Annotated in this window: 55 protein-coding genes (2 of these 55 only partly in view); 32 read left to right on the forward strand and 23 right to left on the reverse strand. The window is 38.8% G+C overall.

Translation table 11 applies throughout. The features are described 5' to 3' along the window. From purN to CHB66_RS03275, 7 genes are all read left to right on the forward strand, one after another. A protein-coding gene (gene purN, locus CHB66_RS03245; RefSeq protein WP_089237919.1) for a phosphoribosylglycinamide formyltransferase crosses the window boundary here: on the forward strand, positions 1 to 31 show its final stretch. It extends 527 nt beyond the left edge of the window; only the last 31 of its 558 coding nucleotides appear in the window; the start codon falls outside the window, past its left edge; the stop codon is at positions 29 to 31. A gap of 113 nt (positions 32 to 144) precedes the next feature. Next, complete coding sequence (purH, locus tag CHB66_RS03250; RefSeq protein WP_089237921.1) at positions 145 to 1,671, forward strand: bifunctional phosphoribosylaminoimidazolecarboxamide formyltransferase/IMP cyclohydrolase; 1,527 nt, start codon at positions 145 to 147, stop codon at positions 1,669 to 1,671. A 273-nt stretch (positions 1,672 to 1,944) separates the two neighbouring features. Then, positions 1,945 to 3,459 carry a cysteine--tRNA ligase gene (cysS, locus tag CHB66_RS03255; protein ID WP_245812656.1) on the forward strand — a complete coding sequence of 505 codons (1,515 nt, stop codon included), beginning with the start codon at positions 1,945 to 1,947 and terminating at the stop codon, positions 3,457 to 3,459. After that, positions 3,449 to 4,426: a M28 family peptidase gene (locus CHB66_RS03260; protein WP_089237923.1), complete on the forward strand. Its 978-nt coding sequence runs from the start codon at positions 3,449 to 3,451 to the stop codon at positions 4,424 to 4,426. Before cysS ends, CHB66_RS03260 begins: the two co-directional genes overlap by 11 nt. Before the next feature lie 18 nt (positions 4,427 to 4,444). After that, positions 4,445 to 5,470 (forward strand): LacI family DNA-binding transcriptional regulator, encoded by a 1,026-nt coding sequence (locus CHB66_RS03265; RefSeq protein WP_089237925.1) that lies wholly within the window; start codon positions 4,445 to 4,447, stop codon positions 5,468 to 5,470. Between the two features lie 117 nt (positions 5,471 to 5,587). Continuing rightward, positions 5,588 to 6,661: an aldose epimerase family protein gene (locus tag CHB66_RS03270; protein WP_089237927.1), complete on the forward strand. Its 1,074-nt coding sequence runs from the start codon at positions 5,588 to 5,590 to the stop codon at positions 6,659 to 6,661. A 2-nt stretch (positions 6,662 to 6,663) separates the two neighbouring features. Then, positions 6,664 to 7,803, forward strand: a complete 1,140-nt coding sequence (locus CHB66_RS03275; protein WP_089237929.1) for a galactokinase — start codon at positions 6,664 to 6,666, stop codon at positions 7,801 to 7,803. A 7-nt stretch (positions 7,804 to 7,810) separates the two neighbouring features. Here the strand turns inward: CHB66_RS03275 and CHB66_RS03280 are convergent, their stop codons facing one another. The 12 genes from CHB66_RS03280 to CHB66_RS03335 form a co-directional block, all read right to left on the reverse strand. After that, a complete protein-coding gene (locus CHB66_RS03280; RefSeq protein ID WP_089237931.1) occupies positions 7,811 to 8,395 on the reverse strand; it encodes a porin family protein in 585 nt (194 codons plus the stop codon). Positions 8,396 to 8,488: 93 nt separating this feature from the next. Beyond that, positions 8,489 to 8,860, reverse strand: a complete 372-nt coding sequence (locus CHB66_RS03285; protein ID WP_089237933.1) for a response regulator — start codon at positions 8,858 to 8,860, stop codon at positions 8,489 to 8,491. A 132-nt stretch (positions 8,861 to 8,992) separates the two neighbouring features. Continuing rightward, positions 8,993 to 10,393, reverse strand: a complete 1,401-nt coding sequence (locus tag CHB66_RS03290) for a sodium-dependent transporter (RefSeq protein ID WP_089237935.1) — start codon at positions 10,391 to 10,393, stop codon at positions 8,993 to 8,995. A gap of 39 nt (positions 10,394 to 10,432) precedes the next feature. Continuing rightward, positions 10,433 to 11,362 carry an SDR family oxidoreductase gene (locus CHB66_RS03295; protein WP_089237937.1) on the reverse strand — a complete coding sequence of 310 codons (930 nt, stop codon included), beginning with the start codon at positions 11,360 to 11,362 and terminating at the stop codon, positions 10,433 to 10,435. Then, positions 11,355 to 12,185, reverse strand: coding sequence for a peptidylprolyl isomerase (locus CHB66_RS03300; protein WP_089237939.1), 831 nt, complete (start codon positions 12,183 to 12,185; stop codon positions 11,355 to 11,357). The genes CHB66_RS03295 and CHB66_RS03300 overlap by 8 nt, the downstream gene beginning before the upstream one ends. Next, positions 12,182 to 13,117, reverse strand: a complete 936-nt coding sequence (hemC, locus tag CHB66_RS03305; protein WP_170932418.1) for a hydroxymethylbilane synthase — start codon at positions 13,115 to 13,117, stop codon at positions 12,182 to 12,184. The genes CHB66_RS03300 and hemC overlap by 4 nt, the downstream gene beginning before the upstream one ends. Further along, a complete protein-coding gene (rimK, locus tag CHB66_RS03310; protein WP_089237943.1) occupies positions 13,117 to 14,025 on the reverse strand; it encodes a 30S ribosomal protein S6--L-glutamate ligase in 909 nt (302 codons plus the stop codon). The genes hemC and rimK overlap by 1 nt, the downstream gene beginning before the upstream one ends. Beyond that, entirely contained in the window at positions 14,022 to 14,456 is a 435-nt protein-coding gene (locus CHB66_RS03315) for an ATP-dependent zinc protease family protein (protein ID WP_089237945.1), read from the reverse strand. The genes rimK and CHB66_RS03315 overlap by 4 nt, the downstream gene beginning before the upstream one ends. A 2-nt stretch (positions 14,457 to 14,458) precedes the next feature. Continuing rightward, complete coding sequence (locus CHB66_RS03320) at positions 14,459 to 15,598, reverse strand: DNA polymerase III subunit (protein ID WP_089237947.1); 1,140 nt, start codon at positions 15,596 to 15,598, stop codon at positions 14,459 to 14,461. Between the two features lie 9 nt (positions 15,599 to 15,607). Next, complete coding sequence (locus tag CHB66_RS03325; RefSeq protein ID WP_089237949.1) at positions 15,608 to 16,807, reverse strand: GlmU family protein; 1,200 nt, start codon at positions 16,805 to 16,807, stop codon at positions 15,608 to 15,610. A gap of 73 nt (positions 16,808 to 16,880) precedes the next feature. Next, a complete protein-coding gene (locus CHB66_RS03330; protein WP_076500327.1) occupies positions 16,881 to 17,126 on the reverse strand; it encodes a type B 50S ribosomal protein L31 in 246 nt (81 codons plus the stop codon). Positions 17,127 to 17,341: 215 nt separating this feature from the next. After that, positions 17,342 to 18,205 (reverse strand): hypothetical protein, encoded by an 864-nt coding sequence (locus tag CHB66_RS03335; protein ID WP_141107361.1) that lies wholly within the window; start codon positions 18,203 to 18,205, stop codon positions 17,342 to 17,344. Between the two features lie 259 nt (positions 18,206 to 18,464). On the opposite strand from CHB66_RS03335, the gene CHB66_RS03340 reads away from it, so the two are divergent. The 4 genes from CHB66_RS03340 (at position 18,465) to CHB66_RS03355 (ending at position 24,067) form a co-directional block, all read left to right on the forward strand. Continuing rightward, positions 18,465 to 20,150, forward strand: coding sequence for a hypothetical protein (locus tag CHB66_RS03340; RefSeq protein ID WP_089238086.1), 1,686 nt, complete (start codon positions 18,465 to 18,467; stop codon positions 20,148 to 20,150). A 59-nt stretch (positions 20,151 to 20,209) separates the two neighbouring features. Continuing rightward, positions 20,210 to 22,042, forward strand: a complete 1,833-nt coding sequence (locus tag CHB66_RS03345) for an ABC transporter ATP-binding protein (RefSeq protein ID WP_089237953.1) — start codon at positions 20,210 to 20,212, stop codon at positions 22,040 to 22,042. 33 nt (positions 22,043 to 22,075) lie between these two features. Beyond that, a complete protein-coding gene (locus CHB66_RS03350) occupies positions 22,076 to 22,447 on the forward strand; it encodes a hypothetical protein (protein WP_089238088.1) in 372 nt (123 codons plus the stop codon). An 81-nt stretch (positions 22,448 to 22,528) separates the two neighbouring features. Next, positions 22,529 to 24,067 (forward strand): YifB family Mg chelatase-like AAA ATPase, encoded by a 1,539-nt coding sequence (locus tag CHB66_RS03355; protein WP_089237955.1) that lies wholly within the window; start codon positions 22,529 to 22,531, stop codon positions 24,065 to 24,067. A 207-nt stretch (positions 24,068 to 24,274) separates the two neighbouring features. Here the strand turns inward: CHB66_RS03355 and CHB66_RS03360 are convergent, their stop codons facing one another. Together CHB66_RS03360 and CHB66_RS03365 are read right to left on the reverse strand one after the other, a co-directional pair. Continuing rightward, positions 24,275 to 25,378, reverse strand: a complete 1,104-nt coding sequence (locus CHB66_RS03360; protein ID WP_089237957.1) for a trans-sulfuration enzyme family protein — start codon at positions 25,376 to 25,378, stop codon at positions 24,275 to 24,277. Between the two features lie 132 nt (positions 25,379 to 25,510). Then, positions 25,511 to 25,990, reverse strand: a complete 480-nt coding sequence (locus tag CHB66_RS03365) for a DUF4293 domain-containing protein (protein ID WP_089238090.1) — start codon at positions 25,988 to 25,990, stop codon at positions 25,511 to 25,513. A gap of 40 nt (positions 25,991 to 26,030) precedes the next feature. On the opposite strand from CHB66_RS03365, the gene truA reads away from it, so the two are divergent. The 7 genes from truA (at position 26,031) to CHB66_RS03400 (ending at position 32,749) form a co-directional block, all read left to right on the forward strand. After that, positions 26,031 to 26,852, forward strand: coding sequence for a tRNA pseudouridine(38-40) synthase TruA (truA, locus tag CHB66_RS03370; RefSeq protein WP_089237959.1), 822 nt, complete (start codon positions 26,031 to 26,033; stop codon positions 26,850 to 26,852). Between the two features lie 13 nt (positions 26,853 to 26,865). Further along, positions 26,866 to 28,638 carry an ABC transporter ATP-binding protein gene (locus tag CHB66_RS03375; protein WP_089237961.1) on the forward strand — a complete coding sequence of 591 codons (1,773 nt, stop codon included), beginning with the start codon at positions 26,866 to 26,868 and terminating at the stop codon, positions 28,636 to 28,638. Positions 28,639 to 28,785: 147 nt separating this feature from the next. Further along, positions 28,786 to 29,373 carry a hypothetical protein gene (locus tag CHB66_RS03380; protein WP_076500343.1) on the forward strand — a complete coding sequence of 196 codons (588 nt, stop codon included), beginning with the start codon at positions 28,786 to 28,788 and terminating at the stop codon, positions 29,371 to 29,373. A 1-nt stretch (position 29,374) separates the two neighbouring features. Beyond that, positions 29,375 to 29,887: a hypothetical protein gene (locus CHB66_RS03385; protein ID WP_089237963.1), complete on the forward strand. Its 513-nt coding sequence runs from the start codon at positions 29,375 to 29,377 to the stop codon at positions 29,885 to 29,887. A gap of 120 nt (positions 29,888 to 30,007) precedes the next feature. Next, entirely contained in the window at positions 30,008 to 30,538 is a 531-nt protein-coding gene (locus CHB66_RS03390) for a hypothetical protein (RefSeq protein ID WP_089237965.1), read from the forward strand. Positions 30,539 to 30,636: 98 nt separating this feature from the next. Further along, complete coding sequence (gene hemE, locus CHB66_RS03395) at positions 30,637 to 31,662, forward strand: uroporphyrinogen decarboxylase (RefSeq protein WP_089237967.1); 1,026 nt, start codon at positions 30,637 to 30,639, stop codon at positions 31,660 to 31,662. A gap of 328 nt (positions 31,663 to 31,990) precedes the next feature. Continuing rightward, a complete protein-coding gene (locus CHB66_RS03400) occupies positions 31,991 to 32,749 on the forward strand; it encodes a DUF6733 family protein (protein ID WP_076500351.1) in 759 nt (252 codons plus the stop codon). A gap of 201 nt (positions 32,750 to 32,950) precedes the next feature. Here the strand turns inward: CHB66_RS03400 and CHB66_RS03405 are convergent, their stop codons facing one another. Then, positions 32,951 to 33,748, reverse strand: coding sequence for an MOSC domain-containing protein (locus tag CHB66_RS03405; protein WP_089237969.1), 798 nt, complete (start codon positions 33,746 to 33,748; stop codon positions 32,951 to 32,953). 23 nt (positions 33,749 to 33,771) lie between these two features. Continuing rightward, positions 33,772 to 34,005 (reverse strand): hypothetical protein, encoded by a 234-nt coding sequence (locus tag CHB66_RS03410; RefSeq protein WP_089237971.1) that lies wholly within the window; start codon positions 34,003 to 34,005, stop codon positions 33,772 to 33,774. Positions 34,006 to 34,377: 372 nt separating this feature from the next. Between CHB66_RS03410 and CHB66_RS03415 the strand changes: the two genes are divergently transcribed. The 5 genes from CHB66_RS03415 to CHB66_RS03435 all read left to right on the forward strand — a co-directional run bounded on the left by CHB66_RS03415 (position 34,378) and on the right by CHB66_RS03435 (position 39,842). After that, positions 34,378 to 34,602 carry a hypothetical protein gene (locus CHB66_RS03415; RefSeq protein ID WP_089237974.1) on the forward strand — a complete coding sequence of 75 codons (225 nt, stop codon included), beginning with the start codon at positions 34,378 to 34,380 and terminating at the stop codon, positions 34,600 to 34,602. 62 nt (positions 34,603 to 34,664) lie between these two features. Then, entirely contained in the window at positions 34,665 to 35,720 is a 1,056-nt protein-coding gene (locus CHB66_RS03420; RefSeq protein ID WP_170932419.1) for a BF3164 family lipoprotein, read from the forward strand. A 230-nt stretch (positions 35,721 to 35,950) separates the two neighbouring features. Continuing rightward, positions 35,951 to 37,870, forward strand: a complete 1,920-nt coding sequence (dnaK, locus tag CHB66_RS03425) for a molecular chaperone DnaK (protein WP_089237978.1) — start codon at positions 35,951 to 35,953, stop codon at positions 37,868 to 37,870. A gap of 412 nt (positions 37,871 to 38,282) precedes the next feature. Then, positions 38,283 to 38,597 carry a hypothetical protein gene (locus CHB66_RS03430; RefSeq protein WP_141107362.1) on the forward strand — a complete coding sequence of 105 codons (315 nt, stop codon included), beginning with the start codon at positions 38,283 to 38,285 and terminating at the stop codon, positions 38,595 to 38,597. Between the two features lie 54 nt (positions 38,598 to 38,651). Continuing rightward, a complete protein-coding gene (locus CHB66_RS03435; RefSeq protein WP_089237982.1) occupies positions 38,652 to 39,842 on the forward strand; it encodes a 6-bladed beta-propeller in 1,191 nt (396 codons plus the stop codon). A 658-nt stretch (positions 39,843 to 40,500) separates the two neighbouring features. On the opposite strand, the gene hemB is transcribed toward CHB66_RS03435, so the two are convergent. From hemB to rocD, 5 genes are all read right to left on the reverse strand, one after another. Next, a complete protein-coding gene (gene hemB, locus CHB66_RS03440; protein ID WP_089237984.1) occupies positions 40,501 to 41,472 on the reverse strand; it encodes a porphobilinogen synthase in 972 nt (323 codons plus the stop codon). A 29-nt stretch (positions 41,473 to 41,501) separates the two neighbouring features. Then, entirely contained in the window at positions 41,502 to 42,008 is a 507-nt protein-coding gene (locus CHB66_RS03445) for a TlpA family protein disulfide reductase (protein ID WP_089237986.1), read from the reverse strand. A 106-nt stretch (positions 42,009 to 42,114) separates the two neighbouring features. Beyond that, positions 42,115 to 43,320, reverse strand: coding sequence for a porin (locus CHB66_RS03450; RefSeq protein WP_089237988.1), 1,206 nt, complete (start codon positions 43,318 to 43,320; stop codon positions 42,115 to 42,117). 301 nt (positions 43,321 to 43,621) lie between these two features. Continuing rightward, entirely contained in the window at positions 43,622 to 44,272 is a 651-nt protein-coding gene (locus CHB66_RS03455) for an HAD family hydrolase (protein ID WP_089237990.1), read from the reverse strand. A gap of 274 nt (positions 44,273 to 44,546) precedes the next feature. Next, complete coding sequence (gene rocD / locus CHB66_RS03460; RefSeq protein WP_089238092.1) at positions 44,547 to 45,821, reverse strand: ornithine--oxo-acid transaminase; 1,275 nt, start codon at positions 45,819 to 45,821, stop codon at positions 44,547 to 44,549. Between the two features lie 890 nt (positions 45,822 to 46,711). Here rocD and CHB66_RS03465 point away from each other — a divergent pair. The 7 genes from CHB66_RS03465 (at position 46,712) to CHB66_RS03495 (ending at position 53,209) form a co-directional block, all read left to right on the forward strand. Next, positions 46,712 to 47,515 (forward strand): MotA/TolQ/ExbB proton channel family protein, encoded by an 804-nt coding sequence (locus tag CHB66_RS03465; RefSeq protein ID WP_076503064.1) that lies wholly within the window; start codon positions 46,712 to 46,714, stop codon positions 47,513 to 47,515. Positions 47,516 to 47,575: 60 nt separating this feature from the next. Beyond that, complete coding sequence (locus tag CHB66_RS03470; RefSeq protein WP_089237992.1) at positions 47,576 to 47,905, forward strand: hypothetical protein; 330 nt, start codon at positions 47,576 to 47,578, stop codon at positions 47,903 to 47,905. Next, positions 47,905 to 48,546, forward strand: a complete 642-nt coding sequence (locus tag CHB66_RS03475) for an ExbD/TolR family protein (RefSeq protein ID WP_089237994.1) — start codon at positions 47,905 to 47,907, stop codon at positions 48,544 to 48,546. Before CHB66_RS03470 ends, CHB66_RS03475 begins: the two co-directional genes overlap by 1 nt. Position 48,547: 1 nt before the next feature. Beyond that, positions 48,548 to 49,009, forward strand: coding sequence for an ExbD/TolR family protein (locus CHB66_RS03480; RefSeq protein ID WP_089237996.1), 462 nt, complete (start codon positions 48,548 to 48,550; stop codon positions 49,007 to 49,009). A gap of 79 nt (positions 49,010 to 49,088) precedes the next feature. After that, a complete protein-coding gene (locus tag CHB66_RS03485; protein ID WP_089237998.1) occupies positions 49,089 to 50,390 on the forward strand; it encodes an MFS transporter in 1,302 nt (433 codons plus the stop codon). A gap of 4 nt (positions 50,391 to 50,394) precedes the next feature. Next, positions 50,395 to 51,870, forward strand: coding sequence for an NAD(P)H-hydrate dehydratase (locus CHB66_RS03490; protein WP_089238001.1), 1,476 nt, complete (start codon positions 50,395 to 50,397; stop codon positions 51,868 to 51,870). A 94-nt stretch (positions 51,871 to 51,964) separates the two neighbouring features. After that, complete coding sequence (locus tag CHB66_RS03495; protein WP_089238003.1) at positions 51,965 to 53,209, forward strand: MFS transporter; 1,245 nt, start codon at positions 51,965 to 51,967, stop codon at positions 53,207 to 53,209. A 258-nt stretch (positions 53,210 to 53,467) separates the two neighbouring features. Here the strand turns inward: CHB66_RS03495 and asnS are convergent, their stop codons facing one another. After that, positions 53,468 to 54,919, reverse strand: coding sequence for an asparagine--tRNA ligase (asnS, locus tag CHB66_RS03500; RefSeq protein ID WP_089238005.1), 1,452 nt, complete (start codon positions 54,917 to 54,919; stop codon positions 53,468 to 53,470). Positions 54,920 to 55,110: 191 nt separating this feature from the next. Between asnS and rpoN the strand changes: the two genes are divergently transcribed. Further along, positions 55,111 to 56,562: an RNA polymerase factor sigma-54 gene (gene rpoN, locus CHB66_RS03505; protein ID WP_089238007.1), complete on the forward strand. Its 1,452-nt coding sequence runs from the start codon at positions 55,111 to 55,113 to the stop codon at positions 56,560 to 56,562. Beyond that, positions 56,563 to 57,183 carry a phosphatase PAP2 family protein gene (locus CHB66_RS03510; RefSeq protein ID WP_089238009.1) on the forward strand — a complete coding sequence of 207 codons (621 nt, stop codon included), beginning with the start codon at positions 56,563 to 56,565 and terminating at the stop codon, positions 57,181 to 57,183. 216 nt (positions 57,184 to 57,399) lie between these two features. Here CHB66_RS03510 and CHB66_RS03515 read toward each other — a convergent pair whose 3' ends face one another. Then, positions 57,400 to 57,671, reverse strand: the end of a protein-coding gene (locus CHB66_RS03515; RefSeq protein ID WP_089238011.1) for a porin family protein. Its footprint extends 466 nt past the window's final position; 272 of the gene's 738 nt are visible here — the last part of the coding sequence; its start codon lies beyond the right edge, outside the window; its stop codon occupies positions 57,400 to 57,402.

Genomic DNA, 57,671 nt, shown 5'->3' on the forward strand with positions numbered 1-57,671 from the left:
CTTTCCAAATGTGATAGAAAGCCTGCTTTAATCCCTTGGTTTTCCTACATTTGCAACTTGAAAAATTATTCACCAAAATATAGCCACAGAAAGACAGCTAGTTCCTTGGTGTATTAGCTTCTCTCGTGGCAGTCACAAAAAAACATGGCTACCAAAAAAATCCAATCAGCTTTAATTTCAGTCTTTTACAAGGACAATCTTGAACCGATTATTGCTCAGCTCAAAGCTCAAGGGGTAACAATCTACTCTACGGGTGGAACACAGCAGTTTATCGAAGAGCAAGGAGCCGCGGTCGTTCCCGTGGAGGAATTGACAGGTTATCCTTCAATCTTTGGGGGAAGAGTAAAGACTTTACATCCAAAAATTTTTGGTGGTATCCTTCATAGAAGAGATCACGAAGGTGATATTTCACAAGCTGGAGAATTTGATATCCCTGCGATTGATTTAGTGATCGTTGATTTGTATCCATTTGAAGAGACCGTAGCATCTGGCGCATCAGAGGCTGATGTGATTGAAAAAATTGATATTGGAGGCATTTCCTTGATTAGGGCAGCGGCTAAGAACTTCAAGGATGTGGTGATCATCGCATCCAAGGATCAATATGGAGAGCTAGAGGAGAGGTTGAAATCACAAGATGGGGCGACAACCTTGGAGGATAGGAGGTATTTTGCCGCTCAGGCCTTCCAAGTATCTTCGAATTATGATACCCATATTTTCAATTATTTCAATCAGACAGCAAATATCCCAGCATTGAAGGTGTCTGAGAACAAAGCTAAGGCCTTAAGATATGGAGAAAACCCTCATCAGGCGGCTCATTTCTACGGAGATCTTGAGGCACTTTTTGATCAATTGAATGGAAAAGAGCTTTCGTACAATAACTTGGTAGATGTAGATGCTGCTGTTGCCTTGATTGCTGAATTCAAGGGAGAGACGGCATTTGCGATCTTAAAGCATACCAATGCTTGTGGTGTTGCCAGCGCCTCAAGTGTGAAGGAAGCCTACCAAAAGGCCTTTGAAGCAGATACTACTTCCGCATTTGGTGGTGTATTGGTCACCAATCAAAATGTAGATTTGGCTGCTGCTGAGGAAATGAACAGTCTTTTCTTCGAGGTATTGATTGCACCATCTTTTGATGCTGATGCGCTAGATTTATTGAAGGGAAAGAAAAACAGGATCCTCTTGAAACAAAAAATGGAGCTTCCTGGTACCAAGCAGATCAAAACTTTGCTCAATGGTATCATTGAGCAAGACAAGGATTTGCAAACCGAATCAAAAGCGGACTTTAAGGTAGCCACTAAAGTTGCACCTTCGGAGATGGAAATGGATGCTTTGGTTTTTGCAGCCAAGGTGTGCAAGCATACCAAATCTAATACGATTATATTGAGTAATAGCAATCAATTGTTTGCTTCGGGTGTAGGACAGACTTCAAGGGTAGATGCTTTGAGACAAGCGATAGAAAAAGCAAAGTCTTTTGGCTTTGATCTCAAAGGAGCTGTGATGGCCTCAGATGCATTTTTCCCTTTTCCTGACTGTGTAGAGATTGCTTCAAAAGAGGGAATCACCGCGGTAGTTCAGCCTGGAGGATCGATCAAGGATCAAGATTCTATAGACTTCTGTGATGCAAATGGGATGAGTATGGTGATGACAGGTGTGAGGCATTTTAAGCATTGATTGTGTAGAAATGAAATGTAAAAAAGAGGCCTTACAAATTGATGTACAGGCCTCTTTTTTACTCAAATTCTTATACTTTGGGTTTATTACGCACATTTATGACAAAAGTGAACTTAACAACATTACTAAAGATGAAATAACTAATTTACTTACAGAGATAGGCTTAAGATAAATCTACATTATAGCGCTTTAATTTTTTCGCATCATAAATTCTAAAAGCTAATTTGCAAACTTATCCTTTACTTTGTGTTGTTAAGTGCTTAAATCTGCACAATGATTAATATTTACACTATGACACATCATTCTGAATTAAAAATATATAATACCCTTTCCAGACAGAAAGAAATTTTTGAACCGATCAATGCGCCCTTTGTAGGCATGTATGTATGTGGTCCTACTGTGTATGGTGATGCACATTTGGGTCATGGAAGGCCTGCTATTACATTTGATACTGTTTACCGCTACTTGAGTCACTTAGGTTATAAAGTACGATATGTCAGGAATATTACTGATGTGGGGCACTTGCAAGGTGATGCAGATGAAGGGGAAGACAAAATTGCAAAAAAAGCTAAGCTTGAGCAGCTTGAGCCTATGGAAGTAGCCCAGCAATACACGGATACTTACCATAGAGATATGCAGGCATTAAATACCATCAAGCCAAGCATTGAGCCAAGAGCGACGGGCCATATTCCAGAGCAGATAGCATTAGTGCAGGGTATTTTGGATGAGGGTTTGGCTTACGAAGTCAATGGTTCAGTTTATTTCGATGTGTTGAAATACAATGAAACAAGGCAATATGGAAAGCTTTCGGGTAGGGTGCTGGAAGAGTTGGTTTCTGGAAGCAGAGCACTAGATGGGCAAACTGAAAAGAGAAATGCCGTAGACTTTGCCTTATGGAAGAAAGCAGCCCCAGAGCACTTGATGAAGTGGGAATCACCTTGGGGTTTGGGTTTTCCAGGCTGGCACCTTGAGTGTACTGCTATGAGTTCTAAGTATCTTGGGAAGCATTTTGATATTCACGGTGGAGGAATGGATTTGATGTTTCCACACCATGAATGTGAAATCGCCCAAGGAAATGCCTGCAATCATCAAGACCCAGCCAAATACTGGATGCACAACAATATGATCACGATCAATGGTCAGAAGATGGGCAAGTCGCTGGGTAATTTCATAACGTTACAGGAATTGTTCACAGGCAAGCATGATTTGTTAGAGCAAGCCTACAGCCCAATGACCATCAGGTATTTTATTCTGACAGCTCACTATAGATCTACTTTAGATTTCTCCAATGATGCTTTGAAAGCCGCTCAGAAAGGCTACAAGAAAATCATCAATGGCCTCAAGATCGCTAAAAAACTAGAATTTGTAGCAGACGAAGCTATTTCACTTGATGATAACCAAATTCAGCAAGTGGAACAGATCATTACCAATGCATACCGAGCGATGGATGATGATTTCAATACGGCACAGGCGATAGGGCATTTATTCAACCTCTTGAAAAAAATAAACTCAATTTATACGGGACAACTCAAAGCTGCTCAGTTTGGTCAAGAAGTGTTTGAGAAGATGATTGAGACTTTTGTTACTTTCGTGGAGGAAATCCTAGGCTTGGAAGAAGAGAAACCAGATCACCAAGAAGGACTTTTGGATGTATTGTTGAAGCTTTATGCAGAAGCAAAGTTGGCCAGAGATTATGGTAAAGTGGATGAAATTAGAAATTCACTCAAGGGGCTAGGAATAGTAGTCAAGGATATGAAAGACAAAATCGATTGGGCATATGAAGAATAAATTATTGATCATAGTTTTTTTGATCTGCGCTGCCGCATCTTGTGACTCTGGGAATTCCTCTGAGCAAGTAACTGAAATTACTTATAAGTCTGTGCCTGAATTCAATGCGGACTCTGCTTACGCATTTATCCAGCAGCAAGTTGATTTTGGTCCTCGTGTTCCGATGACGGAGGGGCATAGCCTGACTAGAGATTGGATTATTGATAAGTTTGAGGAGTTTGGTTTGACTGTGCAGAGACAGGATTTCCAAGTGAAGACATACGATGGGTTGACTTGGGATTTGACTAATATTATAGCTTCTTACAAACCTGAGGCAAAGAAGAGAATTATGATTTCTGCGCATTGGGATACAAGGAGAATCGCTGACAAAGATACTGAGCGCATAGACGAGCCAATAGACGGTGCTAATGACGGAGGCTCGGGTGTAGGGGTAGCGTTAGAACTAGCTAGAATTATTGCAACTTCTGAATTGAAGCCTGATGTAGGTGTGGATTTTATACTTTTTGATGGAGAAGATGATGGAGAGCCCGAGACAGCATACACTAGAGATAATTCTCAAGTATGGTGGTGTCATGGTTCACAGCATTGGTCCAAAAACCCACACGAAAAAGGCTATAATGCTTATTTTGGAATTTTATTAGATATGGTAGGAGCCAAAGGGGCGAGATTTTATAGAGAAGGTTACTCTATGTACTATGCAAAGAATATTGTCAATAAGGTTTGGAATTATGGGATTGAGTTGGGCTTTTCTGATCATTTTATTTTGAAAGATGCTGGAGAAATCACAGATGATCACTACTTTGTGAATAGAGATGCAAAGATCCCGATGATCGACATCATCGAATTTTCACCTCAGACAGGTTTTGGGCGCTATCATCACACCCATGATGATAATATGGATTTAATTGATACCCGTACATTGAAAGCTGTGGGACAGACAGTACTTTTCACAATTTATCAAGAATAGTGCACTAACAACAAGTTTATGAAAAGAGGCCATCAAGTGACCATGAAGGAAATTGCAAAGAAACTGAATGTATCGGTATCTACTGTTTCCCGTGCTTTGAAAGATTCTCCAGAGCTGCATCCAGAGACGAAGCTCAAAGTGGTAGAAATGGCCAAAAGCATGAATTACCAACCCAATCTATTGGCTCAGTCCCTGCGGATCAGTAGAAGTAAAGTGCTTGGAGTGATTGTACCGGAGTTGACTTCACATTTTTTCTCTAGCAATATCTCAGGCATTCAAGACACAGCATACAAGCGTGGGTATAATGTCATGATTTGTCAGTCAAATGAGTCTTATGTACAAGAGATTTCGAATATCAAAGTACTTGTAGCCTCACAAGTGGACGGCCTTCTGATTTCATTGAGCAGGGAGACCAAAAACTACCAGCATTTGCAGGATCTTTATGATCGAGGTATTCCTTTCATTATGTTTGATCGAGTGACGGAAGAGATCCCAGTATCGAGAGTCACCGTAGACGATGCCAATGGAGCTTATCAAGTGACCAAACATTTATTGGAACAAGGCTGTAAGAAAGTAGCTTTCATATCAGGTCCTCAGGATCTTTATATCAGCAAAAAGAGGAAAGAAGGTTTTCTAAAGGCTTTGGAAGAGTTTGGGATATCTGAGACGGAAAGCAGGGTGTATATATCAGATCTTAAAGAAGATACGAATAGGCGGATTGCAAAACAGATATTAGAGGAGGAAGATAGAGCAGATGCCATATTTGCCATGATTGACCCATTAGCCATAGATGTAATGTTGGTACTTAAGGAGCATGGAGTAAGAATTCCGGAAGACATTGCTTTAGCTGGATTTACCAACAACCCTACTTCTTCTGTGGTAGAGCCTTCGCTGACTACAGTCGTTCAGCCGGGCTACGAAATGGGTAAAATAGCAGCTAATCATCTCTTAGATCAATTGGATGAAATTGTATCTGATGATCCTCAATCCTTTATACTAGATACTACTTTGATAGCTAGAAACTCTACGATCAAGAGGAAATAGAAGTCAATTTAAAAGTCAAATTGACTGAAAATCAAACTTCTTCCTTCTTATCTTCATAATTTATGGGTTATTTGATTTTCAATTTTTATTTTTAGCGATCAAACCTATATCAATTGTATGATTTCAGAATGCCATATGAATACTACTTCTTTTGGGAAGACGCCAAAAGGAGAAGAAATAGAACTTTTTACTTTAGAAATACCTGGAGTAATTAAGGCCTCGATCATGAACCTAGGGGCTACTTTGACTTCGCTTCATGTCCCTGATAGGTTCGGAAAGATGGATGATATTGTGTTAGGCTTTGATTCTCTTGAGGGTTATTTTGAAAAGACGTATCAGCGTGAATATTGTTATCTTGGATCTACGATAGGTAGAGTGGCAGGACGTACAAAGGGCAATCAATTTGAATTAGATGGCAGGATTTACCAGTTGCCAATTAATCAAGGAGATGTCCACCTTCATGGAGGTATGTTAGGGTGGGATAGGAAGCTTTGGGATACCTCTAGATTTCAATCAGACAATGAAATTGGAGTGAAGTTTTCTCTTTTTAGCCCCGATGGAGAAGAAGGCTATCCAGGAAATGTCAAAATCTCAGTATGGTATGTGGTTAATTTGGAGGGGGAATTAAAGATCAGCTATGAAGCCGTTACTGATCAAGCTACTATCATCAACCCTACCAATCATAGTTATTTCAATCTTAGCGGAGACCATAGCGGAGATATTTTAGACCATGAATTATCTATTCAGGCTCAACACTACTTACCTATTGATTCATCATGTTTTACTTTGGGAGGCTTTGAAGATGTTAGTGGAACTCCTTTTGATTTCAGAAAAGAGAAAAATCTTGGAATTGCATTAGCTGACAATCACCCACAGATGAAAAATGGTAATGGTATTGATCATGCCTTCAAACTTGACCCAGTAAGACCTCAAGTGACATTGTCACACCCAAGGTCTGGGAGAAGGATGATCTGTGCCACCACTGCACCCGCTGTTCAAGTATATACTTCTAATCACTTTAATGGGAGTTACGCTGGGAAATCCAATAGCTATTACAAGCGCCATGCTGCTATTTGTCTAGAAACTCAAGGTTTTCCCAATGCAGCGAATCGACCTGATTTTCCATCCATCCGGTTAAATCCAGGAGAAACTTTTCGCTCTCAAACTACTTTCAAATTCACTATAGACTAGCCATGCAACAAAAAATAAAAGAAATCTTTCAAGCCAAATTTGATAAGGAGCCTATTTTGGTTTATTCGCCTGGTAGAATCAATCTAATCGGTGAGCATACAGATTATAATGGCGGATATGTGCTTCCTGCGGCGATAGATAAGAAGATGGTTGTCGCTATCTCAAAAAAAGGATTAAATACCTGTAGATTATATTCCGTTGATTTCAAAGAAGAGTTTGCTTTTGAAATTGAGTCTTTTTCTCCAAAGCCCAATCATTGGGCGACTTATATCATGGGGGTCGTGGCTCAATTACAACAAGCAGGTTATCCTGTAAGTGGGTTTGATATGGTTTTTGGAGGAGATATACCTGTTGGGGCTGGCTTATCATCTTCTGCTGCCTTGGAGTGTGCAGTAGGTTATGCTTTGTCCACACTTTTCGACTTTGATATTCCAAAAATTTCATTGGTTCATTATGCTCAAAAAGCTGAACATACCTTTGCAGGAGTTCAATGTGGGATTATGGATCAGTTTGCCTCTGTCATGGGCAAGAAGGATTATGCCATCAGATTGGATTGTAGGACATTGGAGTTTGAGTACTTTCCGATTGAGCTTGGAGACTATCAGCTAATGCTGATCGATACTAAGGTGAAGCATAGTCTTTCGGAAAGTGCTTACAATACCCGTAGGGAAGAATGCGAAGCGGGCGTAAAAGCTGCCCAAAGGATTGATTCGTCAATAAGGGATTTAGGAGATGTTTCTTTAGATCTTTTAGACCGCTTGGATGTCAGTAATACTGTCAAAACTAGATGCAAGTATGTAATTGAAGAAAATCAAAGAGTATTAGATGCTTGTGAAGCACTTTCAAAAGGGGATTTAAAAGCTTTTGGTCAAAATGTATTTGCCTCGCATCAAGGGCTTAGTAAAGAATATGAAGTCAGTTGTAAGGAGCTAGATTTTTTGGTGGATTATGCAAAAAATGAATCGGGGATTTTAGGAGCTAGAATGATGGGAGGAGGCTTTGGTGGCTGTACTATAAATATTGTCCATATTACAGAAGTTCATCGAATCAAAGAAGCGGTAAGTATTAAATATCAAGAAAAATTTGGGAGAACTCCTGAGTTTCATTTGGTTTCTCCCGAAGATGGATCAGGTAGGTTGTGATTTATAGTTAGAATAATCTGAACCCTGCAGAGAGCACTAACTGTGTTTGTCTTTGGTCTGTTTGAAATCCTGCTACGCTACCTGCTATTTTGTTGAGAGAGCTTTCGTACTTGGCGTCTAGGATTAGATTGCCCAAGTCTAATCCAATCCCTGCCTGATAACCGATGGTCGAGTTTCTATATTCTATATTTTGGGTCGCCGCGATGGGGTTTTCTCCAAAGGATTGATCGAGTAAAATACTTGCTATTGGGCCTGCTTGTATTCTAAAAAACTTAGCCAATTTAAAGCCAACCATCATTGGGATATCCAATCTATTGAAACTTGTTTCAATTGTAGTGTTGTTATTATCGTCAATAATAAAGCCACCAGTATTGGTATAAAGGAATTCTGGTTGTACGAAAATCGATGCTCCACCCATTCGGACAAATGCTCCAATGTGATAGCCCATTCTATCTTCTCCCGACTCAAACCCATCACCATTTACTTTGATGTTAGCTTGAGATACGCCAAACTTTGGACCTATAGAAAAATCTTGTGCCTTCAAGTTTGATATCAACAGAAAGGAGAAAAGCAGAAGCAGGATATTTTTCATTTGAATTTGGTTTTAGGTGCCTGAATTAACGAAAACCTCGGGTTATGTCAAAGTCTCAAAGGTATTAACGAAAGAAAAAGCCTCAATTGTTTTTCAATTGAGGCTTTTGTTTACAAATCTATGGGCTATATCATATAACTCGTAGAAATCCATTGGCTTTGGTAATAGTCTATCAAAAGCCACACTGCTTATTCTTCGAAAATAATCTATATCGCCAGCTGTAAAACCTATGATAGGAATCTTAGAGATTTTATCATTGAGTTTGATTTCAGCCAGCAACTGGATCCCATCCATCTCAGGCATCATGATGTCCGTAATCACGATATTGAAATCACTTTCATCATTGAGTAGTTGCATAGCTTCGCAACCATTCTGCGCTGTTTTGACGGTGTTATTTTCTTTCTCGAAAAGCTTTTGAAGTATCAGTCTATTGATAGCATCATCATCTACTACAAGAACTTTCATATGTCATGTTAGGGTGAACGGTACCAATATCAGAAAAAAATATTTAAAAAACATAAAAGTATATATAAAAATAAAAAAAGGTTTTCGGTCTAATAACCAAAAACCTTTTTATAAATCATAAACTTATGATTATCAACCCCCTGATTCTGGTTCTCCGAAGACTCCAAAAAGATTGAGTAGAACAAGTCCTATTACCAAAGGACATACATATCTGATAAAGAATACCCAGACTTGACCTGGACTGATTCCGAATAATAATTTCTTTTTGAATGCTGGAGCACCAATGGCAATTTCATCCACAAGTCTGCTGCTCTTGAAACCCCATCCTGAGAATAATGCAAACAAAAGACAAAGCACCGTCACAGATAGGGTACCGAAGGTCCAGTCCATGATGTCAAACCAACCAGTTTTTTGAATAGAGCCAATTTTCATCGTGATTTTGCTAAAGACGCTTTCTTCAATAGAACTTAGGATTGCAGGGATAGAGACAACCATGGCTGTGATTCCAACTCCCCAGGCTGCTTTCTTTCTTGAGATTTTCTTTTCGTCAATCAAATAGCCTACAGGTACTTCTAGCATGGAGATCGTAGAGGTCAAAGCCGCTACCATCAAAAGCAAGAAAAAAGAAGCACCTATGATAGATCCGCCTGGAATTTGATCGAATACTTGAGGGAGTATTTTAAATACCAATGAAGGCCCTTCATCTGGCTTCAACCCTAAAGCAAAAACTGCTGGGAAAATCATCAGACCACCCAAAAGTGCCACAAAGCTATCCAAGGCACCAATCCAAAGACCACTTGTTACTAAGTTTGAACTCTTTGGTAGATAAGAACCATAAGTTACCATCAGACCCCAGCCTACACTCATAGAGAAGAAAGCTTGACCTAAAGCAGCTAGAATCACCCCTCCGTTAATCTTAGAGAAATCAGGATTTAAATAGTAATTGATCCCTTCTGATGCGCCAGGTAAAGTAACACTTCGTCCTGCAATCAAAATAATGAGGATAAATAATACAGGCATCAAAAGTTTAGATGCTTTTTCAATTCCTCCAGAAACACCACCCAAAATAACCAGAATAGTGATCACCATAAACAAGAAAGTGAGGGGAACGATATATTTTGGAGTCTCAATGAAAACATCAAAATCAACCGGTATATTGATCAATTCAGTAATAATGTAGCCTACCGTCCATCCTGCAATTACAGAATAGTAAGTCAATACCATAAAACATATAATGACACTCATGATACCTGGAATCATCCAGAACTTGTTGTTCGAAGCTTTTTTCATCGCTCCGATTGGGTTTTTACCAGTCAATCTACCGATGGCAAGCTCGTTGAAGAGCAATGGTATTCCTATGAGTAATACACAGAGAATATAGACGAATACAAAAGCACCGCCTCCATTTTCACCTGTGATGTAAGGGAATCTCCAAATGTTACCTAATCCGACAGCGGAGCCAGCCGCAGCCATGATAAACCCTAGACTGGAGCCCCATTGTCCCCTGCCTTCAGTTTCAGTATTTAATGCCATACTTTATTGATTGATTATTGTTGATTGATTTTAGAAATATTAAGAATCGGCTAATTTAAGTTGTTTTGACAAAATACCAATTCCATCCATAAAACTTTTGGGCATGAAGTCAAGCTCTTGGATGGCCTTGCTGATAATAAAGCCAGTCTTCATTGGTCTCTGAGCGATTTGCTTGAAATGTTGAGAGTTTGTCTCTTTAATCAAGTCTTTATTTAATTTAAAGTAATCCGCTGTTGCTATTGCCATAGCATATGGTGTCAAGAGATCTTTACCTGAGATGTTGAAGATTCCTATTGCATTTTTTTTAATTATTTGATAGCAACCTTTTGCTAGATCTTCTGCGAGTGTGGGGGTACGGAACTGATCATTGACCACTTGTATTTTTTTTCCTTTTTCTAGGGACTCTTTTACCCATAGTATGATATTAGATCTACTCATGTCATTGGCAATGCCATATACTAAAACTGTCCTGACGATAGCAGCTTTGATTTTTGATTTTGCAATAATTCTTTCAGCTTCTAGCTTTGTCCATCCATAGAAATTCACAGGATTAGGAACCGCATCTTCATCATAAGGTCCGGCTGCTCCATCAAAAATGAAATCAGTAGAAAGGTGAATCATATGGGTGTTGTACTTTTCACAAGCTGCAACAATGTTTCTGACTGCATTAATATTGAGATCCTTACAAGCTTCAAGTTCTTTTTCGCACTGGTCCACATTGGTCATAGCGGCAGTGTGAATCAAGTAATCAGGCTGATGTTGGTCAAAAACGTTCCAGACCTGTTGCGGATCTCGGATATCCATAGTGATCCAGTTTTCAACATTCCAGCCGTCTGGAAATCTACTTTCACCCAAGCCAGAAGGGAGCAATTGATATTCTCCTTCTTGAAGAATTAACTGAACCAGTTTTTGACCCAGTAGCCCATTGGCACCCGTAATAAGTATTTTTGCTTTTTGCAGCTTATTCATAGCTGTAGCCAAAGTCCTTTGAGATTTTCTTTTTAGGTAATTGATTGACAGTTACTTTCATGTAGACAGTTTCTAAAGGCTTGTCCTGTGGGTTTGTTTTTTCTTTTGCAATTTCTTCCATGACATCAAGCCCTTTGATCACTTGTCCAAACACAGTGTATTCATTGTCTAAGTGGGGCGTGCCCCCAATAGTAGTATAAGCTTCCACTTGTTGTGGGGTCATTTTTTTACCCAAACTTGTACTGTAAAAATCCTCTAGCTTTTCTTTGTGGTGCAACATCAGTTTATTCATTGCATCAAACTCTCGATTTTCATATAGGCTTGTATAGGTTTCTCTTAACTCAGCATTACTCTCTAATCTAAGGTATTGATTAAATCTCTCGCTCAGCTGGCGCATATCTGTGGTCAATTCCATTTTATCGTAAATTTTACCTTGCACGATATAAAATTGAGATCCACTAGAAGCGCGCTCAGGGTTTACATTATTGCCCATTCTAGCAGCAGCAAGCATTCCTTTAGCATGGATTAAATCTGGGTTGATTTCAGCAGGTATTGTATACCATTCATCCCTAGGGAGTTTTTCTTTGGCAAACACGTCTCCTCCTTGAATCATAAAATTCTCTATCACTCGATGAAATTCTGTTGAATCGAAACGTCCTTTTTCAGCTAGATCTATAAAATTCTTTTTATGCTTTGGAGTCGCGTCAAAAAGTATGGCATACATGTCCCCATGTCGCGTTTCTATTTTTACCAGGTAGTCTTTTTCAACAGCACAGCCAAAAGCCAAGAAGGCTAAGAAGATGATGAGTTTATTTGTTTTCATTTATTTAGGGCAGATTTTATTTCCTTTAATATTTTGTCACCTCCAGCCGAAAGAACTTGGTCGGCAAGCGTTTTTCCTAGATTTTCAGCATCACTTTTGTTGCCAGCTACTTCTCTAACGATTCTTTCAGAGCCATCTAAGCTCACAATACCACCTTTAAGTTTGATTTTTCCACCATCATATTCGGCCAAAGCAAAAACTGGTATGCTACATCCTCCCTCCAAAACTCTGAGATAGGCACGCTCAGCAAGCAATCTATAGCCAGTTTCTTCATGGTGAGTTGCCTCTATGATTTTTGTTTTGAGTTCTTGGTTCATATTAGTAGCTGCTTCTATTGCAACAGAACCTTGACCTACTGCAGGTGTGAATTCACTCAGAGAAAGTTCATGAATAATCAAGTCATCGTAGCCCATTCTATGTGCACCAGCATAGGCTAGCAATAGTGCATCACAAATACCTGATTCCATTTTAGCAATCCTCGTTTGTAAATTTCCTCGGACTTCTACAGTTTTGATATGGGGATAATAATGCTTTAAAGTGGCCACTCTTCTTGTAGACGAAGTGCCCAATACTAGCGATTGATTTTTGTTTTTATAGTCTATTTCTCTCTTGTGACTTAGAATGATGTCGTTGACCTTTTCTCGCTCTGTAAATGCAATCAACTCAAAACCCTCAGGCAAGGAAGATTGCATGTCTTTGGCGCTGTGTACAGCAATGTCAATGCTTCCCTTGGCAAGCTGCTCTTCAAGTTCTTCTGTAAAAACACCTTTGCTTCCGATTTTGGCTATGGATACGTCTAATATCTTGTCACCTTTAGTTTCAATGATGACAATTTCCGAAGGGATTCCTTTTGCTTTGAGTAAGTCAGCTACATGGTAGGACTGCCAAAGAGCAAGCTTGCTCCCGCGGGTTCCTATTTTGACTGTATGCATTATTCTTTGATTTTTCGTTTAGTTCCTTTTTTATTGACAGATTCTTCTATGAACTTGATGATTTCACCAGCGATGTTTATTCCAGTAGCTTTTTCTATACCTTCAAGTCCAGGTGAGCTATTGACTTCTAAGATGAGTGGGCCTCTTGCTGACTGTAACATGTCCACACCTGCGATATCAAGACCTAAAGCTTTGGCAGCTCCTAAAGCGGCTTGCTTTTCTGCTCTTGATAGTTTAATAACTGTTGCTTTTCCTCCTCGATGGAGATTCGATCGGAACTCGCCTTCTGCACCTTGTCTTTTCATTGCACCTACTACTTTGCCATTGACGATAAATGCTCTGATATCTGCACCCTTAGCTTCTTTGATAAATTCTTGGACGATAATTCTTGCTTTAAGTCCATGAAAAGCCTCGATTACAGATTGTCCTGCCTTTTTGGTCTCAGCCAAAACGACGCCTAGTCCTTGTGTACCTTCCAATAATTTAATGATCAATGGAGCGCCACCTACATGTTCGATAAGAGTTTTTTCTCCTCCTTTTGAAAAATTAGTAAAAGCTGTTTTGGGCATGCCAAGTCCAGCTTTAGAAAGAATTTGCAGAGATCTGAGTTTGTCTCTACTCCTGACAATCGCCTGAGATTCTACTGCTGAAAAAGTCCCCATCAACTCAAATTGTCTAACTACAGCGGTACCGTAGAAGGTCACAGAAGCCCCAATCCTTGGGATGATCGCATCAACTCCAATTACTTTTTCTCCTTTATAAATTATGGATGGACCTTCTTGTTCTATGATGATGTCGCACAAAGAGTGATCGATGATCACTGCCTCGTGTCCCGCTGCCAAAATTGCTTCGTGCAGCCTCTTGGTAGAATATAAGTGAGAATTTCTCGATAGGATTGCGATTTTCATTTTTTTGATTTTTGGGACAAGTTTACTTCAGCGACATCGACTAAAAATTTACCTTGAATCATCTTCCTTCCGATCAAGATAGCATTTCTCATTTTTGACCTATCAGTCAAAGTGAATTCAGCGTCAAATTCTTCTTCAAACATAATAACTTTTGTGCTCACTTTGTACCTCACTTCTGCTTGACCAAAGGAATTCTTTACCTTTTTCTGAGTATAATTTGAAGTAGCGATGATTTTGTCTTTGTATTTTTTATTATCAGGTGTCAAGACCCGGTAGAAAAGCGTCATGACACCATCTACCTCCCGCTCTTCTGTAAAGGTGCAATGGATTGAGCTGGTATAAGCACCAGTGTCTACTTTGGCAGTGACCGACTTGAGCCCCCATTCAGGTAAGTTGATTCTTTCTCTTCTTCCGATTACTTTTTTTTCCATGTTTAGGCAGTTTTTCTTCTCAGAATTCTAGCGAGTTGAAAGGAAAGGTCTGTAAATAGAATCTTGGCACTGGCATTTCTCTCCAGGTGGTAGTGAGCCCCGTTAATCTGACTGTACATATCGGAGATTTTATCTTCATCCAAAACATGAATTCCTAGCTTTTCAATAAAATCTCTTTCTTCTGCTCCACTTCGCATGAGCGTATCTAGTTGGGATTTACTCAGCATTACTTCCCTGAGTACATTGAGTCCAGTCAAGAGGAATGACTTTTGTCCTTCTTTATCTTTTTTTGCAAATTCTTCCGACCTACTGAGTAGAGCACCAATTTTCAAAGAAAAACAGTCTCTGTACCAATCTCGGATTTGTAGGGTGTTTTCATCTTGAACTTGATCTATCATGCGATAAGCTTCTCGCATATTTCCATCTGCAAGGGGGGCAATCTGTTCCGCAGCTTCCTTAGAGCACATACCTTCATTTACCAATTGGTTTTTAATCTCCTCGTCAGAAAAAGCACGAACCATAACCTTTTGAGTTCTCGAAAGTATAGTAGTCAGCAATTGCTCTGGTTGGGAGGTTAGTAATAGAAAAAGGGTTTTTTCAGGTGGTTCTTCCAACACTTTGAGGAGGGAGTTAGCAGCAGAGCTGTTCATGAATTCTGCTCCCCAAATCATCATGATTTTATATCCTCCTTCAAAGGATTTGAGGGATATAGTCCGCATGATACTTCTTGCTGCATCTTTAGAGATGTTGAGTTGCTTTTTATCTATTTCATTGAAATATATCCAGTCGGTAATGTTTCCATAAGGTTGATTGATGGCGAAATTTCTAAAAGAAGCGATGTAGTCTACTTTTTTCTTTTTATCATCATCCTCTTTAGTTCCTTCACCAGGAGCAGGCACTGCAAAATTCATGTCTGGATGCACCAGTTTGGTCATCTTTTGACAGGATGGGCAGGTTCCGCAAGCATCAGACTCTCCTGGACTCTCACAATGTAGGTAAGTAGATAGTGCTAGAGCCATTTTTAAATTCGCTGAGCCTTCTGGGCCATGGAACAGCAAAGCATGAGCAAGGTGATTGTTCTTGACTGCAGTGATAATTTTGGCTTTGACTTCTTCGAGTCCAGGAATTGATGAAAATAGCATAGCTTCAGCTTAAACTGTTTTGTCCCAAATACGGTAATGCTTGGTCAATTCAAAAACTTTTTGGATAATTTCTTTTTCAGTTTCATCATATTCCAAGCCCCTTCTTTTCATTACAGCTATAGCTACTTCTTCAAATTTTTTGACTTGAAAAGTTGTAAAGCCTGAAGCACCACCCCATGAAAATGAAGGGATAAAATTACGTGGGTAGCCATCTCCAAATATATTAGCGCCTACACCTACCACTGTACCGGTGTTGAACATGGTATTGATACCAGACTTGGAATGATCCCCCATCATCAATCCACAAAACTGTAAGCCAGTATTGGAGAACCCTCCTTTGATATAATCCCAGACTTTTACAGCAGCGTAGTTGTTCTTTAGGTTAGAAGTATTTGTATCTGCTCCTAGATTGCACCACTCTCCTAAGACAGAATTGCCCATAAAGCCTTCATGACCCTTGTTACTATATCCGAAAATAACAGAATTTGAAACTTCGCCCCCAACTTTGGAATAAGGGCCGATAGTTGTGTCCCCTCGCATTTTAGCACCCATATTGACCGTAGAGCCCTCACAAAGTGCGAATGGTCCTCTAATCAGGGCACCTTCTTGGATTTCTGTATTTTTACCAATGTAAATGGGGCCGTTTTCAGCATTGAGTACTGCCGCTTTAATTTTAGCTCCTTCTTCTATGAAAACATTTTCCGGGGCATACACGATGGTGTAAGAGTCTTCGATTCTTTCTGAAAAACGTCCAGAGGTGATTAATTCAAAGTCTTTTTTGATCTCAGCAGCATTGTATTCAAATATATTCCATGTTTTTTGGATCAAAGTAAATGACTCTGAGTACTCCACTACTTCTTTTTCCTTTGCTTGATCGGATGTAAAAGCTTTAGGGTGCTCGGCAAAGCAAGCCAGAAGGATATTTTTTGACCAGAGAGCTTGGTGTGCACTGAGATTGGAAATGGCCTTCCAAAGTCCTGGGTCAGGACAAAGGGCACCATTGATCATCAGTGCATTGGTGTTTTGATAGGTGAATTTTTGACTTAAATAGTCTTGAGTAAGGTAGCCTGGTTTGAGTTTGCTGTATTTTTCCCACTTTTGGAATATTTTCAAGATCCCAACTCGGATATCAGCTACAGGCCTAGTAAAAGTAAATGGTAATAAAGACCCTCTGATAGCAGAGTCATCAAATAAAATCAAATTGTCCATGTCACAAAAATAAAAAAGTCTCTCGGAATATAACTTCCGAGAGACTTTTAAAATGCGTTCTTTAAGATTTAGCTTATTTCTTAGCGTATCTTCTGTTGAATTTCTCAACTCTACCAGCAGTATCCAACAACATTTTCTTACCAGTGTAAAAAGGGTGCGAGTTGGAGCTAACTTCGATTTTATAAACCGGATATTCTTGTCCGTCTTCCCAAGTGATAGTTTCACTTGTTTCGATGGTTGACTTTGTCAAGAATTTATATTCGCTTGAGGTGTCATAGAATACAACATCTCTGTAGTTTGGATGAATATCTTTTTTCATTGTATTGTTATTTATCTTGAATCCCTTTTTTCAAATGAGGCACAAAGTTATTTCTTTTTATAAACTATTCCAAAATTAGTAAAAAATTATTTAAGGTAATACTTAATCATCTTCATGATGAAATAGGTTTCGTTCACTGTCGTTGAATTCAAAGCGTATTTCTGATGGTTTTTAGGGAGTTAAATAAAGTTAGCCTTGAGCTTTTGACGCTATCTTTATTCCCTAAAATTGAAATTTTGTAAGCCCACGCGAGTTCTATTTCTGGCACTTCTACTTATCAGTGGAGATGTAAAACTCAAGGCCAAGTCAGTTATTGAGAGTGGAATAAGAAAATTACTTGGAGCGGAGGATTGAAACCTAGGGGTAACTACATAAGTGATGAATACAATGTTTGAAGCGAGACTCAATACATCTATTGTTTGACTCAATCTCTGTGCATTTCTTGCTTTTTGAAGATTGAGCTGAAGTTCGGGGTATTTATTTTTTAATGCTTCTAATTGTCCTCTTGTCAAAAGATTTGGCCCATCATAAATATCGATTTTTTGACCGATTAGATTATTTCTGTAATCAAATCTCAAGTAGGGTCCAGAAATTTCATCTTGACGTATCAGGTAATTGTGATTATCTACAAGACTATTAACCTTTCTAATTCCATTAATTTTCATTTGGGCCCCAATACTTCCAAGAAGACTTCCACCCACGATAAAGAAAAAAGAATTTCGAATTACTTGAGGATTGATGTTGTTGATATTTTTTGAGAGGTAATAAACCCCACCAAGAGCTACTGCGCTACTTGCATAACCAAGACTTGTACCACTCAATGTTTGTCGATGTTGTTGCATGAATTCTTTGGCATCACCAGGCATAATTTCCATAAATGCGCGTACCTCTGAAGCTTTTATCTTATTTCCATCAATCGTATATTTAGGGTTTCCCCAAAAATTCTCTTGAAATGTGATGATGGGATAGTCGGCATAGTTATTTTCAAAAAAATAGTCACTATTTTGAGCGTGAGCCGCCGAGATCATCATTGTAAGTACAATGTAAAGGGTTCGTATATATTGCCAAAAATCGATCATAGGCCCTAGATTCAATTAAACATATTCAATAATAACTATTTTTATTTTTTAACGGTATGATTGTATTAAAATTTCTGTTGAATTTTTTCACTGTTTTTAAGTGCTTTTGTTGTCTTTTATTTGAAATGTTTTCCGAATTGGGTTTTAATTCGTCCTCAGCTCACAATCACCCTCCTCGTCCAATCCTTTTTGACTCAAAACATCTTTCTTTTTACCGTACTTTTAATAGTTTTATGGCTGTATGTCGAAAATGAACATCATGAGAAAAACTTTACTCCTATTAATTTTCACTGCCTTGATTTTTCAGCAGGCATTTACTCAAGGAGCTTATCTTCCTTTTAATAGAGATTATTACCATCTTATCGAACGCTATGAAATCCTGAATGGTGATATGAATCCTATTTTCCATACAGGTTTTAAGCCTTATAGGAGAGACCACGTGGCAGAATATCTTGAGCAATATTTGGCAGAGAAAAGTAATTTGATTCAGTCTTCTGCGGATCGCTTCAACTTAGAATATTTGACCAATGATAATTGGGAGTTTGCTTCCGAAGAGACTATGAATTCTGACAATCCTTTCCTAAAAAAGCTTTACAAGAAGCCATCAGATTTCTTTCATTACAGAGACGAGTTATTTGATATTCATGTGAATCCTGTACTTTATTTGTCAGGAGGAATAGAGCAAGGTCAAGATAATTTCAGGTTTAGAAACTCTAGAGGTTTGGAGTTGAGGGGATCTATAGATAGAAAGATTGGTTTTTATACTTACTTGACGACTACGCAGACGGTCTTTCCTTCATGGATTAGAAATTACACGGAAGCGAATGGGGCAGTTCCAGGTGAGGGGTTTTGGAAAGATTATGATTCAGAAGGATATGGATATTTTTCTGCGATGGGGCATGTTAGTTTTGATATTGGTAAAAGTATTCAAGCCCAGTTTGGGCATGATCGTAACTTTGTAGGAGAGGGTTACCGCTCGGTGATTCTTTCTGATTTCTCTAACCCTTATGTTTTTTTTAAACTGAACACGAAGATTTGGAAGTTCAATTTGACTAATCTATTCTCTCAGATGACTGCTGATGTCATTTATAATGGAAGAAGGCCAACTGATGGACGCTATCCACAGAAATGGTTCTCGCATCACAGACTAGGGATTAATTTGGGGAGAAAGCTTAATATTGGCGTATTTGAATCTGTTATGGCAAATCAATTTGATTGGAATTACTTGAATCCTGTGATTTTTTACCGATGGGTAGAGCATCAATTGGGCACCCCGGACAAAGTAATGTTAGGCTTTGATGGAAAGTGGAATTTCATGCAAGGAATGCAGCTATATGGTCAGTTTGCATTGGACGAGTTTGTTTTCAATGAATTTTTTGGCATAGATGGGAAAAACTCTAGCCGTAATAAACATGCGATTCAAGTTGGATATAAGTACATCAATGCATTTAAAATCAGTAATCTTGATTTTCAATTAGAATACAATCAGGCAAGGCCGTACACTTATCAAGAGAAGTTTGAATATCAGGCCTTCAATAATTACCGAACTCCCTTAGCCCATCCCCTAGGTGCCAACTTCAGGGAGGTGATAGGAATATTGAGATATCAGCCTATTCCGAGATTACAGGTTAATGCTACAGGATTTTACCAATTTTTTGGAGCTGACCCAAATGCAGATGTGAACTTTGGAGGAGATTTATTAAAGAACAGGCTAGTGACCAATACAGGTCTGGGTTTATTTGGACATACGATTGGTCAAGGTGTAGAGAATAGGGTTGTGATGGGGAATCTGAACTTGAGCTATATGATTAAGCAAAATCTTTTTATCGATCTGAATCAGAGCTATAGAAGAAGAACAGCTCAGAATTTGGATAGTCCTGAGGTGGATCTTTTTACTCAAGTGTCGCTTCGCATGAACATGGTCAGGCAGGAATTCAACTATTGATCTGCTTAAATGGGCGTAAAAATAATTAACTTGCGCCTTCAAAATTGACAAGATATTCCATGCATACCTATTTTAGGATTCTCTCTTATGCTAGACCTTTTAGGAGATTTATCCCGATTTATATCATTTATACACTTTTGGCGATCATATTTGGGTTGCTAAATTTTACGCTGCTTAAGCCTCTTTTCGATGTGATATTTGAGCAGGCTGGACCTGTTCAGGACTTCTCTTCCTTGGCCAAGCCAGAGTTTGCTTTGACGATAGATTATTTCTTGAGTCTTTTTAATTATTACTTCTTACAAGTTGCTGATACTTATGGTAAGTTTGGTACTTTGGTATATGTCTGTATTATCATAGTCATCTCAGTTTTCTTAGCCAACCTTTTTACTTACCTATCGGGTGTAGTTTTAGCCAAGGTTAGAGCTGAGGTAATCAAGAAAATGCGCATGGATATCTTTGACCACGTAACAGATATGCACATCGGTTATTTCTCTAACGAGCGCAAGGGGGATCTGATGTCAAAGATGACTAATGATATTCAAGAAGTGGAAAACAGTATTGTCCAGTCACTTAGGGTGGTTTTTAGAGAGCCCGCTACTATCATTCTATATTTTGCAGTTTTATTTTTTATGTCCGTTAAGCTGACCATTTTCACGATTTTGGTGATACCCATTTCTGGAGCGATCATTGGCGGGATAACAAAAAGATTGAAGAAAAAAGCAGTAGAAAGCCAAGAGTCTCTAGGTAGAATTGTCAATATTCTGGACGAAACTATCGGAGGGATGCGTGTGATCAAGGCATTTGGGGCAAAGGAATATATCAATGCAAAATTTGACCACGAGACAGATTATTATTCCAATGTGAATGTTTCTATGGCTAAGAAAAATGAATTGGCTTCTCCAATATCTCAGTTTATGGGGGTTTCTGTGGTTGCTGGTATTTTAGTTTATGGTGGAAGTTTAGTACTAACAAATAACTCTGATTTGAGTGCCAGTGATTTTATTACTTATATCATCATCTTTACTCAAGTATTGAACCCGGCTAAGGAAATCTCCCGCGCAGCGAGTGTAATTCAGCGTGGCTTAGCCTCTGCTGAGCGGATTTTCAAGGTTGTGGATACCCCAAGCGATATTCAAAATGAAAGCGATCCAATTTCTGTGGAAGAATTTGAAAAAGAGATAACATTTCAAAATGTGTCTTTTGGTTATGAAAAAGAGTTGGTATTAAGGGCAATTGATTTTACTTTGAAAAAAGGTAATACTATTGCGCTAGTGGGGCAATCAGGTGGAGGTAAGTCTACCATAGCAGATTTAGTGCCTAGGTTTTATGATCCTTCTGGTGGAAAAATCTTATTAGATGGAATAGATATCAAGTCCATTGAGCTGGGCAGTTTGAGAAATTTGATGGGCATTGTTACGCAGGAATCCATTTTGTTTAATGATTCCGTTTATAATAATATAGCTTTTGGAATGAATGGTGTTTCGGAGGAAAAAGTAATCGAGGCTGCTAAAATTGCAAATGCTCACGAGTTTATCATTCAAATGGAGCAAGGCTATCAGACGTCAATTGGAGAACGAGGTATGAAGTTATCTGGAGGGCAGCGACAGCGGTTGAGTATTGCTAGAGCTGTTTTGAAAAACCCTCCTATTTTGATATTAGATGAGGCAACCTCAGCTTTGGATTCAGAGTCTGAATTGTTAGTACAGGAAGCATTAACTAAGCTTATGGCTAATCGAACGACATTGGTCATCGCACATAGATTGAGTACGATTCAGCATGCAGATCAAATTTTGGTAATTCAAAAAGGAGAAATCGTGCAACGTGGCACCCATCAAGAATTGATGGATCAGGAAGGTATTTACAAGAAACTTTCCACAATGCAGTCTGTTTAGTATATTTAGATGCTTAACCCAAAAAAAGAGATAATGAAAAAATTTAATAGTATCATGCAGTTGCTTGTAGCGCTGTTTTTTGCAGTCAGTTTGATATTCTTCATGACATTTGAAGGAGTAAAAGGCATATTTGGGGTTACTGAACTTCATTCCGGGACAGTAGTTTCATTTCTTCTAGTAGGTCTTTTGCTTTTTTTGGGTGCATGGGGAACTTCTGCGATAGTGAACAGAAATTATGAAAGTGACTTAGCGAAGAAGGAATTAGAGAAGAAAGAATTGAAAGCGAAATTGTACGATTTAGAGCAGGGTGTGAAGTTGAAAAATATGGATCAAAGAATAGAGTCAAAAGAGAGAGACGAAGAAAAAGAAAGCTCAGTGATCAGACCACGGCAGAATTTTAAGTAAAGCGTTATCATTTCATCTTGAATATGTTTATATTAGGAAATCTTTTAGGTTTCCTTTTTTATTGGTTTTGAAAGAAATATCATGGTAGCAAAAACTTTTGGAAGTGCTGTTTCCGGTGTAGATGCCAAGCTCATTACCATAGAGGTCAATGTAGGTCAAGGTACAAGTTTCTTTATGGTTGGTTTGCCTGATAGTGCTGTGAAAGAAAGTCAGCAGCGTGTAGAATCCGCCTTAAAATATTTTAGTTATCGCATGCCTAGGCAAAAGGTAGTGGTCAATTTGGCTCCAGCTGATATCAGAAAGGAGGGTTCAGCTTATGATTTGCCCATAGCTATGGGGATTCTCAAAGCATCTGAGCAGGTCATGTTTCCTGATTTGGAGCAGTATGTGATCATGGGTGAGCTATCCCTAGATGGACAGCTGCGGCCAGTTAAGGGCGTTTTGCCCATTGCCATTGAAGCTCGGAAAAGAGGATACAAAGGTTTCATCTTGCCACTGGAAAATGCTGCAGAGGCTTCGATTGTCAATAACCTAGATATCATAGGTGTTTCTACTGTAGATGAAGCTATTCGGTTTTTGGAAGGAGAGCTGGCTATAGAGCCGATGGTTACTGATACCAGAGATATTTTTTACAATTCACTGGAGCATTATGAGTTTGATTTTGCAGATGTACAAGGTCAGGAGAATATCAAGCGGGCAATGGAAATAGCTGCTGCTGGTGGACATAATGTTATTATGATAGGTCCGCCAGGGGCAGGAAAAACGATGTTAGCAAAACGATTGCCGTCAATTTTACCACCACTTTCTTTACAAGAAGCGCTTGAAACTACTAAGATACACTCAGTTGCGGGCAAACTTGGGAGAAATGCCTCTCTAATAGCACAGAGACCATTTAGATCTCCACATCATACGATTTCTGATGTAGCCCTCGTTGGCGGTGGAGGCAATCCTCAACCTGGAGAGATTTCATTGTCTCATAATGGAGTCTTATTTTTGGATGAGTTGCCTGAGTTTAAAAGGACTGTGCTTGAAGTCATGCGTCAACCTTTGGAGGAGCGGAAAGTGACGATATCCAGAGCAAAAGTTTCTGTTGACTACCCAGCTAATTTCATGTTGATCGCTAGTATGAACCCTTGTCCTTGTGGCTATTACAATCATCCAGAGAAGGAATGTGTATGTGGGCCTGGTGTAGTGCAGCGCTACTTGAATAAAATCTCTGGACCTCTTTTAGATAGGATAGATCTGCATGTGGAGGTGACTCCTGTGAAGTTTGATGAGATGACTTCAACTCGGAAAGCTGAGTCAAGTGGCTCTATTCGAGAAAGGGTGATTTTAGGTAGGGAGCAGCAAGTCAATCGATTCAAGGATTATCCTGAGATTTATTGTAATGCAATGATGCCTTCACATATGGTCAAAGAAGTCTGTCAGATTAATGAGGCTGGGAAAGCGCTCTTGAAAACTGCAATGGAAAGACTAGGCTTGTCAGCTAGGGCATACGATAGAATACTTAAAGTAGCGCGAACCATTGCTGATCTTGCGGCAAGTGATGCGATCAAAGTAGAACACCTAGCTGAAGCAATTCAATATAGGAGTTTGGATAGAGAGGGATGGGCTGGCTAATAACAAGTGAATACTTCTTCTTTGAGAAAATACTGATGATAATTGGCGGAAAGCATAAAAAATTTTAATGAATGTTTTGTTATCTCAAGAATACTGTCCATTTTTTTTCCAAGAACAAATCAGGAGAAAGTTGTTTTCATCACCCAAATGTTAAGATTTATCCCTGATCTTGACCTTTTCATTTAAATGGCTGCCAATGGTGGCCATTTATTGTTTTAACGCTTGATCCAAATCTTCCAATAGATCATCTAAGTGCTCTAGGCCTACAGAGACCCTGATTAAGTTCTGAGGTGTTTTGGAATCAGGTCCTTCTGAAGCCGCCCTTCTTTCGATAAGGCTTTCTACTCCTCCTAGACTTGTCGCATTGGTGAAGTATTGTAATTTGGAAATGACTGTATCAGCTTCATTTGCTCCACCTTTCACTAGGAAAGAAAGCATTCCACCAAACCCTGTCATTTGAGTAGCGGCGATAGTATGGCCAGGATGATCCAAGAGTCCTGGGTAGTAGACTTTTTCTACTTGAGGATGATTTTGTAAAAATGTGGCAATTATTCCCGCATGTTCCGCATGTCCTTTCATGCGATAAGGTAGGGTTTTGATACTTCTGCTCAGCATGTAGCAGTCAAATGGCGATGGTACAGCCCCGCCTGTAGTCTGAACGAGCTTGATTCTTTCCCAGAGTTCGTTTTCTTCTTTTGTAATCAAGGCACCTCCCAAAATATCACTATGTCCACCGAGATATTTTGTGGTGCTATGCATGACTATTGAAGCCCCTAGTAGCAATGGGTTCTGAAACACGGGTGTGGCAAAAGTATTGTCGCATACTACAGGGATTTGCTTTTCTTGAGCAATGGTACATATGGCTCTGATATCAGAGATTTTGAGTAAAGGGTTGGAAGGTGTTTCCACCCAGATCAATGCTGTTTTCTTATTGATTGCTTTCGCAACATTTTCTGATTGCGTCATATCCACAAAATCTACTTCTAAAATCCCTTTGAAAACAGAGGTCAGAAGGTGTCGCAAACCATGGTACATGTCATCAGGTGCAACCAAATGTGAGCTTGGTGGCAAGGCTTGAAATACGCTCATCCCTGCCGCATTACCAGAAGAAAAAGCTGCTGCCGCTTGCCCATGTTCTAATTTGGTCAAGACATTTTCCAGCGCAATTCGATTCGGATTGGCAGCTCTAGAGTAGATCACTGAATCTTCATGATGCTCAAAAGTAGTCGCCAAGGTGATGGGCTGAACTGCCGGTCTATAAGAATCCGTAATTTGAGTACCTGCATGGATGGCAATGGTTTCAAGTTTCATGGTTAGTGATGTTTCTATTGATGTAAAATTAAAGGTAGCTGAAATATAGAACTCACTCAAAGAAAAAAGCCGAAAAGAATGAATCAATTCTTTTCGGCTTTGGATGGTGGTTCATTTGTTTTTTTCTCTGGATTATCTGATTCGGTCTACCGATCTTACTAGCATTTCGTCTTTTCTAATGAACCTATTGGCTAACAAATTCATGATCATTCCTCCAAAAATCGCCCAAAATCCTAGTACAAATGCACCGTTCACATCTGGATTGATCTCGGCATTGGCCTGATGGCTGGTGTAGATGATCAGCGCTAGGGTTACTATCATCACCAGTGAGTTGATCATATTCAGAAACATTTGCTTTGTTCTATTTTTATATTGGGTGAGGCTAAATAATGCTAATCCAGTTGCGATAAGAGCTAGGATGCCAAGGTAAATATTGCCCTCAGACTTAATTATTTCCTGAGAGGTATTGTCTGTGGTCGTCAAGCTCCATGCATTTAAGGTGACCATTTGGGTTTGGTCTGGGTTAACTTGTTGCCAAATTGGGAAGCTGATGACTAAAATCATTGAGACGGCCACCAAAAAGAGAAATACGGTTTGAATTCTTTGTATCATGTCTTGATTAGAAATTTTGACAAAGAAACGGGGTAATTTGATGAATCGCAAGGAATGGGCTTTTTGGCATTTAAATTTACCATGGAATAGTATCTTTGCAATCGTGAGTAAGACTAGCTACAGATATTTTCTTGAACTTGCCTATAAAGGCACACACTATCATGGTTGGCAATCCCAAAAAAATGCGCAATCGATTCAAGAGACTCTTGAGGAGGCTCTAGCAATTATATTGAGGAGAAATGTTTCGGTCATGGGCTCGGGTAGAACTGATACAGGCGTGCATGCTTCTCAACAATTCGTTCATTTTGATGTTGAAGTGTTGCTTGATGGTTCTGTTTTTCTAAAGAAACTCAATGCAGTACTTCCCAAAGATATCGCAGCTTATCAATTGAGGCTTGTTAAGGCAGATGCTCATGCTCGATTTGATGCCAAATGGCGCAGTTATATCTATAAAATCACCTATCGTAAAAATCCATTTGAGCAAGAACTTTCATGGCATTACTTTAGAGAACTAAATTTGGAAAAAATGAATGAAGCTGCGGCATTGCTTACAGCTCATGATGACTTCGAATGCTTCAGCAAGGTAAGGACCGATGTGAATCATTTTGGCTGTAAAATAAAAGCAGCCTATTGGGAACAAAAGGGACATGAATTACACTTTCATATAACTGCAAATAGGTTTCTACGAGGTATGGTCAGGGCAATTGTAGGGACATTGGTAGATGTAGGAGAGGGAAAATTGAGCCCTAGGCAATTTCAGGAGATTTTGGAAAGTAGAGATAGAAGTCAAGCTGGATCATCTGCGCCCGCATCAGGACTTTTCCTATGTGAAGTGATTTACCCTGAAGAAATCTTCATTTAAATTTTAAGAGATTTTGAGTTTAGAAAAGGAAAATGTAAAAAGTGGTGATATCATAGACACCACCGTGCTGAAAAAACTGTATCAGTTTGTCAAGCCATATCAGGGTAAATTTTATCTGTTGATTTTCCTCACTTTGGCTCTAGCTATTTTGGCGCCAACAAGACCTTATTTCATCCAAGTTGCTATTGATGATTATGTGGCGCTAGGAGATAGACCTGGGCTGGTTCAGATCATCTATTTGTTGGTGGCTTTGATGGTTTTGCAGGCTTTTGTTCAGTTTGCTCACACTTATCTCTCTGGCTGGATAGGTCAGGTTATTATTAAAGACATCCGAATCAAACTTTACAAGCATTTATTGAAAATGCGCTTGAAGTTTTTTGATAATACACCTATCGGTAGATTGGTCACAAGAAATGTATCTGATATCGAGACCTTGGCGGATGTTTTTAGTGAGGGGCTAGCAGCGATTATTGGTGACTTGTTGCAGCTGGTGACGATCTTGGCTGTGATGTTTTATATTGATTGGAAGCTTACATTGGTGAGTTTGTGTACACTGCCGCTTTTGATTATTTCAACTTATATATTCAAGGAGAAAATCAAAGTTGCTTTTAATGATGTCAGAAATGCTGTGTCAAATCTCAATTCATTTTTACAGGAGCACATCACAGGAATGAATATCGTGCAGATTTTCATCCGTGAAAAAAGAGAGTTCGAAAAATTCAAAGAGATCAATAGAGACCATAGAAAAGCTCACATCAAGTCAGTACTTTATTATTCCATATATTTCCCAGTTGCTGAGATCATCCAAGCCATTGGAATAGGTTTAGTAGTGTGGTATGGTGCTACTGGAGTTTTTGATCTGGATATCAAAGTTGGAGTTTTGATTTCTTTCATAATGTATTTGCAACTTTTCTTTAGGCCAATACGCATGATCGCTGATAGATACAATACCCTTCAAATGGGAGTGGTAAGTTCAAGTAGAATTTTCAAATTATTGGAAAGTGAAGAGCAGATTCCAAATGAAGGGACTTTCAGACCAGAGAAAATAAAAGGGAATATTCAGCTTCAAAATGTTTGGTTTGCTTACAATGATGAAGAATATGTGCTGAAGAATATCAATTTTGAAGTCAAACATGGGGAGACTGTGGCTTTGGTAGGTGCTACGGGTGCGGGGAAGTCTTCCGTCATCAATTTGATAAGCCGCTTTTATGAGATCAATAAAGGGACTATAAAAATCGATGGGACAGATATTAGGGAGTTTGAACTAAGTACCCTTCGTAAGCATATAGGGGTTGTGTTACAGGATGTGTTTTTGTTTTCAGATACGATTTACTACAACATCACTTTGGGCAATCCTAAGATCAGTAAGGAAGAAGTCATGCATGCAGCTAAGTTAGTAGGAGCCAAAAAATTCATAGAAAGGCTTCCAGGAGGCTTGGATTACGATGTCAAAGAGCGTGGGGCTACCCTGTCTGTAGGGCAGCGACAATTAATCTCTTTTGTAAGAGCAATGGTGTACAATCCTGAGATCATTATTTTGGATGAAGCGACTTCTTCTGTGGATACTGAGACAGAGGAATTGATCCAAAAAGCTATAGAGAAAATGATGAAAGGTCGTACCTCTATCGTGATAGCACACAGGCTGTCTACTATCCAAAAGGCGGATAAGATAATTGTGCTTCATCAAGGGGAGATCAAAGAAATGGGTACGCATGAGTCTCTTTTGGGGCTAGGTGGATATTACACCAACTTGCACAAGATGCAAATGAAATCCATGGCCATCTAAGGGGAAATTGCTCGATTTTATTAAGCTGCTTCAAAGTTTTTTTGAAGCAGGTGTTTTAAAAAATTCAATATAATTCAAAATTTTAGGTAACTGGACTTATTTTTGCCCCGTTGGAAGCTAATGAACTAAACCAAAAAGAAGATAATTGTGAAGAGAATTTTGATTGCGATGATTTGCATGCTGCCATTTTTTGCGCATGCGCAGGAAGATGGTGTGGGCTTGAGGTTGGGAGAGCCACTGTCGATTACTTATAAGAAGTTTTTGGATGGCAATATTGCCATCGAGGGGATGTTTGGTAGGGCAGGTGTGAATAGTGCTCAATACTACCAAAGGGCATTCGACAATAATAGACCTACGCCCAATGCTTTTTACGCAGGGCATAGTACAGGGAGCTCTTTTTCATTTAACCTAAGAGGTGCATATCATGAAGATATTACAGATGATCTAAATATTGATCAGGGGTACTTTCTAGCATATGCTGGTGCAGGGGTACAATTGAGATCAACAAGGGTAGATTATTCTTACACAGATCCAGCGTCTTCGCCTCCTGGGGTTTTCTTCAGAGAGTCGAGAAGAAATATTGATTTAGGTCCAGAGATTTTTGGAGGAGGAGAATATTACTTTGACGATCTTCCGATCAGTATATTTGCGGAGATAGGGTTGTTTATGGAGCTATTAGATAGATTTGGACATCTCAAGCTACAGGGTGGTATTGGTGTGAGGTATTTGTTCTAGAATGAAAAAGTGGCTGATTATTTCTTTGATTCTGCTGGTGCTAATGGGTGCTGGTTTGTTTCAATTTCATAGGTTAGGTGGCTTCAATGAAGTTGAGTTAGCATTAAAATCTGTGGATGGTTTGGCACTCCAAGGGATTTCCTTTCGGGGAACTCCCCAAGATGATGCTATTGCTAGGGTGTTTCAGAAAATGGAACAAATAGCTTTGGGTGCAGATTTGCCCTTACATACCATATATTATGTAGAGCCGGCAGGCAAGCTGGATACCATGGAGGTTTTTGTAGGTGTCCAGACCCGGGTTCCAATGGAAGACTTTGAGCAATTGAGCTTTGATGCCGATCAGGCTGTCGTGGCAACCATCAAAGCGCATCGCTTGGTGATGCCCGGCCCCAGTAAAGTGAAGAAGAAGATCAATCAGTTTGCAAAAGGCCAAGGTTTGGCTGTTCCATATCTTTATATTGATAAAATCATTGGTCCTGAGGAAGTTCAAGTTTTGGGATTGATTCGGAAATAAGATTTTTCTGTTCGTTGATTTTATTGGTATAATTTTGGTAAATGGCTATTTGAGCAAATGAAAATAACTGAATATTTGTTTTTACGTTAGGAAATATTAATCACTATAAACTATATCAATATGAAAAATTTATTCAAGGGAGTAATGATGCTAGGCATCTTCGCCTTCTTCGCTTGTGAAGGCCCTCCAGGACCTCCAGGTATTCCAGGACAAGACGGGATCGTTATTGTCGGAGAAGTATTTGAGATTGGGAATGTGAATTTTACGTCAGCAAATAATTTTCAATCAGACTATTACGAGTTTACAGTACCGATTGAGCCAGGTGATAAGTTGCTAGCTTATATTTTATGGGATGTAGTTGATGACACTGATGTGTGGAGGGCGCTTCCGCAAACTAATTTTGAGTTTCCACAATTTGGGATCTTTATGTACAATTATGATTTTACGAGGTTTGATTTCAGTTTCTTTATGGATGGGAATTTTGATCTGAGTGCACTTCCTTCGGAGTTTACACGAAATCAAGTCTTCAGAGTAGTGGTGTTTCCAGCTGACTTGGCAAACGCGCGAATGGATTTCTCTGATTTTGATAAAGTAATGGAATATATGGGCAAGACAGAAAGGGATATTGTCCAACTTCAGCCCAGACAATAATAACCAAAAGCCTCCTTGCGAGGCTTTTTTCTTTTTAGTCTATTTTGAATTTTTTCCCGTATATCACAAAATAAAATTTCCTATCTTATCTTTGCCCCATGCAATTGAAAAACGACTTATTGATAAGAGCTGCTAAAGGTGAGGCAGTAGAGCGAACCCCAGTTTGGTTGATGCGTCAAGCAGGTAGAATCCTTCCTGAATACAGAGCAGTGAGAGAGAGTGTGAGTGGCTTTATTGAATTAGCCCAAACTCCTGAGCTTGCTGCAGAAGTGACTATTCAGCCTGTAGATATTTTAGGGGTAGATGCTGCGATTATTTTTTCTGATATTTTAGTGATTCCAGAAGCTATGGGTTTGCCATACGAAATGGTAGAAAAGCGAGGTCCATGGTTCCCAAATACTGTGCAGTCTGCTGGAGATTTAAAAAAGTTGCGTGTGGCTGACGGCGTAGATGACCTAAGTTATGTGATAGAGGCTATCAAAATCACCAAGAAGGCTTTGAATGGAAGAGTGCCTTTGATCGGTTTTGCTGGAGCACCTTGGACGATCTTTGCCTACATGATAGAAGGTTCGGGTAGTAAGACTTTTTCAAAAGCTAGAGCCATGCTGTATACAGAGCCGACTTTATCTCATCAGTTGCTACAGATGATTACTGATAGTACGATCAATTATCTGAAAGCCCAAATAGCAGCAGGTGTCAATTTGATTCAGCTGTTTGACAGCTGGGCGGGGATATTGCCTCCTGATCATTATGATGAATTTTCTCTTCGCTATATCGCACAGATCTGTGATGCTATCAACGAGGTGCCGAAGACGGTTTTTGCCAAAGGAGCATTTTTCGCTAGAGAGGCGATGGGTCAGTTGAATTGTGAAACTATTGGTTTGGATTGGAATATGGGTATCGCTGAATCCAGAAAAATGATTGGTGATCATAAGACGCTTCAGGGCAATTTAGATCCCGCATCGCTTTATGGCTCGGATGAAGAAGTAAGGACTGCTACCATTCGCATGATGGATCAGTTCAAAGGAGGTAGGCATATTGCTAACCTTGGGCATGGCGTCTATCCTGATATCGATCCAGCAAAAGTGAAGGTGTTTATTGAGACCGTTAAGCAATACAAGTGAAATGTATTTTAGCCAATCAGGATTGCTTAGAGTAGGAATGAAATCCTAATAGTAGCGTAATTATAAATCATTAGCCTCAGGTTTATCTGAGGCTAATTTTTTTCTTAAAATTTCCCCGGAGTTAAGCGTCGTCGCAATTATTAACTGATTTTTTTGAAAATAATGTAAAATACAATCGATTTGGTTGTTTTTTTAATTGAAAAAATGCTTTTATGTTGTATTTTATTTAATTACAGTTAAATTTAGAACCTATTAAGACTAAAATAATGTTGAAAGGCATTTATAAGGGTCTATTTCAAACCTATTTCTAACAAAACCTATTAAACAAATGAAAAACAGATTTACAAAAACGGTAACAAAAGGATTTTCTTTGATCGCGCTTTGTGTAGCTTTATTGGCTACACCTGCCTATGCTCAAGAGGAAAGTAGATTTAGCATGGATGTCACCTTGAATTCAGACATCTTTTTTGGCTTCTATCCATTTTTTGCGGGGTCTTATAGCCTTAGCCAAAATACTGCCTTTACTTTTTATGGGATTTTATGGTCAGGTGGTGCAGCTGGCGGAAGCTGGGGTAATTGGACTGAGTTTGGTGTAGGGATGAACTTCGATGTAGCTGATGGGATCAACATCAATCCTCAAATCGGTATTTTGAGTGGGAGCCTGACTTCTGGGTTAGGGACACCTGTATTGGGTGAGGGGATTGTTCCAAACCTGACTATTGGACTAGATAAAGTCAAAACAGAAGGTGAGTTCTATGCTGGATATTATGCTGGGTTCAATCACGGAAACCCTTCGACAAATAACTATCTGCATTACTGGTTAAACGGAGGTTATAAATTTTCTCCCTTTTTCTCTGCCGGGCTACATTTGGAACAGTTGAGATACACTGGCGGGAGTAATGCACCAGAAGATCCTGCTTTTGATTTTTACTTGGCTTTGGGTCCATACGTTCAATTTGCAGATCCTAATGGAGGTGCTTTTGCTAGATTTACTTCAGGAGCTGACTTAAGAAGTGACGCGCAGTTGGAAAAAAGTGGTTATAGACAACCTTCTTTCTTCAAATTGACTGTTGGCTATAGCTTCTAAAAATTGATGAATAGAATAAAAGGGCTGTCATTTTTGATGGCTCTTTTGTTTTTTTACTTCTAAAATTTGCGATCTGCTTAATTAGCTTTCTTTTTGGTTCTTTCGAATCTTTTGTCTGAACTATCTTTGGATGCTTTGTGATTCATGTTGCGCTTTGTAAGCTAAAAAATATTTCAGGGCTACTTCCCTGAGATTTGAGTTTTATTTTTCTCCAACGACCAGATCACCGATCTTGATTGAATCCCCTGTTAGTACTAACATGTTCTGACCAAACATGACATTGTTATCTACTGTTCTGTAGCTAGCAAGGGTCTTAAGTGGCTCTTTATTTTTTTGTGCGGTAGCTTGATCTACTGTAGTCATGACGCATCTTGCGCATGGTTTGGTGATTTTAAAAGTAGCTTCTCCAATTTTTACTTTTTTCCACTCGTCCTCGATGAAGGCAGTTCCTCCGCTAAAAACCAAATTTGGTCTAAAACGATCCATGGGGACAGGTTTTTCTAGTCGTGCATTGAGATCGTTGAGCGATTCTTGCCCAATGATCAGGTATGGCATTCCATCGGCATAACTTACGGATTCACCATTGACTGCATATTTGGCTTTTAGTTTTCTTTGTGTACTTTCTGGCATTTTGACTAGTGTACATGGCATCGCCATAAATTCTGAAAACCATTCATTGACAGCTTCTGAGACCACTTGACCTTCTACAGTATCTTCCCAGATAGTCACTGGCGTTAATTGTTCAGTCTCAGGCTTTATCGGGATCTCGATATGCAAGTCAGGATTATTCTTGTGGGTGACAAGTAATGCATCCTTTTTGAGCTGTACTTGCAGTAAGGCCATCTGAGGATGCGTTCGCTGGGAAAGGAACATGCCTGACCCGTCCACCAGCATCCACCTTCTGTCATGCTGTAGGCCTCTTTCTTCTAGTTTTGCTGTGTTTAGCTGGATACCGCCGAGGGATTTGATGGGGTAGATGTAGATGTCTTGTAGGATCATGGCGAGGACTTTATGTCGCCAAGTTACAATCTTTTGAACTTATCTGGGATTTCGGGATTGAAGAATTTGGTGATGATATGGTGGAATTGATTTTCTTGTTCCATTTTCAAAAAGCTGATTGGATTGCTTATTCTGTCAAAAAGTGATTTTTCTGTAGGTTCGTATGAAAATAGTGCAGCTGTCAGCATACAGATCAAAAAAGCCAAGCCCCACTTGAGCCTTTCACTTCGCTGTATTTCCTTTTGCCTGCTGTTCATACCACTAAGATACGGATTTAGGTAAAATGGTTGCATCAAAGAGAATTAAAATTGGTTAATTATGTATATCTCCAATTAGGTCGGCAACCATTTTATAGTATATTGAATCAACTTGATCCCGAGGCTTAGGGATTAGATCCGCCATGGCGGACGAGTTATTCATTGATATTGGCTAGAAAACAAATTTTGTTCTGCTATGAGGAATATACTGGTAAAAAAACCGGATAATCATGTTATGATACTTTAATTGGCTGTCTCCGAAAAATATTTTAATAAAACTTTGTTTATAATAATAATAATAATAATTTGCCATTGAGATTTCGTTTGAACTCTTACTGGCCAGTTTTTTAATTCATTTAAATTATTTCACTTATGAAAAAGTTATTTTATTTAGCTGCTTTTGTAGCAATTGGTTTCCTCTCAGCGGGACATGCTTATTCTTCAGACACACTAGAACCAGGAGATGGCGAAAAGTGGATATGCTGTCAAATATCAGAAAATCGAGAATGCACAGATATGTATGGTTATCCTCCATATGACTATTCTGAAAGAAGGTATGGGGTATCAACATGTACCACTGGACCAATAATTAATTAAGGTTTTATTTAAATCAAGCTGGCTCTATTCACGAGCCAGCTACTCTTAAATCTCTAATGAGCATGAAAGGTTTTGGATTATTATTGTCATTAATAATTGGATTAAATTTTTTAACAGGCTGTTTTTCTAAAGAACACTCAGAATCAAATAAATTCACATTTGATGATTTTCCTGAGAAAAAACAATTAACAGGGAAGAAATATGTGTTTCCAGAGATTTTAGTGCCTTCTCGAATCTTGTATAAGAATGGAAAGTTGATTGTATCAGATCGATCGGGACTGGCAATTTTGCATCGGATTAATGCAAAAAAAATGAGCTATGAGCAAGAAAAGGCTAAAATTGGCTGGGGGCCAAACGAATTACCTAGTGTTTGGAGCATTGATTCAGGTGTCTCGAATGATACATTTTGGGTTTACTCTAGTTCTGGAAAACTATTTGCAGAATTTGATTTAGCTGATTCAACAAAGTCTTTTAAATCTTCTCTTAAGCAAACTGAAAAGATGTATTTAGCAACCCAATTGACTATTACTGAAAATAATTCATTTTTTGGTTTTATGATTAATGGTGAAGATCAATTTGTATTGTTTGATTCTTTAGGTAATATAAAATCTAGATTTGGAAAATGGTCAGAGGTTATGCCTGAGTTAAGTTATGATCCTTATTTAATAGCTGATTTGCATTATGGAGACTTGATTGGAAATTCTAATCAAGGGATTTTTGCTTTACCAAGTATTAGAACTGATAGAATTGAAATTATCGATTTAAATAAACAAACAAAAAAGGTTGTTGAAGGACCAGTTAATCATTTTCCAGAATATAAAATCATTAATTCTGGAGGTGAAGAAGTGATTGTAGTAGATAGTTTTAAGGAAATGTTAACTTATAACACTGGGTTTGTAGGTGGAGAAATGATTTTTCTAGCTTTCATTGGTAAAAATAGAGCTAAAATGGGTAATGATAATGTGAAAGATATATTGGTTCTAGACTTTGATGGGAAGCCAGTTGTACATTATGTGCTTGATCAGTCTGTGTTAAATATTACTGTTGACGAAGTGAATAGAAAAATCTACGGCACTACCATAGATGAAGAGCCTGGGATATTGGTTTTTGATTATTGATATACACTTTCCTAGCGTATAGTCACATTCACTTTTTGTCTTGAAAGGAGAATAATTTTGTCATGTATGGATTTTGGTTTAGGCTTGACATGTCAGGAATCCAATTGAATTCTGTCACGCTAGTCTGACAATCTGACGTGATTCGGGCTTGAGTTATGCTTGGCACAAGCCTTGTCTATTGGGATTATGTAATTTCAAAAAACGTAATCAATTAAGAAAATAACTATATCATGGGAAAAATCATAGGTATTGACTTGGGTACGACCAACTCCTGTGTTGCTGTAATGGAAGGTAACGAGCCGGTGGTGATCCAAAACTCAGAAGGTAGAAGAACAACTCCTTCTATAGTAGCATTCTTGGACAATGGAAATGGAGAGAGAAAAGTAGGGGATCCTGCCAAGCGTCAGGCCATCACTAACCCTGCCAATACCATTTCTTCTGTTAAGAGATTTATGGGTAAGAAGTTCTCTGAAGTTTCTGAGGAGAAAAAACATGCTTCTTACAAAGTAGAACAAGGTCCTAATGACACTGTAGCTGTAAAAATCGGTGACAGATCATATACTCCACAAGAACTTTCTGCGATGATTCTTCAGAAAATGAAGAGCACTGCGGAGGATTTCTTAGGGCAAGAAGTGACTGAAGCTGTCATCACTGTGCCAGCTTACTTCAATGATGCAGAGCGTCAGGCTACCAAAGAAGCTGGACAGATTGCAGGTCTTGAAGTGAAGAGAATCATCAACGAGCCTACGGCAGCAGCTTTGGCTTATGGTATGGATAAGAAAAACCAAGATATGAAGATCGCAGTGTATGACCTTGGTGGTGGTACATTTGATGTGTCTATCTTAGAGTTGGGTGATGGCGTATTCGAAGTGAAATCTACCAATGGTGATGTCCACCTCGGTGGTGATGACTTTGACCAAGTGATCATCAACTGGCTTGCCGACGAGTTCAAGTCAGAAGAACAAATCGATCTAAGACAAGATCCAATGGCACTTCAAAGATTGAAAGAAGCTGCTGAAAAAGCTAAAATCGAATTATCAAGCTCTTCTTCAACAGAAATCAACTTGCCATACATCACTGCAACACAGTCTGGTCCTAAGCACTTGGTGAGGACCTTGAGCAGGGCAAAATTTGAGCAGCTTTCAGAGGATTTGGTAAGAAGGTCTATGGAGCCTTGTAAAAAAGCACTTCAGGATGCGGGACTTTCTGCCTCTGATATCGATGAAGTCATCTTGGTAGGTGGTTCTACAAGGATTCCTAAGATTCAAGAGGAAGTGGAGAAGTTCTTCGGCAAGAAGCCATCCAAAGGCGTAAACCCAGATGAAGTAGTGGCAATCGGTGCAGCGATCCAAGGTGGTGTACTGACTGGTGAGGTGAAAGATGTACTTCTTTTGGATGTGACGCCTCTTTCATTGGGGATAGAGACCATGGGCGGTGTGTTTACCAAATTGATCGAAGCTAACACGACCATTCCTTCCAAGAAGTCTGAGGTATTCTCTACCGCTGCTGACAATCAGCCGGCTGTTGATATCCATGTATTGCAAGGAGAAAGACCTTTGGCTAAGGATAATAGAACGATTGGTAGATTCCAATTGACAGATATTCCACCAGCTCCAAGAGGTGTTCCTCAGATCGAGGTGACATTTGATATTGATGCTAACGGTATCCTAAATGTATCTGCAAAAGATAAGGGAACGGGAAAAGAGCAAAAAATCAAGATCGAAGCTTCTTCAGGATTGTCTCAAGACGATATCGAAAGAATGAAGAGAGAAGCAGAGGCAAATGCAGCTACTGATAAAGCTGAGAAAGAGAAAATCGAAAAACTTAACGGTGCAGACAGCCTAATCTTCCAAACTGAAAAACAGTTGAAAGAATATGGCGATAAATTGTCTGATGGCAACAAAGAGAATATCTCTGCAGCTTTAGAGACATTGAAAACTGCACATCAGGCTCAAGACTTGGCAGGAATCGATTCAGCGATGGAAGGATTAAACAAGGCTTGGGAAGCAGCTTCTCAAGAAATGTATAATGCTACCGGTGGAGCAGAAGGTGCTCAACCAGGAGCTGAAGCAAATGCTGGAGGTTCAGCAGAAGCTGGTGACGGCGTTTCTGACGTAGATTACGAAGAAGTATCCGAAGATAAAAAATAAGCTAGTTTAGCTTAATATATTGAAAAGGCACCCATATTTGATATGGGTGCCTTTTTTTGGATATGAAAATCAAGACACAAGAATGAGACTATAGTATTTTATGGATTGTGTCACCTCGACGCTAGGAGAGGTCCCGTTCTAACAAAGTGTATTTGAGATATAAGAAACAAGATGTAGGATATGAGAATTCTGGAAAATCGAGTATATGTTTTCAATTGCCTCCTGCTTTAGCTGGAGACCTAAAAAATAGACCAAAATTAGTAAGGAGGCTTTAGCCAAAATTCATTGCTAATGTTTCCTGTTTGATTTTCAATGTATTATACCAAATAGTAATTTTCAGAATGCAAACTTGGTTTTCATTTTTTTTTTTTTTTTAGTTTCAAACTATGTTCAACCATAATACAATAATATTATGATAAAAAGATTGATTCAATTAAGTGGGTTAATATGTTTTTCTTTAATCCTGATGTTTTCGGTGGAGATATCTTCTAATATAGAAGATGTTAAATTTAAATTTTCAGAAGTATTTCCTGAGGCAAATGCATTAGCATGCGGAGTAGGATATCTTAATCATCAAGAACCATATACAAATGGAACAGTATGCTATGGTTCATCTGGACATCCAACTGACTTCATAGTTTATCCTTATCAAGATTGTAGAGATATGTTGGATTCCTGTTGTTCAATGCCAGAAGATGCTCCCGAATGCCCTTCTATTGGTGGTTAATTAAGAAAAAAACACCTGTTATAACAGGTGTTTTTAAAATTTAATTTTAAATCTATGAAAAAAACAAAAACTTTCGCTTTTACATCAATATATGTATTTTTTATAATTCTATTTTTTTCTTGTTCAGAAGAAAGTGATAGAGGTGAAATAATCAAAGAAAGTATAATTATTGACATCGATAATCCTGTTGAGATACTTTTTTCTCAACTCTTCGATACCTGTTATTTTGTCCCATTGGCTTCAGAAGCCATTATTGGAGAGATTACTCAAATGAATTTTGGAGATAAATACATCTCAGTTTTAGACTCTAAAGTAAGTAATAGCCTTTATCTATTTGATTGGAAAGGAAATTTAAAAAGTAAAGTTTCAGCAGAAGGAGAGGGGCCTGGAAAATATATTTTCCCTCAATATTTTTCAATATCAAGCGGTGAAGACAAAATTCATATTTATGGAAATGGATCTAAGAAAGTTTTAACTTTTGGAGTTGATGGCGAATTTCAGTCAGAATTTAATGTTAGTGAGTTCGGGTCATTTCAAGGTTTAAAATTCTCTAATAATTCCTTTTTGATAGGAGTGTCAGAGTCTGAGGGAGGTAGTAGATTTATTAATTTTTCAAATCCCGAATTTTCTACACTTAGGTCTTTAGAAATCCCTAAACAAATAGAAGAATTGCCAGGGAATATGGGTAAGGAGAATTATTTTTATCAAGAGAAGAGTGGAAAAGGATTCTATTACCAATCCGTTTTTTCTTCAGATTTCGTTAATTTCAATTCGAATGGAGTAAATAGCCATATTCACTTTAGTTTTTCAAGCCGAGGAATTGAAAACATCAAGTCTAAAGTTTTACTTTCAGATTATCTAACCAAAAGTAAGGATGAGGGTTTTGCCTACTTAGCCTCAAATCATGTAGATGCAGGAAATCTTCTATTTTTAGATATGGTAGATTTTGGTCAAGGCGCACTTGGAATTTACGAAAAGAGCAAAGGTAAAGCATATAAAGTATCTAGGCTTGTAAATGATATGAGTCTTATGCTTAACATTAGTGCTATTGCTGGGGCTTACAATAATCAATCTGGATATTTAAGCATTGCTATTCCTTATTTTGTTTTTGACCAGATAAGAAGTCAAGTTGATTTTAAAGGGAATTCTTATGAAGAAATCATAAAGAATGTGAATTCTGAAGATGGTGAAACACTAGTTTTGTTAATCTATAAAATTAAAGAAGAGATTAATTTAGACCTTTAAAAGTGTAAATTTCTTTTGAATTGCCTCCTGCTTTAGCTGGAGGAAAATAAGATATAAATTGGGAAAGGGCTTTAGCCAAAAAATATTCCCAGAATGCACATTCTGAAATAATAGGGTTTGGCTAAAGTCTGAAATATATAAAGATGCTTGGTATGGATGGGCTAAAGCACCATCCCAATTGATAATCTCAAAATTTTCAAATCGCTAGCAACAAGGGTAAATTCATTTTCAATTGCCTCCTGCTTTAGCTGGAGGAAAATAAGATATAAATTGGGAAAAGGCTTTAGCCAAAAAATATTCCTAGAATGCACATTCTGAAATAATAGGGTTTGGCTAAAGTCTGAAATATATAAAGATGCTTGGTATGGATGGGCTAAAGCACCATCCCAATTGATAATCTCAAAATTTTCAAATCGCTAGCAACAAGGGTAAATTCATTTTCAATTGCCTCCTGCTTTAGCTGGAGGATAAAATAATGGATAAAAATGAATGTAGGCTTTAGCCAAAAAATATTCCCAGAATGCACATTCTGAAATAATAAGGTTTGGCTAATTCCTGAAATATATAGAGATGCTTGGTAAGGATGGGCTAAAGCACCATCCCAATTGAAACCCCCAAAACTTTAAATTTTTCAATCCGCCTCTGCTGACAAGTATTTTTAATCTTTATTTAGAAGCGCATACTCCTTTGCGAAATAACTCAAAATCACATTCGCTCCGGCGCGTTTGATACTGAGGAGGGATTCTAGCATGGCACGTTCTCCGTCTAACCACCCTTTTTCTGCAGAAGCTTTGATCATGGCGTATTCTCCGCTGACATTATATGCAGCGATGGGTAGATTCGAATTGTCTTTCAACAAGCGGATGACATCCAAATAGGCCAATGCTGGCTTGACCATCAAGAAGTCAGCACCTTCTTCTGTATCCAAATCAGCCTCAATCAGGGCTTCATAATAGTTGGCGGAATCCATTTGGTATGTTTTCTTATCGCCAGATTTCGGAGCAGAGTCCAAGGCGTCACGGAAAGGGCCGTAAAAAGCCGATGCGTACTTAGCCGTGTAGGACATGATGGATACATTTGTATAGCCATTTTCATCCAGTACATTTCTGATATATCCAACCCTTCCGTCCATCATGTCAGATGGACCTAGGATGTCAGCTCCTGCTTGTGCTTGTGCTAGAGACATTTTTCCTAAAATCTCAAGAGTTTCGTCGTTGAGGATTTGTCCATTTTCGACCAGGCCATCATGACCATCTGAGCTGTATGGATCCATGGCCACGTCCGTCATCACTACAATTTCAGGAAAAGTAGTTTTGATTTTGTGGATGGCTTTAAGATAAAAAGTCTCTGTATTGTAGCTTTCTGTAGCGTATTTGTCTTTTTTATTCTCTGGGTAAGCAGGAAATATATCAAAAGCCATGATGCCTAAATTGACACATGCTTCGATCTCTTTCAACATCAGGTCCAAAGAGTATCTGAAGATACCTGGCATAGAAGCTACTTCCACTTTTTGATTGACACCATCGATCAAAAACATGGGAAATATGAAATCTTTAACTGAAAGTCTGGTTTCTTCCACCATATTTCTGATGGCTTGTGATTTTCTATTCCTTCTAGGTCTTCTTTGCATAACTGAACTTATTTTCCGCAAAGTTAACACTATTCGGCAGAAGCCTGTTTGTCCAAGAAGGTCTTAATTTTTTGAATATTTGCAGGAGATGCACCGATGAAGACTTCTTCTACTTCTCCGTCTTTGTTGATTAAGATGTGCAGTGGGATTGCTGTTCCCCCTCTTTGTTTGTCTAAAGCTTTTAGTAAGCTGATAATGCGGGCATCTCCAAAACTCAATTCATAATCGAATTGAAAACCTGGTCTTTTTTTGAGAAAGGATTTGTAGGTGCTCATTGGTTCGTTGGAAAAAGCTAAGAACCGAATATTGTTGTCTTTATATTCATGGACGAGCTCATTCATTTCTGGGATTTCTTTGATACAAGGGCCACACCAAGTTGCCCAAATATTGATCACTGCGGCTTCTCCAGTAGCCAGTTCGGAGATGTCAGCATTCTTTTTTAATGCGCTGTTGAATTCAGCTTTGAAATTGTTGTTGTCGTTGACTTCAGGGTTAACCAAAAGTAGACATGTCAAAAGTATTAAGATGATTTTCATAGTAGTGAAAGTTAATGATCACTAAATATATAATATTAGTTTGAAAATAAAAAAAAGCAGAAAACCATGTTTCCTGCTCTTAATCATATATAGACTAAACTTTATTTTAGAAGTTGATTTGTGCTTGGAGCCTTAGTAGAGATCCTTTTTGTCTGTTTTCAGGATTGAGAGAGTTTTCAAATGTCCTGTCAGAGATGGTGTACATGGCTACCAATTCAAAGTTTCTATGTGGCTGCCATTCTACGCCTATTTCCAATTCTTTTACCCGATGCTTGGTAGCATCTAGTTCGTGTTTTTTTCCTCCCTTGTAGTAATGGTATCTGGTAAAAGGGATGAAGATATCATTACCTTTTTTCAAGAAGTAGGAAGCCAGTACATAACCACCTTCAAGTGGTGCATCTTGCACGGTATTAGTCTCTGGGTCATATTCAGGGCCTCTTCCCCAGTTGAATTCAGCTTGGATGCCAAAGGGCTGCGGATAGAGGATAAAGCTTGGTCCGTACCTGAACTCCTCAAATTCTGTCTGATCAAAATCCGTCTGAGGGTTGCGGTTGATGACAAATTTGCCCGTGTATCCCTGAAAAGATGTTTCGATGATCTGTCCAGATGCTAACTCAAAAGGATATGTGACTCTTGATACCACGTGTAGGCTATTGTTTTTATCAGGCTGATTGGCTGTCTGACCATTATATAATCCAAGTCCGAACACTCCATAATCTCCCGAGCCCTTCAGACCAGAAGAGACCAATTCGCTGAAACGTTTCCTGATTTTGGTTGGTGCGTAATAGAACATCACACCAATGTCCCGTTCGTTTGCTACCGCTGAATTGAGTCCATCATGTCTGTCCAAGGGGATTCTATTTTGACTGGACTGTAAGTTTTCAAAGCCAAAAGGGACTTTACTTTGTCCGATTCTCAGTCTGAATTCTTGCTTCTGATCGAGACCAAGGTCAAAGTAGGCATCTCTGATCTGAGCAAAGTTACCTCCGCCAGATGCGAAATCGGGTTGAATGTAGAAATAGACTTTTTCGTGGATCTGACCATAGAAGATCATACGAATACGTCTGAAAAAGAAACCTCCATTCTCCCCCCAAGAGCGATCACACTGCTCACATTGTAGATTTGGATTGGTTTCAAATAGTCGATTATACCTCAGCTGAGCATATCCGCGTAGCTGAATGGTTTCATACCAGGGTTTCCTGATAATCTGTTTGACTTCCTCTGTTGCTACAGAGTCCCTATCGATGTCCCTTGCAAAAACATCCACAGAGGAGATCACCATCAAGATGATCATAGCGATTTTGATTCGCATCCCGGGAAAGTTTATTTAATTAGAAGTATTGTACAGCGTCACAAAGGTGGTGAGTCAATATTTCTTTATGATGATGTAGAAATTAAGTATTTGTTATGCTCTTCGTGTCTGATGAGCATGCTATGTATGCTTAATAAAGGTGTGTAGGTGAAAAATATGTCAATAGTAATTGTTTAGCCTGCTTTGGTGTGTTAAGGTAATGTTAATTAATGGAACGCAGATGACTTTGATTGGTAGGATTTATACTGATTTTTTCTGTGACTATCTGCTTGATCTGAGTCATCAGCGTTCTATAAGGTGATTAAAATAGATTCAAGACGGTCTCTAATTCTAGGTTTTGATAGTCATTGATATATAAGTCACATGGCGGAAGCTCTTCTTTGGTATGGGAAGAAAGTACGCCTACGACCTTCATGCCTGCATTCAAGGCGGCAGATACTCCAGAAAAGGAATCCTCAAAGACTAGGCAATTGTCTGGAGAAACTTTAAGGTTATCAGCAGATTTGAGGTAAACTTCTGGGTCTGGCTTATGCTTGCTGACATCTTCACTGGCCAAGACTGACTCCATCTTATCTAACAAAGAAAGCTTACCAGCGATCAACTCAAGGTTTGCCAATGGAGCAGAGGTAGCTACTCCAGTGAGTAATTTATTAGATTTTATCTGATCTAAAAACTCCATGTATCCTGTGATGGGGTTAACTTTGTCTGCATAGATTTCCCTGAAAAGGCTTTCTTTTTCATTTTCCAGTTGAAGCAATTCTTCTCCTGTTATTTTTCTACCGAAAAAATGACTCATAATATATGAATTACTCTTGCCATACATATGGTCTGCAAATTCTGCCTCTGTTGGATATATGTTTCTCTTAGCAAAAAATGATATGAAGGCTTGTGAGTGAAATGGGTTGGTATGGCAGATCACTCCGTCCATATCGAAAATTATTGCTTTTTGCATGGGGAATAGGTTTGGTTATTATTTACGGACAAAGGTAAAGCTTACAATCGGAATGTCACAGAATGTTATTGTATTAAGGTTTTTGACCACAAGTGTCATAAATGGAGGGCAAGCTTTTGAAAAATTTCTATCCAAGAAATTGAGCCGTTAAAAAAAGGAATGCTTTGGATTTAAATTCCAAAAACATTCCTTTTTAAATTGTCTGTATGATATTTCGATCTTATTTCAACCTTATATCTATTGTATTTCTGATTTACTTCAACACAAACTTACATTATTGATCAAACTCCTTCACCACCTTCTCAATAATATCACAGCATTCATGAAGTTGCTCTTCAGTCATTACCAATGGAGGTGCAAATCGGATGATATTGCCATGGGTTGGCTTGGCTAAGAGACCATTATCTTTGAGTGCCACGCACATATCCCAAGCAGTAGAACTGTCTTCAGAGTCGTTGACTACCACAGCGTTGAGCAAGCCTTTTCCTCTTACCAATTTCAAAATGCTGTGTTTGTCTACGAGGATTTGCATTCTCTCACGGAAGATTTTACCAAGTTTTCTAGCATTTACCGCTAACCTCTCGTCTCTAACTACTTCCAATGCTGCGATTGCGACTTTGGCACCTAGCGGGTTTCCTCCAAAAGTAGAGCCATGTTGGCCTGGTTTGATCACATTCATGATGTCATTGTTGGCTAGTACTGCCGAGACAGGATAGAAGCCTCCAGAAATGGCCTTGCCCAAAATTAACATATCAGGTTGGGTGTAGCTCGCTTGTTTTTCGCAATGTGCCTCACAAGTACAATTTCCACATACAGCCAATAGAGAGCCGGTTCTTGCAATTCCAGTTTGAATTTCATCAGCAATGAAAAGCACATTTTTGGCTTTACAAGCATCAGATGCTTTTCTGATAAAATCCTCAGCAGGAGTGTAAACACCCGCTTCGCCTTGAATAGGTTCCACAAGAAATGCTACTACATTTTTATCTTCCAATGCTTTTTCAAGGGCAGGAATGTCATCATAAGGGATTTTGACAAACCCAGGAGTGTATGGGCCGAAGTTCTTTCGCGCATTTTCGTCATTAGAAAAGGAGATGATCGTTGTCGTTCTTCCGTGGAAGTTGTTTTCAGCCACTACAATCACGGCCTCGTGTTCAGCCACTCCTTTTTTCTCGTAACCCCATTTTCTCGCAATTTTTAAAGCAGTCTCCACCCCTTCGGCGCCAGTATTCATAGGAAGAACTTTATCGAAACCAAAGTATGAAGTAATATACTTTTCAAATGGACCAAGCACATCGTTGAAAAAAGCTCTGGAAGTCAAAGTCAAAGTTCCAGCTTGCTCAATCAAAGCATCTTTAATTCTTGGGTGGCAGTGACCTTGGTTGACTGCAGAATAGGCTGATAGAAAGTCAAAGTATTTTTTACCTTCCACATCCCAAAGGAAAACACCTTCTCCTTTGCTCAATACTACCGGTAGCGGGTGGTAGTTGTGGGCACCATACTTGTCCTCCAATTCGATTGCTTGTTTGCTTGAGTTTATTGTTTCCATCATCATTTATCGTTTTCATTCGAATTATTACAAAGAAAATTGAATTTACCCTTTGAATGAAAGGGTTCAAATCTAAGGTTGCATTATGCTACTAAAATTTCTAGTAAGCAAAATAAGTCACTGCTTTTGTACTCACCAAATTAAAGTGAAGAGAATTGATGATTTATGGAAAGAAAACAGAAACAAGCAATTTGTTTAGATACATTATAATGAATACCCGCTTTCACACCAGTGGCTAAAGGAAATGGAGTGCTTAAAGCAACTCGTGTACTGATAAAGATCGGCTAAAAACAAGTAACGATTATCCGCAAGAATATTTGCGCTAAATATGCATAATGGTGTCATCGCGGATCATCATAGTATGTTAATTGATGATATTATATTGTTACTTTACTACTTTTTTGTTTCATGGGGAAATATCAGTTTTCTTCTTGAGCAACTAGCTTGTTCCCTTTTCTAAAACGGGCTCTTAGAAGGTTCAACTGCCAAAATGAATTACCTTATATGAAGTCTGCGCATACAACAAGACCAACAAAGCAATATGATTTGGTTTAAAGTAAAAATTAGTTATATTTGTAGACTAAAATTCAACAAAAATATTTAGCGTCATAATTAAAGAATAGGTCAAAAATAAGCCGTGAACAATTAATATCACCAATATCCAAAATAGCCCATTTACTTTAGTTTATCCCCATTCACATAAATTGTCTAATTACTTCATACGGTATAATTTAGCTTGCAATCCTATTCTAAAACTGAGATCAGTTCTTGTTTTCTCAAAAAATTATGAAAGAATCCTTTGCATTTTGAATTGAAAAAATGATAACTTTAAAATCTCAATATTAAATTAGAAACCGTTTAACCTTTATTTAAAGTCTATTAAAATCTACATTATGAAAAAGTTAATCGCTTTGTTCATGCTATCCGGAATCCTTTTATCTCCGGTTATCTCGAAAGCCCAAGAAGCAGACGTTGATTCTGCAGAAGTTGAAACCACTGAAGTCGTTGAAGCAGAAGAAGTTGCTCCGGCCATCGTAGATGATGAAATCATCGAGGAAGACAAAGGATTTCACCAAATCATCAAAGAAAAGTTTATCGAAGGTGATCCTACTTTCATGACGCCAGTATTGATCTGTTTGATTTTAGGTCTTGCTGTAGCACTTGAAAGAATCATCACACTGAATCTTTCTACTACAAACACCAAAAAACTTTTGGCTAAAGTTGAAGAAGCATTGGAACAAGGTGGTATCGAAGCAGCAAAAGATGTTACTAAGAGCACCAAAGGTCCTGTTGCCTCTATCTTTACCCAAGGTTTGATGAGATACTCAGAAGGTATCGAAATGGTCGAAAAATCAATCATTGCTTATGGTTCTGTTGAAATGGGTAGATTGGAAAAAGGTCTAGTTTGGATCTCTCTTTTCATCTCTCTTGCCCCAATGTTGGGTTTCATGGGTACTGTAATCGGTATGATCGGTGCATTTGACTCAATTGAAGCTGCGGGTGATATTTCTCCTTCATTGGTAGCAGGTGGTATCAAAATCGCCCTTTTGACTACAGTTGCTGGTTTGATCGTTGCGATTATCCTTCAATTGTTCTACAACTACTGTGTCGCTAAGATCGATTCTTTGGTAAACGACATGGAAGATGCATCTATCTCTTTGGTAGATATCCTAGTGAAGCACAAATTGACTAAGTAATTACTGGTTGATTATTTTGTTTCAACTATTAATTATTTATAACATTAGCACAAAATCAATATGGATTCTATAGATATTTTCTTAACAGTAGCCTACGTACTGATAGGAGTCGGAGCCGTTGTGGCAATCTTAATGCCACTGATCAAGTCTCTTGATAATCCTAAAAGTTTGGTAAAAACTGGAGTGGGTGTAGTAGTCCTTGGCGTGTTGTTCTTTATTGCTTTCTCTACTGCAAGTGGTGAAATCGCAGCAAAGTATATGGCTGAGCCATTCAGCATGACTGAGACTTCTACCAAATTCGTCGGTGGTACTTTGGTGACCACTTACGTACTCGCTTTGGCAGCCATCGCAGGTATTGTTATCACAGAACTCAATAAAGCAATTAAGTAATGGCAAGGAAAAAAGGTAGAATGAGTCAGGAGGTAAATGCAGGGTCCATGGCGGATATCGCCTTCCTGTTGCTTATCTTCTTCCTCGTTACAACGACGATTGCTTCGGATAAGGGTATTTTGAATATCCTTCCTCCTAAGCAAGACCCGAACGTTCCACCGCCTGAAATACCTCTCAACGAGAGAAATATTTTCAACATCTTGGTCAATGCAAACGATCAGTTGTTGGTGGAAGGTGAGTATTTGGATAATACTGAAAAGCTTTCAGATGATGTGAAAGCATTCATCCTCAACTTCGGTGCACCTAATGAAGAAGCGCAAGCGCTATTCAATAGCCTTCCGCAGTCTTTGAAAGCGCAAGCAAACAGAGACTCAAAATCATCAGATCACCCGATGTCTGGAGGTGCGGTAGTATCCATCAAGACTAATAGAGGTACATCTTACGAAAGATATCTTGAAGTACTAGATCAGGTGAAAAGAGCTTACTTTGAAATCTATGCTGAAAGAGTAGGCATCACTGCTGATCAATATAGAGCACTTTCTGGTAAGACTGCTGCTGAAAAAGAGCTTCAGGATAGAGGTAAGGAAGGTATTCCAATGGCGATCTCAATTGCAGAACCAGATAAAATAGGAGGAAGTTAATATGTCAAAGTTTAAGAAAAAGAATAAGGTTTCGGAAAATATCCCGACCTCAGCTTTGCCCGATATTATTTTCATGCTTCTTTTCTTCTTCATGGTAACTACTGTATTGAGAGAAAATGAAATGCTTGTGGAACAAAAGATCCCTCAAGCAACTCAGCTTCAAAAGTTAGAAAAGAAAACCTTGATCTCTTACCTTTATGTGGGTAAGCCTAAGAATACAGCAATGTATGGTACTGAACCAAGAATTCAGGCCAATGATGTACTAATCAATACAAGTGACATCATTCTTTGGGTCAACCAAGAGAAAGATAAGCTTTCAGAAGCTGAAAGAGATATGATTACGATATCGTTAAAAGCAGATAGAGAAGTGAAAATGGGGCCTATCTCTGATATTCAATTTGAATTAAGAGAAGTAGATGCAAGACGTGTATTGTACGCATCTGTAGGTAAAGTTCAGAACTAATCTAAATTGTTTTAAATAAAAAAGCCACTTTGAGAGAAGTGGCTTTTTTATTTAATTAGAAGACCATTCTTTTATCCGAATGAAAAATAAAAAGACCCAAAATGCCTGGGCAATGTATGACTGGGCTAATTCTGTATATAGCTTAGTCATCACTTCTACCATCTTCCCTGTATACTTTAATAGTGTGACCAAATCTGAAGATAAGGGAGATGTGGTCAGTTTTTTTGGAATTGAGATCGTCAACACTGTGCTTTATTCCTATTCTATTTCCTTTTCATTTTTGGTCATCGCCTTGCTTTCACCTCTACTGTCAGGGATAGCTGACTCCGGTGGAAAGAAATTGAGTTTTATGAAATTCTTTGCCTACTTGGGTTCTTTAGCCTGTGTAGGACTGTTTTTTTTCGATGGAGATAATTTAGAATGGGGAATCATTTGTGCTGTCACTGCCAGTATTGGTTATGCAGGAAGTATAGTGTTCTATAATGCCTTTCTACCTGAGATCTCCAAAGAAGAGGAGTTTGATTTCCTCAGTGCCAAAGGCTTTGCAATGGGTTACATCGGTAGTGTGATTCTTTTGGTTTTAAACCTGTTGATGATAGAAAAGCCTGAGTGGTTTGGCCTTTCTGATGGGGGTCAAGGTGCTAGATGGTCTTTTTTGATTGTTGGGGTTTGGTGGGCTGGCTTTTCTCAGATTCCTTTCAAGTACTTACCTAACAATCCATACAATAAAAAAGTAGATAGAGAAATCCTCTTAGTAGGATATAAGGAAATTAGAACGGTTTTCTACAAAGTAAAATCCTCTCCAGTCATGAATCGCTTTCTCGCTGCATTTCTTTTTTATAGTATGGGTGTACAAACAGTGATGTATCTGGCGGCTACTTTTGGTGATAAAGAACTCGGCCTTCCAGGTGATCAACTGATCATTACCATTTTGATTATTCAACTGGTAGCGATAGGAGGGAGTTACCTATTTGCTTTGATTTCTAAGATTTATGGTAATAAGTCTTCTCTTGTCATCATGGTCTTCATCTGGGTACTGATCTGTGGTGGTGCTTATTTTGTAGAGACTGCTTACCAATTTTTCGCTTTGGCCGTAGTAGTAGGAATGGTGATGGGAGGGATTCAGTCACTATCCCGCTCTACTTATTCCAAGTTAATTCCACAAGATACCACAGATCATGCATCTTATTTTAGTTTCTTTGATGTAACAGAAAAGATTGCCATAGTACTAGGGACATTTTCTTATGGCTTCATCGAACAACTCACCGGTTCCATGAGAAATAGTTCTTTGGCTTTGGGATTGTTTTTCTTCGTTGGCCTAGGTTTCTTAATTTTATTGAAAATACCACCAAAGGACTTAGAAAAACCAGCTTTAGTTTAATCTTATGCTACCAATAATATCAGGGGATCAAGTCAAGCACCTAGATCAGCAATACATTTCGGCTGAGGGAATATCTTCCTTAGACTTGATGGAAAGAGCTGCTAATGCCTTCGTGGCTTGGTTTACCGTTGCTATTCATTCGAATATTAAGCAGGTTTATATTTTTGCTGGTTCAGGAAATAATGGAGGAGATGGTATTGCGATAGCTCGTTTGCTTCAAGAGAGGCATTACAATGTTCACCTGATTTATCTTCAAGAGGTTGCAGATTGTTCTACCGACTTTAAGGCAAATTATAGCAGATTACCAGACAAGGTCTTAGTTACAAAATTTAATGAATGGAATGGGATCATTACAGAGTGTTCTGTTATCATAGATAGTGTTTTTGGTGTAGGAATCAATAGACCGCTTGAGGGGATATTTCAAAAATTGATTCAACTCTTAAATAAAGCGGCTGCCTTAAAAATTGCAATTGATATTCCTTCAGGTCTTCCCGCCGATCAAATTGCTTTTGGAACCGTATTTCGAGCTGACCATACGGTAAGTTTTCAATTTCCAAAGCTAAGCTTGATGTTCCCAGAGCATGCCTCATTTATTGGGGAATTACATGTCATGGATATAGGCATTTCCAAAGAAGCCATGGGTACTTTTCAAGTAGGAAGATTTTATTTAAGAGATAAGGATATTCCAAGCCTGCATCGTAGCTTCCATCGCTTCAGTCACAAGGGCGATTACGGGAAAGTTTTGATCATCGGTGGTGCTAAAGGTAAGACAGGAGCCATCAACTTAAGTGCTTATGCTGCTTTAAGGACAGGTTCTGGATTGGTTCACTTGGCTCCGCACCTAGAAGACCCCTACTTGATTCAGCCCATTGTTTCAGAGTTGATGCTATTTCAAGACGACCCTAAGCAAAACCTAAATGACTTTGATGCCATCGCTATAGGCCCTGGCTGGGGAATGGATGTAGAGATAGCCTATTATCAATCTATCTTGGCAAGATTCCAGAAACCTATCGTCATTGATGCAGATGGGCTCAATTTGCTAGCTGCTAATCCAGATTTGATCCATAAAATCCCCAAGAATAGCATCCTCACACCCCACCTGAAAGAATTTGAAAGGTTGGTAGGGAAATCCAAAGACCACCTAGAAAGGATGGAGAAAGCTAAAAATTTCGCAATAGCAAATGGGTTGATTTTGGTACTCAAAGGTGCGCATACTTTGGTAACCTTACCTGATGGCACGCAGATTTTCAATTCCTCGGGCAATCAGTACATGGCTACCGCTGGGTCTGGAGATGTTTTGACTGGCATGATAGCTTCATTTTTGGGGCAAGGTTATATTCCAGAGCATGCTGCGCTATGTGGTGTTTATCACCATGGACTTGCAGGTGAGCTTGCCTCTAAGGCTAAGTGGAGGGGAATGATCGCCTCAGATATAATAGAAGCCATTCCAAGGACTTTCCTTGAATTGGGAATTAAATAAGCTGGTTTTTTTAAATCATCTTTCACGATAAGTGCGATTCCAAAGAACTTATTGACGATCGCATTGGTTAGGTTTCCATATTTTGAAGTATAGGATGAAGAAGGAAAAGCTGTTGCTATGGACCTTAGCAGCGATTAATTTTACTCACATTGTAGATTTTATGATTTTGATGCCACTTGGGCCTCAATTGATGCGGATTTTTGAGATTACTCCTAGAGAGTTTGGTCTTTTAGTTTCTTCTTACACTTTCGCTGCTGGATTGAGCAGCTTCATGGGAGCATTTGTTTTGGATAAATATGATAGGAGAACGATCATGTTATGGGTTTTCTTTGGCTTCTTTTTAGGTACTTTGGCTTGTGCATTTTCTCCTAATTATATCATTTTACTGGTTGCAAGAATCATTTCAGGCTTGTTTGGTGGACTTACATCTGCTTTGATCTTGGCTGTCATTGGAGATGTGATACCCGACGAGAGGCGAGGCAGAGCCATGGGTTTGGTCATGGCTGCTTTCTCTGTAGCCTCGGTTTTCGGGGTTCCATTTGGGCTTTTCATCGCTAGTTTATCCAATTGGCATGCGCCATTTTTATTTTTAGCGAGCTTGTCAGGCATCATATTTTGGATGATTTACAAATATGTACCCTCTATCACCGCACATATTGTTGCTAAGCAATCCAAACCATCTCCCATACAAGTGATTAAAAGGGTGACGAGCAATTCAAATCAAATGCGAGCCATTTCACTGACCATCATGATGATGTTGGGGCAATTTATGATTATACCTTTTTTGAGTCCTTACATGGTGGCCAATGTAGGGTTTACCGACATGGAACTGACCTATATCTACATGGCTGGGGGCGCTTTTACAATCTTTACTTCACCTTGGGTAGGGAGATTGACTGATCAATATGGGAAAGTGAAGATATTCACCATTTTCATGACTTTGAATATCATCCCCATTGGAGTAATTACGCATTTGGGAGCAACCCCAATTCCTTATGTTTTGTTGATTTCCACCATGTTTTTTGTGACGTCCAATGGGAGAATGGTGCCAGCTTCAGCTTTGATCACAGGTACTGCTAAGCCTGAGAACAGGGGTAGCTTCCTCAGTTTTAACTCTGCCGTACAGCAATTATCAGCGGGCTTGGCTTCCTTTGTAGCGGGCTTGATTTTGGCTGAAAATATCAACGGAGAATTGATCAATTACAACTATGTGGGTTACATTGCGATTGTTTTTAGCTTACTCTGTATTCCCTTGATCAGAAGGATCAAAGTCGTGGATACCGAAACCATCGCAAATATTGATGACTCCCCCGATCAAAGTTTGGTTGTGGAGAAATAAAAATAGCACCGAGTGTAAGCTCGATGCTATCTAAAGTTATTCTAGAAAACAGTCTATTCAAGACCAGGTTAAACCCGGATTATGGATTAGGGTTCGTAGTGAGAGACGAAAACATAAATTAATCAAGGATTAAGCGAATGAAGCATAGTCATCTCTAAAATGAATGAGTTTCATGCAGCGAAGCGATTGATTATGAAGTATTTTGGACTCGTAATAACTTATGCGCCGTGGTGTAGAAATTTTAATGCATACTTCGGGTTAAAACTCCGCATTACCAGGAGTTCTTGGGAAAGCAATCACATCTCTGATATTGCCCATACCCGTCACGAATTGTACGAGTCTTTCAAAGCCTAGACCAAAACCAGCATGTGGGGTAGCTCCAAATCTTCTCGTATCTAGATACCACCACATCTCTTCCTGTGGGATATGCATCTCGTCCATTCTTTGCGTGAGGCGGTCCATTCTTTCTTCTCTCTGCGACCCCCCTACGATTTCTCCAATACCAGGGAAGAGGATATCCATAGCTGCTACCGTTTTGCCATCATCATTTTGACGCATGTAGAATGCTTTGATTTCCTTAGGATAGTCAGTCAAGATAACTGGCTTTTTGAAATGCTTCTCCACCAAGAATCTTTCGTGTTCAGACTGCAAATCCGCTCCCCATTCTTCGATCAAGTATTGGAATTTCTTTTTCTTGTTCGGATTGGAGTTTCGCAAGATATCTATGGCTGCCGTATAGGTGATTCTTTCAAATTTATTTTCTGTCACAAATCTCAGTCTATCGAGTAATCCCATTTCACTTCTTTGGTCTGCTTTTTTGCCTTGCTCTTCATCGGTAGCACGCTTATCCAAAAATGCCAAATCGTCCTTGCAATGCTCCAAAGCATAGCCAATCACATATTGCAAGAAATCTTCCGCTAGGTCTTGATTGTCTTCGGCATCATAGAATGCCATTTCAGGCTCAATCATCCAGAACTCAGCAAGGTGTCTTGTTGTATTTGAGTTTTCAGCACGGAAAGTTGGGCCGAATGTATAAATCTCAGCCAAAGCCATTGCCGCCAATTCCCCTTCCAGTTGACCAGATACTGTCAAGTTGGTTTCTCTCTCAAAGAAATCCTCTTTATAGTTGATACTTCCATCTTCATTCAAAGGTGGATTCTTTAAATCCAAGGTGGTGACTTTAAAAGTTTCACCAGCACCTTCAGTATCTGATGCGGTAATGATTGGAGTATGGATGTAAAAGAAACCTTTATCATTGAAATACTTATGCACAGCATAGGCCAAAGCATGTCTTACTCTGAATACAGCTCCAAAGGTATTGGTTCGCATTCTCAAGTGAGCAATTTCCCTCAAGAATTCCAAAGAGTGTTTCTTAGGCTGTAGTGGATATTTCTCTGGATCTGCTTCTCCAAGGATGGTAATAGAAGAAGCAGCGATCTCAGAATTTTGACCAGAACCTTGGGAGGCCACGATTTGACCACTTATCTTGATACAGGCACCAGTAGTAATGCGCTTAAGTGTCTCTTCATCTATGATATTAGGATCAGCCACTACTTGGTAATTATTGATAGTAGAGCCATCATTCAAAGCAACAAAGGATACATTTTTGTTACTTCTTTTGGTTCTTACCCATCCCATCAAGGTCACTTCTTGACCTACAAAATCGCTTTCCAGCAGTGATTTGATTTTTACTCTTTTGTTAAAAGCCATGACATATTTTCTTTTTGTCTTACTCCTTGAGGATCCCCAATTTTTGGTTCTTCATAAGAGGAATGCAAAAAAACGATATAATAAGCTTTTTATCAAAAAATTGATCTAATTTCATAAATTTGAAACCAGAAAACATTTGCACCAACAACCGTAATAGAATAATTTTTATCACAATTCTTGATTAACCATATATGCAGAAGCTTAATTTAAGTCAGGTTCTTTCCCAAAAACTGTCTCCTCAGCAGATTCAGTTTATCAAACTCCTTCAAGTGCCTACTGCCGAACTGGATGCTAGGATAGAGGAAGAGTTGGAGATCAACCCTGCATTAGAAGAAGGCAGGGAGGAGGAAAAAAAGGAAGACGATGATTTTTCAGATACTTATGAAGACAATATTGAAGCTCCAGAGTCAGATGTCAATATCGATGACTACCTGAATGAGGACTATGGTGGCTACAAAATGCAAGGAGATGGGAATTACTCTCCTGATGATGAAGATAGAGAAATACCTATCTCAGGTAGCATATCCCTGCATGAGCAGTTACTTTCACAGCTTGGCTATCTTAAGCTGGATGAAACTCAAAAATTAATCGGAAAACAGCTTATTGGAAGCATAGAGAATGATGGGTACATCAGAAGGGACTTGGAAGCAATCATCAATGACCTAGCTTTCAGCCAAAATATAGAGACAGATATCGACGAAGTAGAAGAAATCCTTCGCAAAATCCAAGGCTTTGATCCAGCAGGAATAGCTGCTCGCAATCTTCAAGAATGTTTATTGATTCAATTAGAGAGAAAAGAACATCCAGAGGATCCTGTTGTAAAACATGCTATTCAAATTATCCATGATAGTTTTGAAGAGTTTACTAAAAAACACTATAGCAAAATCCAAAAGCGTCTTGGAATAGAAGATGATCAATTGAAAGATGCAGTTCAAATGATTACCAGGCTGAATCCTAAACCGGGAGGGATTTCAGATGGGTTAGTCAAAACGCAGTACATCATTCCAGATTTTATCCTTACCAACACGAATGGTAAATTAGAAATATCTCTTAATTCTAAAAATGCCCCTGAACTCAGAGTAAGCAGATCATATTCGGATATGTTTGATGCCTATGATAAGAGTGATAAAAAAGATAAAAAACTCAAAGAAACGGTCACTTTTGTAAAGCAGAAACTAGATGCAGCAAAATGGTTTATCGATGCAATCAAACAAAGACAACATACTCTACTGAGAACTATGCAGGCTATTTTGGATTACCAAAAGGAGTTTTTTGTAGAAGGTGACGAGACCAAGTTGAGACCTATGATCCTTAAAGATATCGCAGATAGAATCGAAATGGATATCTCTACCGTATCACGTGTGGCCAATAGCAAAGCAATTCAAACTGAATTTGGAATTTACCCTTTGAAATATTTCTTCTCGGAAGGTATAGCTACTGACTCCGGAGAGGATGTAAGTAATAAGGAAGTTAAAAGCGTTTTGCAAACTCTTGTGGATGAAGAAAATAAGAGGAAGCCACTTTCTGATGACAAGTTAGTCAAGATATTGAATGACAAAGGATATAATATAGCCCGTAGAACAGTGGCAAAATATAGGGAACAATTACAGATTCCTGTGGCAAGATTAAGAAAGGAACTTTAAGTGTATAGAAAAATTTCAGAAATTATATCAGCAGTGTTTCAGCCACTGCTGATGCCGTCTTTGATTATAGGTTTTTTACTTTTTGGTTTACCGGAATCAGAGATTGCTGGAGCCCCAAATAAACCATTGATCTTTTTTGTGGTAGTTGCAAATACATTTGTAATTCCCTTAGCCATCTTACTAGTAATGCGCTACACCAAGGTGATCCCTTCTTTGAAAATGGAGCAAAAACAGGATCGAGTTTTTCCATTTTCAATGATTAGTTTGCTTTACATGGTGACTGCTTATGCCTTTTATATCAAAGATTGGATGGATTATAAGTTGATTTTCACTTTGTTTATTATCACGATCTGTTTGATTCTACTGACAAGTATTACTTATTTTTGGAAAATCAGCGCACACATGATGGGGGTTGGAGGACTATTGGGGATAATCCTAGCCTACAGTCTAATCCTAACTGGGTTTAATCTACTTTATCCAGTTTTAGGTGCCATTATTTTGACTGGAGCAGTAGGGACTGCAAGGCTTTACCTCAATGCCCACACTCCTTCTCAAGTTTGGGGCGGATTTCTTTTGGGCTTCTTGGTATGCTTTGGGGCATATTATATGGTTTGGGGATAAAAAAAACCGGATAAACCGGCTTTATATATAGATTTTTTAATATGTAGATCCGAAATTATTCTAATTGTCAAAAGGACCGTGATTTTAGAGTTTTCAGGACTTTTGTAATCTACCAAGACACATGCGCTATCGACTGTCAATGTCGACTTTGTCTGCAATGATTGTTTGTCAATATAACTTACGGCCTCAATAGCAGGTAATTATATATGATTATCATCAGAATAACGCGACTGAAATCCCAAAGTTAATTTGGTTAGCAGCAGTTCCAAATGGTCCTTGATCTTTTTGGAAAACTTGATTCAAACCATAATAACCCCAAATATTAAAGCCTGGAAATCCAAGTCTGGTGTAAACACCATATCGGATAGGGGCGAGTCCATAGTTTTGCCTATCCTTGATTTTCCTAGTCAAACCATCAGCGTCTTCATACGCAATCTTGGTATGTGAGTTAAGTAGAAAGCCCACTTTACCTCCAATGGCCACTTTCA

The sequence above is a fragment of the Belliella buryatensis genome, from assembly GCF_900188245.1.
GTDB lineage: Bacteria > Bacteroidota > Bacteroidia > Cytophagales > Cyclobacteriaceae > Belliella > Belliella buryatensis.

Excerpts from the sequence above, each read along its gene's own strand:
- rimK (WP_089237943.1), bottom strand. The coding sequence starts at position 14,025 with ATGAAAATCGCAATCCTATCGAGAAATTCTCACTTATATTCTACCAAG.
- truA (WP_089237959.1), top strand. The coding sequence starts at position 26,031 with ATGAATCGCAAGGAATGGGCTTTTTGGCATTTAAATTTACCATGGAAT.
- cysS (WP_245812656.1), top strand. The coding sequence starts at position 1,945 with ATGATTAATATTTACACTATGACACATCATTCTGAATTAAAAATATAT.
- CHB66_RS03470 (WP_089237992.1), top strand. The coding sequence starts at position 47,576 with ATGGATTCTATAGATATTTTCTTAACAGTAGCCTACGTACTGATAGGA.
- CHB66_RS03475 (WP_089237994.1), top strand. The coding sequence starts at position 47,905 with ATGGCAAGGAAAAAAGGTAGAATGAGTCAGGAGGTAAATGCAGGGTCC.
- CHB66_RS03280 (WP_089237931.1), bottom strand. The coding sequence starts at position 8,395 with ATGAAAAATATCCTGCTTCTGCTTTTCTCCTTTCTGTTGATATCAAAC.
- CHB66_RS03420 (WP_170932419.1), top strand. The coding sequence starts at position 34,665 with ATGAAAGGTTTTGGATTATTATTGTCATTAATAATTGGATTAAATTTT.
- CHB66_RS03260 (WP_089237923.1), top strand. The coding sequence starts at position 3,449 with ATGAAGAATAAATTATTGATCATAGTTTTTTTGATCTGCGCTGCCGCA.
- CHB66_RS03325 (WP_089237949.1), bottom strand. The coding sequence starts at position 16,807 with ATGGACAATTTGATTTTATTTGATGACTCTGCTATCAGAGGGTCTTTA.
- CHB66_RS03445 (WP_089237986.1), bottom strand. The coding sequence starts at position 42,008 with ATGAAAATCATCTTAATACTTTTGACATGTCTACTTTTGGTTAACCCT.
- asnS (WP_089238005.1), bottom strand. The coding sequence starts at position 54,919 with ATGGCTTTTAACAAAAGAGTAAAAATCAAATCACTGCTGGAAAGCGAT.
- CHB66_RS03315 (WP_089237945.1), bottom strand. The coding sequence starts at position 14,456 with ATGGAAAAAAAAGTAATCGGAAGAAGAGAAAGAATCAACTTACCTGAA.
- CHB66_RS03350 (WP_089238088.1), top strand. The coding sequence starts at position 22,076 with ATGAAAAAATTTAATAGTATCATGCAGTTGCTTGTAGCGCTGTTTTTT.
- CHB66_RS03285 (WP_089237933.1), bottom strand. The coding sequence starts at position 8,860 with ATGAAAGTTCTTGTAGTAGATGATGATGCTATCAATAGACTGATACTT.
- CHB66_RS03360 (WP_089237957.1), bottom strand. The coding sequence starts at position 25,378 with ATGAAACTTGAAACCATTGCCATCCATGCAGGTACTCAAATTACGGAT.
- CHB66_RS03405 (WP_089237969.1), bottom strand. The coding sequence starts at position 33,748 with ATGATCCTACAAGACATCTACATCTACCCCATCAAATCCCTCGGCGGT.
- CHB66_RS03270 (WP_089237927.1), top strand. The coding sequence starts at position 5,588 with ATGATTTCAGAATGCCATATGAATACTACTTCTTTTGGGAAGACGCCA.
- CHB66_RS03480 (WP_089237996.1), top strand. The coding sequence starts at position 48,548 with ATGTCAAAGTTTAAGAAAAAGAATAAGGTTTCGGAAAATATCCCGACC.
- rpoN (WP_089238007.1), top strand. The coding sequence starts at position 55,111 with ATGCAGAAGCTTAATTTAAGTCAGGTTCTTTCCCAAAAACTGTCTCCT.
- CHB66_RS03330 (WP_076500327.1), bottom strand. The coding sequence starts at position 17,126 with ATGAAAAAAGATATTCATCCAAACTACAGAGATGTTGTATTCTATGAC.
- CHB66_RS03275 (WP_089237929.1), top strand. The coding sequence starts at position 6,664 with ATGCAACAAAAAATAAAAGAAATCTTTCAAGCCAAATTTGATAAGGAG.
- CHB66_RS03485 (WP_089237998.1), top strand. The coding sequence starts at position 49,089 with ATGAAAAATAAAAAGACCCAAAATGCCTGGGCAATGTATGACTGGGCT.
- CHB66_RS03410 (WP_089237971.1), bottom strand. The coding sequence starts at position 34,005 with ATGAACAGCAGGCAAAAGGAAATACAGCGAAGTGAAAGGCTCAAGTGG.
- CHB66_RS03365 (WP_089238090.1), bottom strand. The coding sequence starts at position 25,990 with ATGATACAAAGAATTCAAACCGTATTTCTCTTTTTGGTGGCCGTCTCA.
- CHB66_RS03295 (WP_089237937.1), bottom strand. The coding sequence starts at position 11,362 with ATGAATAAGCTGCAAAAAGCAAAAATACTTATTACGGGTGCCAATGGG.
- CHB66_RS03455 (WP_089237990.1), bottom strand. The coding sequence starts at position 44,272 with ATGCAAAAAGCAATAATTTTCGATATGGACGGAGTGATCTGCCATACC.
- hemB (WP_089237984.1), bottom strand. The coding sequence starts at position 41,472 with ATGCAAAGAAGACCTAGAAGGAATAGAAAATCACAAGCCATCAGAAAT.
- CHB66_RS03430 (WP_141107362.1), top strand. The coding sequence starts at position 38,283 with ATGATAAAAAGATTGATTCAATTAAGTGGGTTAATATGTTTTTCTTTA.
- dnaK (WP_089237978.1), top strand. The coding sequence starts at position 35,951 with ATGGGAAAAATCATAGGTATTGACTTGGGTACGACCAACTCCTGTGTT.
- CHB66_RS03385 (WP_089237963.1), top strand. The coding sequence starts at position 29,375 with ATGAAAAAGTGGCTGATTATTTCTTTGATTCTGCTGGTGCTAATGGGT.
- CHB66_RS03450 (WP_089237988.1), bottom strand. The coding sequence starts at position 43,320 with ATGCGAATCAAAATCGCTATGATCATCTTGATGGTGATCTCCTCTGTG.
- CHB66_RS03300 (WP_089237939.1), bottom strand. The coding sequence starts at position 12,185 with ATGAAAACAAATAAACTCATCATCTTCTTAGCCTTCTTGGCTTTTGGC.
- CHB66_RS03355 (WP_089237955.1), top strand. The coding sequence starts at position 22,529 with ATGGTAGCAAAAACTTTTGGAAGTGCTGTTTCCGGTGTAGATGCCAAG.
- CHB66_RS03265 (WP_089237925.1), top strand. The coding sequence starts at position 4,445 with ATGAAAAGAGGCCATCAAGTGACCATGAAGGAAATTGCAAAGAAACTG.
- CHB66_RS03415 (WP_089237974.1), top strand. The coding sequence starts at position 34,378 with ATGAAAAAGTTATTTTATTTAGCTGCTTTTGTAGCAATTGGTTTCCTC.
- hemE (WP_089237967.1), top strand. The coding sequence starts at position 30,637 with ATGCAATTGAAAAACGACTTATTGATAAGAGCTGCTAAAGGTGAGGCA.
- CHB66_RS03340 (WP_089238086.1), top strand. The coding sequence starts at position 18,465 with ATGAGAAAAACTTTACTCCTATTAATTTTCACTGCCTTGATTTTTCAG.
- CHB66_RS03335 (WP_141107361.1), bottom strand. The coding sequence starts at position 18,205 with ATGATCGATTTTTGGCAATATATACGAACCCTTTACATTGTACTTACA.
- rocD (WP_089238092.1), bottom strand. The coding sequence starts at position 45,821 with ATGATGGAAACAATAAACTCAAGCAAACAAGCAATCGAATTGGAGGAC.
- hemC (WP_170932418.1), bottom strand. The coding sequence starts at position 13,117 with ATGCATACAGTCAAAATAGGAACCCGCGGGAGCAAGCTTGCTCTTTGG.
- purH (WP_089237921.1), top strand. The coding sequence starts at position 145 with ATGGCTACCAAAAAAATCCAATCAGCTTTAATTTCAGTCTTTTACAAG.
- CHB66_RS03495 (WP_089238003.1), top strand. The coding sequence starts at position 51,965 with ATGAAGAAGGAAAAGCTGTTGCTATGGACCTTAGCAGCGATTAATTTT.
- CHB66_RS03345 (WP_089237953.1), top strand. The coding sequence starts at position 20,210 with ATGCATACCTATTTTAGGATTCTCTCTTATGCTAGACCTTTTAGGAGA.
- CHB66_RS03465 (WP_076503064.1), top strand. The coding sequence starts at position 46,712 with ATGAAAAAGTTAATCGCTTTGTTCATGCTATCCGGAATCCTTTTATCT.
- CHB66_RS03435 (WP_089237982.1), top strand. The coding sequence starts at position 38,652 with ATGAAAAAAACAAAAACTTTCGCTTTTACATCAATATATGTATTTTTT.
- CHB66_RS03390 (WP_089237965.1), top strand. The coding sequence starts at position 30,008 with ATGAAAAATTTATTCAAGGGAGTAATGATGCTAGGCATCTTCGCCTTC.
- CHB66_RS03290 (WP_089237935.1), bottom strand. The coding sequence starts at position 10,393 with ATGGCATTAAATACTGAAACTGAAGGCAGGGGACAATGGGGCTCCAGT.
- CHB66_RS03320 (WP_089237947.1), bottom strand. The coding sequence starts at position 15,598 with ATGCTATTTTCATCAATTCCTGGACTCGAAGAAGTCAAAGCCAAAATT.
- CHB66_RS03400 (WP_076500351.1), top strand. The coding sequence starts at position 31,991 with ATGAAAAACAGATTTACAAAAACGGTAACAAAAGGATTTTCTTTGATC.
- CHB66_RS03490 (WP_089238001.1), top strand. The coding sequence starts at position 50,395 with ATGCTACCAATAATATCAGGGGATCAAGTCAAGCACCTAGATCAGCAA.